Source organism: Gordonia pseudamarae, from assembly GCF_025273675.1.
GTDB classification, from domain to species: Bacteria; Actinomycetota; Actinomycetes; order Mycobacteriales; family Mycobacteriaceae; genus Gordonia; species Gordonia pseudamarae.
Genome location: NZ_CP045809.1, coordinates 2708580 through 2766250, shown reverse-complemented (window position 1 = coordinate 2766250; position 57671 = coordinate 2708580). Strand labels below are relative to the sequence as shown.

Annotated in this window: 47 protein-coding genes and 1 pseudogene (2 of these 48 cut by a window edge); 26 read left to right on the top strand and 22 right to left on the bottom strand. The window is 67.4% G+C overall.

Annotated features, from left to right (window positions below; translation table 11 throughout):
• Window positions 1-912, bottom strand: partial view of an ABC transporter permease gene (locus tag GII31_RS12205; protein WP_213243399.1) — the 5' portion only. The gene continues 66 nt to the left of window position 1, outside the view; only the first 912 of its 978 coding nucleotides appear in the window; it begins with the start codon at window positions 910-912; its stop codon lies beyond the left edge, outside the window.
• Between the two features lie 98 nt (window positions 913-1010).
• Here GII31_RS12205 and GII31_RS12200 point away from each other — a divergent pair, with 98 nt between their 5' ends.
• The 12 genes from GII31_RS12200 to GII31_RS12145 all read left to right on the top strand — a co-directional run bounded on the left by GII31_RS12200 (window position 1011) and on the right by GII31_RS12145 (window position 11679).
• On the top strand, window positions 1011-1601 hold the full coding sequence (locus GII31_RS12200) for a TetR/AcrR family transcriptional regulator (protein WP_213243397.1): 591 nt from the start codon (window positions 1011-1013) through the stop codon (window positions 1599-1601).
• Between the two features lie 94 nt (window positions 1602-1695).
• Window positions 1696-2136, top strand: a complete 441-nt coding sequence (locus tag GII31_RS12195; protein ID WP_213243395.1) for a PaaI family thioesterase — start codon at window positions 1696-1698, stop codon at window positions 2134-2136.
• Window positions 2133-3386, top strand: coding sequence for an HpcH/HpaI aldolase/citrate lyase family protein (locus GII31_RS12190; protein ID WP_260839956.1), 1254 nt, complete (start codon window positions 2133-2135; stop codon window positions 3384-3386). The genes GII31_RS12195 and GII31_RS12190 overlap by 4 nt, the downstream gene beginning before the upstream one ends.
• A 148-nt stretch (window positions 3387-3534) precedes the next feature.
• Window positions 3535-4194: an urease subunit gamma gene (locus tag GII31_RS12185; RefSeq protein ID WP_213243391.1), complete on the top strand. Its 660-nt coding sequence runs from the start codon at window positions 3535-3537 to the stop codon at window positions 4192-4194.
• A gap of 1 nt (window position 4195) precedes the next feature.
• On the top strand, window positions 4196-5914 hold the full coding sequence (locus GII31_RS12180; protein WP_213243389.1) for an urease subunit alpha: 1719 nt from the start codon (window positions 4196-4198) through the stop codon (window positions 5912-5914).
• Window positions 5914-6564 carry an urease accessory protein UreF gene (locus tag GII31_RS12175; protein WP_213243387.1) on the top strand — a complete coding sequence of 217 codons (651 nt, stop codon included), beginning with the start codon at window positions 5914-5916 and terminating at the stop codon, window positions 6562-6564. Before GII31_RS12180 ends, GII31_RS12175 begins: the two co-directional genes overlap by 1 nt.
• Before the next feature lie 37 nt (window positions 6565-6601).
• Window positions 6602-7327 (top strand): urease accessory protein UreG, encoded by a 726-nt coding sequence (ureG, locus tag GII31_RS12170; protein WP_213243385.1) that lies wholly within the window; start codon window positions 6602-6604, stop codon window positions 7325-7327.
• On the top strand, window positions 7317-8021 hold the full coding sequence (locus tag GII31_RS12165; protein ID WP_213243383.1) for an urease accessory protein UreD: 705 nt from the start codon (window positions 7317-7319) through the stop codon (window positions 8019-8021). The genes ureG and GII31_RS12165 overlap by 11 nt, the downstream gene beginning before the upstream one ends.
• 252 nt (window positions 8022-8273) lie before the next feature.
• Window positions 8274-9026 (top strand): GntR family transcriptional regulator, encoded by a 753-nt coding sequence (locus GII31_RS12160; RefSeq protein WP_246221842.1) that lies wholly within the window; start codon window positions 8274-8276, stop codon window positions 9024-9026.
• Window positions 9014-9241, top strand: coding sequence for a 4Fe-4S dicluster domain-containing protein (locus GII31_RS12155; RefSeq protein ID WP_213243381.1), 228 nt, complete (start codon window positions 9014-9016; stop codon window positions 9239-9241). The genes GII31_RS12160 and GII31_RS12155 overlap by 13 nt, the downstream gene beginning before the upstream one ends.
• A gap of 75 nt (window positions 9242-9316) precedes the next feature.
• Window positions 9317-10768 (top strand): ABC transporter substrate-binding protein, encoded by a 1452-nt coding sequence (locus tag GII31_RS12150; protein ID WP_213243379.1) that lies wholly within the window; start codon window positions 9317-9319, stop codon window positions 10766-10768.
• Window positions 10765-11679: an ABC transporter permease gene (locus tag GII31_RS12145; RefSeq protein ID WP_213243377.1), complete on the top strand. Its 915-nt coding sequence runs from the start codon at window positions 10765-10767 to the stop codon at window positions 11677-11679. Before GII31_RS12150 ends, GII31_RS12145 begins: the two co-directional genes overlap by 4 nt.
• Window positions 11680-11695: 16 nt before the next feature.
• Here the strand turns inward: GII31_RS12145 and GII31_RS12140 are convergent, their stop codons facing one another.
• Window positions 11696-12910, bottom strand: coding sequence for an IS110 family RNA-guided transposase (locus tag GII31_RS12140; RefSeq protein ID WP_213243249.1), 1215 nt, complete (start codon window positions 12908-12910; stop codon window positions 11696-11698).
• A gap of 251 nt (window positions 12911-13161) precedes the next feature.
• On the opposite strand from GII31_RS12140, the pseudogene GII31_RS12135 reads away from it, so the two are divergent.
• Both GII31_RS12135 and GII31_RS12130 read left to right on the top strand, forming a co-directional pair.
• A pseudogene (locus GII31_RS12135) lies at window positions 13162-13926 on the top strand (ABC transporter ATP-binding protein); the annotation flags it as partial.
• Window positions 13927-14051: 125 nt separating this feature from the next.
• Window positions 14052-16802, top strand: coding sequence for a fumarate reductase/succinate dehydrogenase flavoprotein subunit (locus tag GII31_RS12130; protein WP_246222304.1), 2751 nt, complete (start codon window positions 14052-14054; stop codon window positions 16800-16802).
• Here the strand turns inward: GII31_RS12130 and GII31_RS12125 are convergent.
• The 5 genes from GII31_RS12125 to GII31_RS12105 all read right to left on the bottom strand — a co-directional run bounded on the left by GII31_RS12125 (window position 16799) and on the right by GII31_RS12105 (window position 22383).
• Window positions 16799-17623 (bottom strand): SGNH/GDSL hydrolase family protein, encoded by an 825-nt coding sequence (locus GII31_RS12125; RefSeq protein ID WP_213243374.1) that lies wholly within the window; start codon window positions 17621-17623, stop codon window positions 16799-16801. The genes GII31_RS12130 and GII31_RS12125 overlap by 4 nt on opposite strands.
• Window positions 17620-19020 (bottom strand): UDP-glucose dehydrogenase family protein, encoded by a 1401-nt coding sequence (locus GII31_RS12120; RefSeq protein WP_260839955.1) that lies wholly within the window; start codon window positions 19018-19020, stop codon window positions 17620-17622. Before GII31_RS12120 ends, GII31_RS12125 begins: the two co-directional genes overlap by 4 nt.
• Before the next feature lie 14 nt (window positions 19021-19034).
• Window positions 19035-20153, bottom strand: a complete 1119-nt coding sequence (locus GII31_RS12115; RefSeq protein WP_213243370.1) for a glycosyltransferase family 4 protein — start codon at window positions 20151-20153, stop codon at window positions 19035-19037.
• A 95-nt stretch (window positions 20154-20248) separates the two neighbouring features.
• Complete coding sequence (locus GII31_RS12110; RefSeq protein WP_213243368.1) at window positions 20249-21637, bottom strand: NAD(P)/FAD-dependent oxidoreductase; 1389 nt, start codon at window positions 21635-21637, stop codon at window positions 20249-20251.
• A gap of 95 nt (window positions 21638-21732) precedes the next feature.
• Window positions 21733-22383 (bottom strand): GNAT family N-acetyltransferase, encoded by a 651-nt coding sequence (locus GII31_RS12105; protein ID WP_213250246.1) that lies wholly within the window; start codon window positions 22381-22383, stop codon window positions 21733-21735.
• Between the two features lie 144 nt (window positions 22384-22527).
• Between GII31_RS12105 and GII31_RS12100 the strand changes: the two genes are divergently transcribed.
• From GII31_RS12100 to recD, 4 genes are read left to right on the top strand one after another with little or no spacing between them, the layout of a single operon-like run.
• The gene (locus GII31_RS12100) at window positions 22528-23067 is read left to right on the top strand and encodes an acyl-CoA thioesterase (protein ID WP_246221840.1); all 540 of its coding nucleotides are present in this window, start codon (window positions 22528-22530) and stop codon (window positions 23065-23067) included.
• Entirely contained in the window at window positions 23067-26720 is a 3654-nt protein-coding gene (gene recC, locus GII31_RS12095) for an exodeoxyribonuclease V subunit gamma (protein WP_260840504.1), read from the top strand. Before GII31_RS12100 ends, recC begins: the two co-directional genes overlap by 1 nt.
• Complete coding sequence (locus GII31_RS12090) at window positions 26717-30121, top strand: UvrD-helicase domain-containing protein (RefSeq protein ID WP_213243366.1); 3405 nt, start codon at window positions 26717-26719, stop codon at window positions 30119-30121. Before recC ends, GII31_RS12090 begins: the two co-directional genes overlap by 4 nt.
• Window positions 30118-32151, top strand: coding sequence for an exodeoxyribonuclease V subunit alpha (gene recD / locus GII31_RS12085; RefSeq protein WP_213243364.1), 2034 nt, complete (start codon window positions 30118-30120; stop codon window positions 32149-32151). The genes GII31_RS12090 and recD overlap by 4 nt, the downstream gene beginning before the upstream one ends.
• Window positions 32152-32185: 34 nt before the next feature.
• Here recD and GII31_RS12080 read toward each other — a convergent pair whose 3' ends face one another.
• On the bottom strand, window positions 32186-33229 hold the full coding sequence (locus GII31_RS12080) for a tyrosine-type recombinase/integrase (protein ID WP_213243362.1): 1044 nt from the start codon (window positions 33227-33229) through the stop codon (window positions 32186-32188).
• A gap of 135 nt (window positions 33230-33364) precedes the next feature.
• Here GII31_RS12080 and GII31_RS12075 point away from each other — a divergent pair, with 135 nt between their 5' ends.
• Window positions 33365-34399: a coiled-coil domain-containing protein gene (locus tag GII31_RS12075; RefSeq protein ID WP_213243360.1), complete on the top strand. Its 1035-nt coding sequence runs from the start codon at window positions 33365-33367 to the stop codon at window positions 34397-34399.
• 27 nt (window positions 34400-34426) lie between these two features.
• Here the strand turns inward: GII31_RS12075 and GII31_RS12070 are convergent, their stop codons facing one another.
• The 3 genes from GII31_RS12070 to vapB are packed head-to-tail and all read right to left on the bottom strand — an operon-like array spanning window position 34427 to window position 38414.
• Window positions 34427-37762, bottom strand: a complete 3336-nt coding sequence (locus GII31_RS12070; RefSeq protein WP_213243358.1) for a DEAD/DEAH box helicase family protein — start codon at window positions 37760-37762, stop codon at window positions 34427-34429.
• Window positions 37763-37765: 3 nt separating this feature from the next.
• Complete coding sequence (locus GII31_RS12065; protein ID WP_213243356.1) at window positions 37766-38185, bottom strand: PIN domain nuclease; 420 nt, start codon at window positions 38183-38185, stop codon at window positions 37766-37768.
• A gap of 1 nt (window position 38186) precedes the next feature.
• The gene (gene vapB / locus GII31_RS12060) at window positions 38187-38414 is read right to left on the bottom strand and encodes a type II toxin-antitoxin system VapB family antitoxin (protein WP_213243354.1); all 228 of its coding nucleotides are present in this window, start codon (window positions 38412-38414) and stop codon (window positions 38187-38189) included.
• Between the two features lie 262 nt (window positions 38415-38676).
• Between vapB and GII31_RS12055 the strand changes: the two genes are divergently transcribed.
• Both GII31_RS12055 and GII31_RS12050 read left to right on the top strand, forming a co-directional pair.
• Window positions 38677-38982, top strand: a complete 306-nt coding sequence (locus tag GII31_RS12055) for a helix-turn-helix domain-containing protein (protein ID WP_246221839.1) — start codon at window positions 38677-38679, stop codon at window positions 38980-38982.
• Window positions 38979-40217, top strand: coding sequence for a type II toxin-antitoxin system HipA family toxin (locus tag GII31_RS12050; RefSeq protein WP_213243352.1), 1239 nt, complete (start codon window positions 38979-38981; stop codon window positions 40215-40217). The genes GII31_RS12055 and GII31_RS12050 overlap by 4 nt, the downstream gene beginning before the upstream one ends.
• Window positions 40218-40430: 213 nt before the next feature.
• On the opposite strand, the gene GII31_RS12045 is transcribed toward GII31_RS12050, so the two are convergent.
• The 4 genes from GII31_RS12045 to GII31_RS12030 all read right to left on the bottom strand — a co-directional run bounded on the left by GII31_RS12045 (window position 40431) and on the right by GII31_RS12030 (window position 44805).
• The gene (locus GII31_RS12045; RefSeq protein WP_213243350.1) at window positions 40431-41357 is read right to left on the bottom strand and encodes a restriction endonuclease; all 927 of its coding nucleotides are present in this window, start codon (window positions 41355-41357) and stop codon (window positions 40431-40433) included.
• Entirely contained in the window at window positions 41354-42505 is a 1152-nt protein-coding gene (locus GII31_RS12040) for a restriction endonuclease subunit S (RefSeq protein ID WP_213243348.1), read from the bottom strand. The genes GII31_RS12045 and GII31_RS12040 overlap by 4 nt, the downstream gene beginning before the upstream one ends.
• Window positions 42502-43956, bottom strand: coding sequence for a type I restriction-modification system subunit M (locus GII31_RS12035; RefSeq protein ID WP_213243346.1), 1455 nt, complete (start codon window positions 43954-43956; stop codon window positions 42502-42504). The genes GII31_RS12040 and GII31_RS12035 overlap by 4 nt, the downstream gene beginning before the upstream one ends.
• 90 nt (window positions 43957-44046) lie before the next feature.
• Window positions 44047-44805, bottom strand: coding sequence for a PIG-L family deacetylase (locus GII31_RS12030; RefSeq protein WP_407649810.1), 759 nt, complete (start codon window positions 44803-44805; stop codon window positions 44047-44049).
• 182 nt (window positions 44806-44987) lie between these two features.
• Here GII31_RS12030 and htpG point away from each other — a divergent pair, with 182 nt between their 5' ends.
• Window positions 44988-46943: a molecular chaperone HtpG gene (gene htpG, locus GII31_RS12025; protein WP_213243344.1), complete on the top strand. Its 1956-nt coding sequence runs from the start codon at window positions 44988-44990 to the stop codon at window positions 46941-46943.
• Window positions 46944-47075: 132 nt separating this feature from the next.
• Here the strand turns inward: htpG and GII31_RS12020 are convergent, their stop codons facing one another.
• Window positions 47076-47492 carry a hypothetical protein gene (locus tag GII31_RS12020; RefSeq protein WP_213243342.1) on the bottom strand — a complete coding sequence of 139 codons (417 nt, stop codon included), beginning with the start codon at window positions 47490-47492 and terminating at the stop codon, window positions 47076-47078.
• A gap of 105 nt (window positions 47493-47597) precedes the next feature.
• Here GII31_RS12020 and GII31_RS12015 point away from each other — a divergent pair, with 105 nt between their 5' ends.
• On the top strand, window positions 47598-48065 hold the full coding sequence (locus GII31_RS12015) for a nitroreductase family deazaflavin-dependent oxidoreductase (protein ID WP_213243340.1): 468 nt from the start codon (window positions 47598-47600) through the stop codon (window positions 48063-48065).
• A 4-nt stretch (window positions 48066-48069) separates the two neighbouring features.
• On the opposite strand, the gene GII31_RS12010 is transcribed toward GII31_RS12015, so the two are convergent.
• Window positions 48070-48897, bottom strand: coding sequence for a crotonase/enoyl-CoA hydratase family protein (locus GII31_RS12010; protein WP_213243338.1), 828 nt, complete (start codon window positions 48895-48897; stop codon window positions 48070-48072).
• Window positions 48898-48968: 71 nt separating this feature from the next.
• Between GII31_RS12010 and GII31_RS12005 the strand changes: the two genes are divergently transcribed.
• Entirely contained in the window at window positions 48969-49655 is a 687-nt protein-coding gene (locus tag GII31_RS12005; RefSeq protein ID WP_213243337.1) for a PaaI family thioesterase, read from the top strand.
• 30 nt (window positions 49656-49685) lie between these two features.
• Here the strand turns inward: GII31_RS12005 and GII31_RS12000 are convergent, their stop codons facing one another.
• Window positions 49686-50786: an NAD(P)H-dependent amine dehydrogenase family protein gene (locus GII31_RS12000; RefSeq protein WP_213243335.1), complete on the bottom strand. Its 1101-nt coding sequence runs from the start codon at window positions 50784-50786 to the stop codon at window positions 49686-49688.
• Between the two features lie 160 nt (window positions 50787-50946).
• On the opposite strand from GII31_RS12000, the gene GII31_RS11995 reads away from it, so the two are divergent.
• Entirely contained in the window at window positions 50947-51681 is a 735-nt protein-coding gene (locus tag GII31_RS11995) for a glucose 1-dehydrogenase (RefSeq protein ID WP_213243333.1), read from the top strand.
• 132 nt (window positions 51682-51813) lie between these two features.
• Window positions 51814-53442 carry an AMP-binding protein gene (locus GII31_RS11990; RefSeq protein WP_213243332.1) on the top strand — a complete coding sequence of 543 codons (1629 nt, stop codon included), beginning with the start codon at window positions 51814-51816 and terminating at the stop codon, window positions 53440-53442.
• Window positions 53443-53467: 25 nt separating this feature from the next.
• On the opposite strand, the gene GII31_RS11985 is transcribed toward GII31_RS11990, so the two are convergent.
• From GII31_RS11985 to GII31_RS11970, 4 genes are all read right to left on the bottom strand, one after another.
• Window positions 53468-54448, bottom strand: coding sequence for an arsenic resistance protein (locus GII31_RS11985; RefSeq protein WP_213243330.1), 981 nt, complete (start codon window positions 54446-54448; stop codon window positions 53468-53470).
• A gap of 87 nt (window positions 54449-54535) precedes the next feature.
• A complete protein-coding gene (gene upp, locus GII31_RS11980) occupies window positions 54536-55165 on the bottom strand; it encodes a uracil phosphoribosyltransferase (protein WP_213243328.1) in 630 nt (209 codons plus the stop codon).
• A 15-nt stretch (window positions 55166-55180) separates the two neighbouring features.
• On the bottom strand, window positions 55181-56437 hold the full coding sequence (locus GII31_RS11975; protein WP_213243326.1) for a URC4/urg3 family protein: 1257 nt from the start codon (window positions 56435-56437) through the stop codon (window positions 55181-55183).
• A protein-coding gene (locus GII31_RS11970; RefSeq protein WP_213243324.1) for a GTP cyclohydrolase II crosses the window boundary here: on the bottom strand, window positions 56437-57671 show its 3' portion. It continues 1 nt past the right edge of the window; the window shows 1235 of its 1236 coding nt (coding positions 2-1236); the start codon is cut by the window's right edge — 2 of its three bases fall inside, at window positions 57670-57671; its stop codon occupies window positions 56437-56439. The genes GII31_RS11975 and GII31_RS11970 overlap by 1 nt, the downstream gene beginning before the upstream one ends.

Below are 57671 nucleotides of genomic sequence, written 5' to 3'. Positions count from 1 at the left end.
TAGGAGGAGGGCGAAGCCGAGCACCGCCCACGCAACCAGCACGACGTATGCGGCCGTCGATCCCGCGCCGTCGAAGAACGCCGCGCTCCGGGATGCGGTGCCTGCCGCCCCGAGCGGCAGCAGCTGACCGAGATCGCCCCACAGCCACGGCAGGTACTCCTTGGGCGCGGACACTCCGGCGAGTGGCATTCCGACCAGCATGAACACGGGTGCGGCGATACCGATCCCGGGCGGGCCGAAGACCGAGACGAGTCCGGCGATCGGCGCGGCGATCGCGAGGATGCCGAGCGCCAGCGCGAGCCATTCGAGTACGAAATTGCCCGACAGCACACCGACCCAGGTCGCGACGCCGATTGTGCTCGCCGCCACCGCCGCCGCGCCGATGGGCAGCGCTGCCGCGATGATCCGCCGGCGACGCCCGACGAGGACGGAGACGGTACCGACCGCGACGCCCGCGAGGAACACCGGCATCAGCATCGATCCGAAACCCATACCGCGCGGGTCGCCGTCGGTCGCCGGCGCGATGTCGACGGTCGTCGGCGTGGTACCGCTGCTCGCGGCGACGCGTTCGCCGATCTGGGTGAGCATGGTCGCCACAACGGGGCTTCCGCCGGTCGCGATCAGAGTCTGAGGCTGGGGGCCGACGACGAATCCGCCGTAGACGTCGCGGTTCTCGATCGCGCGGCGCAGGTCGTCCGCGGTCGGGTATGCGGTGACGTCGAATCCGCCGGGCTGCTGCTCATCGAGCGCGGCAGCGACGCGTTCGACGACCTGCTGTGAGCCGACCACACCGACCGGCAGGTCGTGCGGACTTCCCTTCGCCGCGGGCGTGATGAACATCAGCACCACGAGCGGGATGGCGATCGTGAGGCCGATCCCGATTCCGACCAATTTGCGGACAGTCGATGACATGCCGATCCTCCTTACATTTCAACATTCGTTGAGTGCCAAGGGTACGAGGAGGACGAAAGGAAGTCAACATACGTTGAAATAGGAGTAGAATCGTCGGCATGAGTTCGACGAATCCCCGCCGTCCCGGTCGCCGCACCGGCGACTCGACGACCCGCGACGACATTCTCCGAGCCGCCCAGAGTCTGTTCGGCAGCAACGGATTCAAGAACACTTCGATGCGGGCCGTCGCCGCGGAGGCAGGCGTCGACGTCGCCCTGGTCCCGTACTACTTCGGGAGCAAGCGGGGCCTGTTCGTCGCTGCCCTCGAGGTGCCGGTCGACCCCGTCGCGCAGGTGGTCCGCGCCACCCAGGGACCACGCGAACGCCTCGGCGAGCGGATGGCCGCCGAGTTCACCGCCGTCTGGGAGCACCCCGACACCAGCAGCGCGATGCGTGGTCTGCTGCGTTCGGTGATCACCGACGAGAGCGAGTCGAGTGCATACGCCGAGTTCATGTCCACCGAGATGGTGCCGCTCGTCGCCGAGTTGACCGGGGTCTCTCTGGAGACCGCGCGCGTGGCCGTCAGCATGCTGTTCGGCATGGCGACGATGCGCTACCTCATCGGGGTCCCGCTGTTCGTCGAACTGAGCCGCGACGAGGTCATCGCACTGTGGGGGCCGCACCTGCAGCGCGTGATCGACGCCGACTGACGGGCAGCCTGCGAGTTCAGCCGCGTCCCGCGACGCGCGGCGAGCGCCGGGGCGCCGTGATGACACCTGCGGGGAGCCGTGACAACCTGGGGTCATGAGTGAACAAACTGTGGACGACTTCCTGAACAACCCCGCGGCGAGCGTCGGTTTCGACGCACAGATCGGTCAACAGATCACCTCGGTCGACGCCGACGGCCTGACCGCGACGCTGGAGTTGTCGGGCAGGCACCACCAGCCGTTCGGGATTGTCCATGGCGGTGTCTACTGCGCGGTCGCCGAGTCGGCGGCCAGTATGAGCGGCGCGGTCTGGCTGCACCACACCGGCATCGGCGGTACGGCCGTCGGGGTCAACAACAACACCGACTTCCTGCGGTCGGTGAGCGAGGGAACCATCACCGTCCGCACCAGCCCCATCCACCGCGGCCGGCGCCAGCAGCTGTGGGCCGTTGATTTCACCGACGCCGACGGCCGGCCCCTCGCACATTCGCAGGTGCGGCTGCAGAACATCGAGCTGCCCGCCGACGGTGGTGAATGAGCGCCGGCGACAGCCTGCGCATCCTCGCCCCGGCGGTGCGTGGGCGCATCGATGATCTGCTCGGCCCCGTCGATGCCGACCTGGCCGCGTGGTATCCGGGAGATGATCCGGTGGGTCAGCCCGCGCACACGGTCTACGTGAGCGCAGCCGACGCGGGTGCCGGCACCGCACGCGAGTGGGGGGAGCGGGCGCTCGTGCTCGCCGCCGACTCCGCGCACGTGCTGGCCGAGCTCGCCGGCGAACAGGCCGTCGACATCGCGCTGGCCAGATTGCGCACCAATCCCATCGAGGACCTGCGCATCGACCTCGAGGACGGCTACGGATGGCGGCCCGACGACGTCGAGGACGCCCATGCCCGTGCCGCGGGACACACCCTGCGCGCGTGGTCGGCGGACGATGCGCACGCCCCGCGCAGCTTCGGCGTACGTGCCAAGGGCCTGGGCGCCGCCGAACGCGACCGGGGGCTGCGGACCCTGGAACTGGTGCTCGACGCGGCCGGCGGTATCCCGGACGGCTTCGTGTTCACCGTGCCCAAGCTGCGCGACGTCCGGCAGGTCGACGCCGTCATCGTGCTGTGCGAGGAGTTCGAACGGGTCCACGGCGTTCCCGCGGGCACGCTTCGCTTCGAGCTGCAGATCGAGATCCCGCAGGCGGTACTCGGGCCCGACGGCACCGCGACGCTGGCCCGCGCGATACACCGCGGCCGGCCCCGATTGTCCGGGCTGCACTACGGCACCTACGACTACAGCGCGGCCTGCGGCATTGTCTCGGCCCACCAGTCGCCGGCCCACCCGGCCGCCGATCACGCCAAGGCGGTGATGCAGGCGGCGGCCGCGCAGACCGGGGTATGGCTCAGTGACGGCTCCACACAGGTGCTGCCCACCGGATCGCCGGACAATATCGCCGCCGCGCTGCGCCGCCACCACGGGCTGGTGGTTCGTTCCCTCGAACGCGGCATCTACCAGGGCTGGGACATGCACCCAGGGCACCTGGTGACCCGCTGGCTCGCGGTCGTCGGGTTCTTCCGCGACGCCATGCCGGGTGCGGCCACCCGGCTGCAGGCCTACTTCGAACGCTCCGGCGGTGATGTCGCCGACGAGCCGGCGACCGCGATGTCGTTGTCGCTGGTGATCGAACGCGGCATCGCCGCGGGCGCCTTCACCTTCGGCGAGGTCACCGCGATCGCACCGCTGGTCACCGCACCGGCGCTCGGATCGCTGCGCGCCGGCGGGGGGGCGCTCACCGGCTGACCGGCGCGGAGCGAGCCGGGGTCACCGGCTCGCCGCGCCGATACCGTCGACCCGTGGCAGGATGGCGGGACCGAAGACGGCCCCACACGCCGATCGCCCACGATGGCACACGTCCTGGGCCACACGATGATGTTGAGGAGATGGATCTGTGCGCCTGTCGCCACATGAGCAAGAGCGGCTGCTGGTTTCCTACGCCGCGGACGTGGCCCGGCGACGACGGGCCCGCGGGCTCGCACTCAACCATCCCGAGGCCGTCGCGCTGATCACCGAGCACGTCCTGGAAGGAGCCCGCGACGGACGTTCGGTGGCCGAACTGATGACCTCGGGCCGCGGCGTGCTGACCCGCGACGACGTCCTCGACGGGATCCCCGAGATGCTGCACGACGTGCAGGTGGAGGCGACATTCCCCGACGGCACCAAACTGGTCACCGTGCACCGTCCGATCGACCCCGGGCCGGGGTCGGCGGTGATTCCGGGTCAGGTGATCGCCGAGGACGGCGACATCGAGTTGAACGTCGGTGCCGAGCCGGTGCCGATCACCGTCACCAACACCGGTGATCGGCCGGTCCAGGTCGGCAGCCACGTGCATTTCCCGCAGGCCAACGGCGCACTCGACTTCGACCGGACCGCCGCATACGGCCGGCGCCTCGACATCCCCGCGGGCACCGCGGTGCGGTTCGAACCGGGCATCGAGATGACGGTGACGCTGGTCCCGCTCGGCGGTACCCGCGAGGTCTACGGCATCTCGCTCGACGCACCCGGACGGCTCGACGCACCCACCAGCTCCGGTATCAGCGAGGAGATCTGACATGGCACTTCTCGGACGCGACCGCTACGCGCAACTGTTCGGGCCGACCACCGGCGACCGGATCAGGCTCGCCGACACCGACCTGCTGATCGAGGTCACCGAGGACCGTTCCGGTGGCCCCGGGCTGGCCGGCGAGGAGGCGGTGTTCGGCGGCGGCAAGGTGATCCGCGAGTCGATGGGCCAGAGCCGGGCCACCCGGGCCGACGGTTCCCCCGACACCGTCATCACCGGTGTGGTGATCCTCGACCACTGGGGGATCATCAAGGCCGACCTGGGCATTCGGGACGGCCGGATCGTCGCGATGGGCAAAGCGGGTAATCCGGACACGATGACCGGGGTGCATCCGAAGCTGGTCATCGGCCCTTCGACCGAGGTGATCGCCGGCAACGGCAAGATCATCACCGCCGGTGCCATCGACTGCCACGTGCATTTCATCTGCCCGCAGATCATGGACGAGGCACTGGGTAACGGCATCACCACTCTCATCGGCGGCGGCACCGGCCCGGCCGAGGGTAGCAAGGCCACCACCGTCACCCCGGGCGCCTGGCACCTGGCGTCGATCCTCGCGGCCACCGATCACTGGCCGATGAACATCGCGCTGCTCGGCAAGGGCAACACCGTCAGCGCCGCGGCGATGCACGAGCAGATCCTGGCCGGCGCCTCCGGCTTCAAACTGCACGAGGACTGGGGGTCCACACCCGCCGCGATCGACGCCTGCCTGCGGGTGGCCGACGAGACGGGTGTGCAGGTGGCCCTGCATTCGGACACCCTCAACGAGGCCGGTTTCGTGGAGGCGACGCTCGGCGCCATCGCCGGGCGCGGCATCCACGCCTATCACACCGAGGGAGCCGGCGGCGGGCACGCGCCGGATATCATCACCGTCGCCGGCTACCCGAATGTGCTGCCCTCCTCGACCAATCCGACGCGTCCGCATACCGTCAACACCCTCGACGAACATCTCGACATGCTGATGGTGTGCCATCACCTCAATCCGACGGTGCCCGAGGATCTGGCGTTCGCCGAGAGCCGTATCCGGCCGTCGACGATCGCCGCGGAAGATCTGCTGCACGACCTGGGTGCGATCTCGATGATCGGCTCGGATTCGCAGGCGATGGGCCGTATCGGCGAGGTGGTGCTGCGCACCTGGCAGACCGCCCACGTGATGAAGGTCAAGCGTGGTTCGCTGCCCGGCGACGGCCGCGCCGACAATGTCCGCGCCCGGCGTTACGTCGCCAAGTACACGATCTGTCCGGCCGTCGCGCACGGCTTCGACGACGAGATCGGTTCGGTGGAGGAGGGCAAGCTGGCCGATCTGGTGTTGTGGGATCCGGCGTTCTTCGGGGTGCGTCCCGATCTGGTCATCAAGGGCGGCGCGATCGCGTGGGCGGCGATGGGCGACGCCAACGCCTCGATTCCCACCCCGCAACCGGTGCTGCCGCGGCCGATGTTCGGTGCGGCGCCCAACGCCGCGGCGGCCACCTCGATCAGTTTCGTCGCCCCCGGTGCGCCCGGCGACCTCGCGGGGCGGATCGGGGTGGACCGGAAGCTGGTGCCGGTCAAGAACACCCGGAGTGTCGGCAAGGCCGATATGCCCGGCAACGATGCCTGCCCGCGTATCGAGGTCGATCCGGACACCTTCACCGTCCGGGTGGACGGCCAGGTGTGGGAGTCCGAGCCCGTGGCCGAACTGCCCATGGCGCAACGGTACTTCTTGTTCTGATGGTCGATTCCGAGCAGGCGCCGCTGGCGATGATGCTGAGCCTGGCGGATTCGCGGCTGCCGGTGGGCGGACACGTGCATTCGGGCGGCGTGGAGCAGGCCGTCGCCGACGGCGATGTGCGTTCGGTGGCCACGCTCGCCGATTTTCTGCGCCGGCGGGTGGAGTCCACGGGCCTGGTGGCGGCATCGGTGGCCGCCCAGGTTGCCGGCGGTGACCTGGATGTGCCGGGCGCACAGCGCGAGATGGATGCGCGCACCCCGTCGGGTGCCGCCCGCGCGGCGTCCTATGCGCAGGGGAGGGGCATGGTGCGTCTGGCAAAAAGGCTTTATTCGCAGCATGATTGGTCACAGCACAGTCCGGCCAGTCACCTTCCGGTGATCAGTGGATCGGTGGGGGCGGTGGCCGGTCTGTCGCCGCTGCGGACGGCGCTGGTGTTGGTGTACACGACGATGAGCGGTTCGGCGACCGCCGGTCAGCGGCTGTTGGCGCTCGACCCCGCCGACGTCGCCATCACGATCGCCGAACTGTCGCCGTTGTGCGAGCGGGTCGCCCGCGAGGCATGCGCCGGTCTCGCCGACCTGTCCGACCCGGTGTTCGATATCTTCGCCGAACGGCACGCGCGCCGCGATATGCCGCTGTTCATGTCATGACCCGCATTCGTCAACATCCGAAGGAGTCCGAACGCCCATGCCACCCCATCTGATCGACGGTGAGCCACACAGCCACGACCATGACCGCCCCCGTCGTCGCCGCGAACCGGGGGAGGCGCTGCGAATCGGCGTGGGCGGACCGGTCGGTTCGGGAAAGACCGCGCTGGTGGCGGCGCTGTGCCGGGAACTTCGGGACGAGTTGTCGCTGGCGGTGGTGACCAACGACATCTACACCACCGAGGATGCCGACTTCCTGCGCCGGCACGCCGTGCTGCCCGACAATCGCATCACCGCGGTGCAGACCGGCGGCTGTCCGCACACCGCGATCCGTGACGACATCACCGCCAACCTCGACGCCATCGACGACCTGATCGCCGCGAATCCGCCGCTGGATCTGATCCTTGTGGAGTCCGGTGGCGACAACCTCACCGCGACCTTCTCGACCGGGCTGATCGACGTGCAGATCTTCGTGATCGACGTGGCCGGTGGTGACAAGGTGCCGCGCAAGGGCGGACCGGGCGTCACCTATTCGGACCTGCTGGTGGTCAACAAGACCGATCTGGCCGAGCGTGTCAACGCCGATCTCGATGTGATGCGCCGGGATTCGGCGAAGGTCCGGGACGGGCGTCCGACGGCACTGATCTCGCTGACCGACGATCCGTCGGCGGGCGAGGTGCTGGCGTGGGTGCGTACCCAGCTCGCCGAGTACGCCCCGACGGCAGACACCCGGCCGGTCGAGGCACGAACGGCCGATGCTCACTGACGTCACGATCGTCGCCCGTTCCGACGCCTCTATCTACACCGAGTCCGTCGGCGGGTTCGCGGTACGCCGCACCGGCCCGTCTCGGATACACCTGATCTCCACCGCGGCAACACCTCTGGGCGGCGATGAGATCCGGGTCCGGGTGGTGGTGGAGGCCGGAGCGGTTCTCCGTCTCCATTCGGTGGCCGCGACCATCGCGCTGCCCGCGGCACACCGGGCCGATTCCGTGGCGCGGTGGGTGATCGAGGTCGAGGAGGGTGGCGACCTCGTGTGCGCGCCGGAACCGACCATCGTCGCCGGTGGTGCCCACCACACCACCACGACCCGCGCGCACCTGCATCCCGACTCGCGGATCGTTGTCGCCGAGCACGTGCAGATCGGCCGGGGCACCCTCGACGCCGGGGCCGAGGGCAGGTGGTCGGGCTCGCTGCGGGTGGACGCCGGTGACCATCCGGTGCTCCGGCACAGGCTGGTGCTGGGGCCGGAGGAGACCGGCCGCGGACATCGTGGACTGACCTCGACGTTCACCTACCCCGACGACCGGCCCGACGTGGTCTCGGCCAAGGAGTATGCGGCCCGACTGTGCCTGGCCGAGGTCCCCGGGCCGTCGGAGCGGGTGCGGACACCGACACTGACCACAGTGCTGGCCGACGGTGTTTCGGCTGCCAGACAAGTCACCGCGGCCCTCGGCTGATTTCGGCGCGCGGTGTGCCGCTCGACCGGTGCGCAGACCCTGCATCGGTCAGGCCGTCCGCCGCGGACAATTTGCGCGCCGTGATTCTATTCGGGCACCGGGTCATTGCGGTGGCGCAATGGGATTGCCGACGGCTGAACGCACAGGTCAACATCATTCCCGGCGGTCTCGCGATGGCGCATTGCCGGGAGGTCCGGCCGCCGGTTTCCGCGGTCGGGCGGAGGATGTAAAACCCTCGCTAATGTCCCAGTCATGCAGATGAGAACAACGGGGACCGGCAGGCCGCGCGCGGCCAATGCGCGCATGGTGGCCGATGTTCTGCGTCGGGGAATCCACGACGGGGACATCGCCGGATCCCTCGACGAACGCGCACTCATCGTCGACTTCAACGTCTCCCGGAACACGATTCGGGAGGCGTTGGCGATCCTGAGCGGTGAAGGGCTCATAGATCGGGCACCGCGCGTCGGCACGCACGTCGTCGCCCGAAAACTCGATCATGGTCTCGACGCCCTGCAAGGGCTCCAGGAGACTTTCGTACACGTGGGGGAGGTCCACAACGTGGTCCGCGTGGCCACCTTGGTCGACCCGCCGCGGGCGGTGGCCGGCAAGCTCGGCCTCGGCACCACGCAGGCGGTGTACATCGAACGGATCCGCCATCTCGACGACGAACCGATCAGCCTCGATGTCACCTACCTCGTTCCGGATCTGGGGATCCCGCTTCTCGACCACGACCTGGAGGCCAACGACGTGTTCGTGCTCCTGGAAATGATCGCGGGCGAAACACTGCACCACGCCTCGATGACCGTGGAGGCCATCGCCGCCGATCCGCACACCGCCGCCCAGCTGGAGGTCGGTTCCGGATCGCCGCTGTTGCTCCTGGAACGCCTCACCCATCTCGGTGCCGCGCGGCGGCCCGTCGATCTCGAATATATCCGCATGCGCAGCGACCGGATCTGCCTGCGCAGCACAGCCCAACGACGTACGGAGAACCAATGGCCCAGGTGAATTCACGTGTCGACGTGCCTGTCACGATCGACGAGTCCCTCTGTATTACCGGGTGCACACTCTGCGTCGAAGTGTGTCCGCTCGATTCGCTGGCCATCAATCCCGACAATGGCAAGGCCTTCATGCACGTCGACGAATGCTGGTACTGCGGACCGTGCGCGCTGCGCTGCCCGACCGGCGCGGTGACGATCAACATGCCCTATCTGCTGCGCTGACAGTTCCCGCGACACAGCCCGTCGCCGGCTCGGCCGACAGCTCACCTGTTCTTTCGCCCTACTCAAGGAATCACGATGGCTCCTACGAAGTTTCGTCATGCCCGTTTCGCCGTGGTGGCCGCGGTGAGCGCTGTTCTGTCCGGCACCGTCGCCGGATGTTCACTCGAGAGCACCGGCGACGACGGCGGTGACGCGATCACCGTCGTCGTCGGCTATCAGTCGAAAACGATCAACACCGTGACAGCAGGAACACTGCTGCGGGCCGAAGGACATTTTGAGAAGCGGCTCGATGAACTGTCATCGAAAACGGGCAAGCGCTACACCGTGACCTGGCAGGATTACGACACCGGCGCGCCGATCACCACCGGAATGATCGCGGGGAAGATCGACATCGGTTCGATGGGTGACTATCCGCTGCTGATCAACGGTTCCCGGGCTTCGGCGAACGACAGCACCCGCACCGAGATGCTGTCCATCACCGGATCCAGTCCCCGGGGCGCGCTGAACATGGTTGTGGTGCCCAAGGATTCGTCCTTCACCACGCTGGCGGATCTGCGTGGGAAGCAGATCTCGGCGAGTGTCGGGTCGGCCGGCCACGGCACTTTGGTCCAGGCATTGGACCGCATCGGCATCGACCCGGTCGCCGGGGTGTCGGTGACCAATCAGCAGCCGCAGGTCGGCGCGTCCGCGCTGGAATCGGGCAAGGTCGACGCACTGGCCCAGTTTGTCGCGTGGCCCGGTCTGCTGGTCTTCCAGAACAAGGCGCGTCTGCTGTACGACGGTGCCGAACTGGGTGTGCCGACGCTGCACGGTGTTGTCGCCGGATCGCGATTCGCCGCCCGGCACCCCGACGTGGTCGAGTCATTTCTGCGCGCACAACTGGACGCCACACAGTCCTTGGTCGCCGATCCGCTGGGGGCGGCACAGAAGGTGGCCGACGGAAGTGGACTGCCCCCGGAGGTGGTGTACATGTACAACGGGCCGGCCGGGACCGACTTCAATCCCGCGCTCAAACCATCGCTCATCGCCGCGCTGAAAGGCGACAAGCCGTATCTGAAGTCGATCGGCAGCTTCGAACGCGACCTGGACATCGATGAGTTTGTCAACGACGAACCGCTGCGCAGGGCGGTCGCCGACTCGGGCCAGGACTACGAGGCGGCACTGGTCGCGAGAACGAACGAACTCACCATCAAGGGACGAGACTCGTTGTGCAACAGAGAAGTGAACTCTTCCTCGGCGGCCGAACTGTGGCTTGCCGGCGATGCGCGCACCCAACCCGCCGCCGACCCGACCTGCCTGCTGAAGGCGGTCAGAGCAGCCCGTGACAACGGGCATACGGTGCGCGCGGCATACATCGTCGACCCGCGCCTGGGCACCCGCTGGTTCGCCGACAAGGCGGTTTGGTTGCGCGAGGGCGACCGATTCTTCGCCTTCACCACCGCCGACAGCGCGGCCGCCTACGGCTCGGAACATCCCGGGGCGGTCCCGGTGACCTACGAGGCCGCAATCGGGCAGGTCGCCCGATGAGCGCCCCGACCGTACAGTCGCCCACCGTCGATGTCGTTGTCGCCGGCAGCTCCGATACACCAGGTACGCCCCCGACGGTCTATCGCGGCAACACCCGGCGCCGTCCGGGACGGCTGCGGGAATGGGGTATCCGGGTCGCTGTGCTCGCCGCGGCGGCCGGTGTCTGGCAGTTCCTCACCGCCAACGACGTGGAGCTGTGGGCCAAATTCAGCACAGTGCCCTCGGTGACCGAGATCGCCGACGCGTTCGGGGCGAGCCTGTCGTCGGCCACCTACTACAAAGACGTGGCGCAGTCGGTGATCCGGATTGCCTCGGGCTTCGTGCTGGCCGTGGCCGTCGGCGTGCCGCTGGGGATCGCGCTGGGGCGGTCCCAGGCGGCGTCGCTGTCGCTGGGGACGCTCACCGAAGTCGTCCGGCCGATTCCGGCGATCGCACTGGTACCCATCGCGATTCTGATTCTGCCGACCGACGAGGTGGGCATCGTGTTCATCACGTTCATCGCCGCCTTCTTCCCGATCCTGGTGGCAACCCGGCACGCGGTACGTGCCCTGCCCACGATCTGGGAGGACTCGGTACGCACCATGGGCGGAACACGATCGGACGTCATCACCCGGGTGGTGCTGCCGGGAATCGCGCCCGGGGTATTCAGCGGCGTATCCGTCGGTATCGGTGTGTCATGGATCTGCCTGATCTCGGCGGAAATGATCTCCGGCCAATTCGGAATCGGATACCGCACATGGCAGGCGTACACGGTCGTGGATTACCGGCAGGTGTTCGTCGGGATGATCACCATCGGCGTCCTCGGCGCCCTCACCTCCGGCGGCATCGAACTGCTCGGCCGCCGCATCACCCACTGGCTGCCGAGGGCGGAGGAGAATCTCAATGAAGTTGTCAAGCCCCAGAGGGGGTGAGAATCGGAGGGTGTTGTCAGGCGGCCGCGCCGTGGACGTGGGTTGCGGAATCGGTTGTGGTGTAGGGCTTCTGGTCGCGGAGCATGGCCCATTGAACGTTGAGACGACGGCGTGCGAGCGCGATGACTGCTTGCACGTGTGTCTTGCCCTCGCGGCGTTTGCGTTGGTAGTAGACCTGCGAGACGGGATCGCGGTGTACTGCAACCTGCGCGGAGAGATAACAGGAACGCAGCAGTCGGCGGCTGTAGTGCCGCGGCCGGTGCAGGTTGCCGCTGATCCGGCCGGAGTCGCGGGGAACTGGTGCCAGGCCCGCGACGCCAGCGAGGCGGTCGACGGTGCCGAAGACGGTCATGTCGCCGCCGGTGGCGGCGAGGAACTCTGCGGCCAGGATGGTCCCGAAGCCGGGCATGCTGGTCAGGATTTCGGCGTGCGGGTGGCGGCGAAATCGGTCCTCGATCAGCGCTTCGGTGTCGCTGATTTCGCTGTTGAGGGTCATCACCTCCTTGGCCAACCGAGCCACGATCTGCGCGGCGACCTGCTGACCGCGGACCGTGACGTGCTGCTGATGCGCCGCGTCCATGGCGGTCTGCGCGACCGCGGCTGCATTGCGCACCTTGCGGTTACGCAACCAGGCCTCCAGTCGTGCGTGGCCCATACGGCGAATCGAATCGGGGGTCTGGTAGCCGGTCAACAAGGTCAACCCGGCCTTGGAACTGCTGTAGTCGATGGCTCGCTCGAGCGCAGGGAAGAACTCCAGCAAGGTGGCGCGCATCCGGTTGATTGCACGGGTGCGGTCGGCGACCAGGTCTGCCCGGCGGGCGGTCAGGATCCTGAGGTCGACCGCGATGTCGTCACCCGGGCGCAGGGGTTGCAGGTCGCGGCGCATCCGCGCCTGATCGGCGATGACTGCCGCATCCTTAGCGTCGGACTTACCGTCACCTCGGTAGCCCTTCGATGCGTGGTGCACGGTCCTGCCGGGCAGATAAAGCAGCCTCTGTTGCGCGTCGATCAGCAAAGCGATCAGCAGTGCCCCGCCGCCGGCGTTGAGGTCCATCGCCCAGGTGACCTCGCCACCGGCGGCAATGTCGCCGACCGTGGCGATCAGGTCAGTCAAGGCGGGTTCGTCGTTGTCGATCCGCCGCGACAAAAGTTGCTCCCCATCGGTATCGATTACAACGCAGTGATGCGCGGTCTTACCGGCGTCGACACCGGCCCATACTTGTCTCGCCATTCGTGCCTACCTCCGGAGTCGTTGGTGAACAGTAGGAATCCCTGCAGACGACATCCCCGGCGTGTCCTTACACAGCGATCGCATCGCGTCTCTCAATCAGCGGTCGAGTCGTCGCAGGACACCGGGCGGCCATTCTCCTTCAGCTGTACCCACCAGCAACACGATGACAGCCATACCCGGAGCCCCAGGGCAACTCACAGCCTACGAAACCACAGGTCTCCGGTCACCCCATCTAGAAAGGTAAGGACACGATGACCACCGGTCCCGGCAGAGCTTCGGCATCGTCGACGGCGATGCGTATCGAACTGGACACCGTCAGCATCGGATACGGCGCGACGACCGTCATCGACAACATTGATGTGGTTGTCGAACCGGGCGAGATCGTGGTCCTGACCGGACCGTCGGGCTGTGGCAAGTCGACACTTCTGCGGGCGATCACAGGTCTGTCGCCGGTGTCCGGCGGCGACATCATCGCCGATGGCGAGGTGGTCACCGGCCCCTCCCGGGACCGGGCTATGGTGTTTCAGGATGATGCCCTGCATCCTTGGCGAACCGTCCGCAAGAACATTCTGCTGGCGCTGCGGCTGCGGGGTGTGCCGCGCGCCGAACGCCGTGCCGAGGCCGACCGCTGGATCGCCGAGATCGGTCTGACCGGATTTGCCGACTACCTGCCCAAGTCGCTGTCCGGGGGGATGCGCCAACGGGTGCAACTGGCCCGGGGACTGGCCGGCGCCCCGCGCGCGATCATGATGGACGAGCCGTTCGGCGCACTGGACGCGCAGACCCGGCACACCATGCAGACCTTGCTGATCGACACACTCGCCCGACATTCGGCGACCGTCGTGTTCGTCACCCACGATGTGGACGAGGCGCTGCTGCTGGGTGATCGGGTGATTGTTCTCGGTCGCGCCGGAGCGCCGGTGCAGGCGGTCATCGACATTCCGAATCCGCGCGCACCGCACAGCCGTTCGGTCGCGGTCACCGACGGGTTACGCCGACGGATCACCGACGCGCTCGGCCCGCCGCCGACAATCGCGGGCGGCACACGGCCACCGGGACCGACACCGGGTGCGCAGGCCACGTCTCCGGACGAGACGACACTTCACAGTCAGGGGACGAACGCATGACACAACCAGAAACCATGGCCATACCGGACATCGGAACACGCGAGCGCCGCGAATGCGACGTCCTGGTGATCGGCGGCGGTACCGCGGGCACGATGGCGGCGCTGACCGCCGCCGAGAACGGCGCGGACGTCCTGCTCCTGGAGAAAGCACATGTGCGGCATTCGGGCGCGCTCGCGATGGGGATGGACGGGGTCAACAACGCGGTGATACCGGGCAAGGCCACCCCCGAGGACTATGTCGCCGAGATCACCCGGGCCAACGACGGGATCGTCAACCAGAAGACCGTGTACCAGACGGCCACCCGCGGGTTCGCGATGATCGGACGGCTCGAGCGGTACGGGGTCAAATTCGAGAAGGACGAGTACGGCGAGTACGCGGTGCGGCGAGTCCATCGTTCCGGGTCCTATGTGCTGCCGATGCCCGAGGGCAAGGACATCAAGAAGGCTCTGTACCGAGTGCTGCGCAAACGTGATATGCGCGAAAAGATCACCATCGACAACCGCATCATGCCGGTACGGGTGCTCACCGAAGGGCGACGTGCGGTCGGCGCGGCCGCATTCAACACTCGGACCGGTGCGTTCATCGAGATCGCGGCCAAGACCGTCATCCTCGCGACCGGCCCCTGCGGACGTCTCGGTCTGCCGGCCTCGGGCTACCTGTACGGCACATACGAGAACCCGACCAACGCCGGCGACGGCTACTCCATGGCATATCACGCGGGCGCGGAGCTGAGCGGCATCGAATGCTTCCAGATCAACCCGCTCATCAAGGACTACAACGGGCCGGCGTGCGCCTATGTCGCCAATCCTTTCGGCGGCTACCAGGTCAACTCCCAAGGTGAGCGGTTCGTCGACTCGGACTACTGGTCCGGGGACATGATGTCGGAGGTGAAATCGGAGATCGAATCCGCGCGCGGCCCGATCTACCTGAAAGTCAGTCACCTGCCCGACGAAACCGTCGATGCGCTCGAATCGATTCTGCACACCACCGAACGCCCCACCCGGGGAACGTTTCACCAGAATCGCGGCCATGACTACCGAACGCATGACATAGAAATGCACATCTCCGAAATCGGTTTGTGCAGTGGACATTCAGCATCAGGGGTGTGGGTCGACGAACATGGCCGCACTACCGTGGACCGATTGTACGCGGCCGGTGACCTGGCATGTGTTCCCCACAACTACATGATCGGTGCGTTCGTCTACGGGGAGCTGACCGGTACCCACGCCAGCGGAGTGGCACGCGAGATTCCGATGCCGGACGAATTGCCGTTCGACCAGCTCGCCGAGGCACATGCGTTGATCTACCGTCCTCTGCGCAATCCCGACGGCCCGCCGCAACCCCAGGTCGAGTACAAACTGCGCCGCTTCGTCAACGACTATGTGGCACCGCCCAAGACATCGAGCAAATTGGCCATCGCCATCGAGACGTTCGAGCGGATGCGTGCGGAGATCGCCGAGATGGGCGCACGTACCCCGCACGAGCTGATGCGGTGCGCCGAGGTCACCTTCATCCGCGATTGCGCCGAGCTGGCCGCCCGCAGTTCGCTGGCCCGAACGGAGAGCCGGTGGGGCCTTTACCACGAACGCGCGGACATTCCCGAGCGCCGTGACGCGGAGTGGGGATACCACCTGAACGTCCACAAGGCCGCCGACGGTTCGATGCGGTTCCTGGGCAGGCCGGTCGAACCGTACCTGGTCGGTGTCGAAGGGCTTGACCATATTCCACCCGCGGATCGGCGTGTGATCGCCGTCGAACAACCACAGGTGGATGTGGGACCCGAACTCCGTGGGATGGACAGCCCGGTACGGCAGTCTCGGGCAGAGACCGCCGCGGCGTCGTCGGGCGCGCCGAAGGTTGTCGAGTTGCTGTCCCTACCGGAGGCCGGTTCGGTCGATGATCTGGCAACCTTCCTGCGCGATGACGATCCGACGGTGCGCCGGACGGCGGTGTCGGTGGTCACCGAGACAACCCCGGACGGGTGGGAGCGGGCACTCGTGCGGGCCTTGGGCGACGACGATTCGTCGGTGCGGCACGAGGCGATCAGAGGTCTGCGCGAGCTTGTCGAAATGGTGACATTGACGACCGGGTTCGTGGCAGAGCTGCATGCCTGCGAGGAGTCCGGTGACTCGACGGTCCGTGCGACGGCCCTCGATCTGGTGCGCGCTCTGAAGATCGGTTCGGTGAAGATGTTCGAGGCGGGACTGGGCGACGAGCATCACCGGGTGCGGATCGAGGCGACCCGTGGTCTGGTCTCGCTGGACTGCCCGCGGCCGATTGCCGCGCTCGCCGCCGACCCCAACCGTGAGGTGAGGGTGGCGGTAGCGACGGGACTGGCCACCGTCGGCACCTTCGGGATAGACGCGGTGCGCATCCTCGCGGCCGACCACGACCCGCTCGTGCGAGCCGCGGCATTCGAGGCGATGGCCGTCCTCGGCGACGGCGATACTGATGCCCCGCAGTTGCGGAAGGCGTTGGGAGACTTCGCATGGCAGGTGCGGGTGGGGGCGGCGCACGGTCTGGTGATCGGGCGTGGTGAGGCCACGGTGCGGGCGCTGGCGACGGCCCTGGATGATGTGCACGGCGACGTTCGCAAAGCGGCGGCGCTGACACTGGAGCAGTGGGCCGACGACGCCGATGTCCGGGACGTCCTCGCCTCGGCGGCCGACGACGCCGATGCCGATGTGCGTGCCGCGGTCCGGCGGTCGCTCGGCGGTCACAGTGGTCCGGTCCGGTCCGATGTTGTTGGTGCCCAACGGGTCTAGCCGCTCTGCTCGGCCATGGGCCCGATCCCGGCAGAGCTGTCCGAGCCCTCGGCCCCCAGTGCCGCCGCGATCGGCCCGACCAGCGCCTTGGCGGTACGTCGATAGCCCGCACCCGACGGATGGAACCGGTCCTCGGCGAACATCTTGTCGGGTTGGGCGGCGAAGAACGGGCCCACCACCCGGGCCAGTGGCACCGGGATCGCCCCCCGGCGTTCGGTTTCGGCGAACTGGGCGGCGGCCAATTGGCGCGATGCGATTGCCCCGAGTGTGCGCAACGGCCGGGGGACCGCGGTCAGCGCACTCAGGTCGGGACACGTTCCGACCACGACCACCGCGCCGAGTTCCTGCAGGGCCTCGATGGTCCGGCCCAGGTGCTCGATCGACGTCGACACCGGAACCCGGTGGATGACGTCGTTGCCGCCGACGACGATCACCGCGACGTCCGGACGGTATGCCGTTTCCAGGGTCGCCAACTGGCCTGCCAGCATGGTGGTCTCCGACCCCACGACCGCGACCGTGCGCAGTGCCACCGACCGACGGGTTCGTTGTGCGATCCGCCGGGCCAGATGGGCGCCGAGCGTCTCGTTCTTGTCCGTCGCGCCGAGTCCCGCGGCGATTGAGTCGCCGACCAGGAGCAGGTGCAGCCGATCGCCGTACTTCTTCTTGAAGACGCCGTCGGAGGCGTGCGGGTGCTCGCCGAACGGTTTCCCGATGGTGCGCCGGGCCGCGGCCGCCTGAGCCCTCAGCGATGCCCGTGCGGACAGCGCGGCCGCCGCGACCAGCCCGGCCGCGGCGGCGACACGCAGGTGTGTTCTGCTCACCGCCGGGCGAGGTCGTCGGACGATGTGGCGGGGACGGGGTCCTGCATCAGCCACCCGGCCACGGCGACACCCGCCGCGGGTGCGCATGCACCGCGCCCGACGCCCTGCACCGTCCAGCCGGCGGCCCGCCACCGGACCTGGTCGAGCGTGTTGCGCGCATCGACGAGGATCGGATGCCGCACCCGGCCCGCGGCCGCGGCAGGATCGATCTCACGGAACTGCGGCCACTCGGTGAGGTGGACGACGACATCGGCATCGGCCAGCGCGGCGTCGATGCTCGCCGCGAACGTGAGGTCGGGCCGCTGCGCGCGGGCATTGCGCGCACCCTCGGGGTCGAAGACCCGCAGATCGCAACCCCGGCCGAGCAACCGGCCGGCGACCGCCAGTGCGGGGGAGTCGCGGACGTCGTCGGACATGGGCTTGAAGGTGGCGCCCAGGACCGCGACGCGGTTGCCGTCCACGGCCCGCAGCCGGGCCAGGACGGCGTCGACGACCCGGGTGCGCGCCTGCTGGTTGATGTCGTCCACCTCGCCCAGCAGCCGCGCCGTGGCGGGGGCGCCCAGTTCGAGCGCCCGCGCACCGAGCGCTCGGATGTCCTTGGGTAGGCAGCCTCCGCCGAATCCGACACCCGCGTCGAGGAAGCGCCGGCCGATCCGCGTGTCGTCGCCCAGGACGTCGGCCAGCGCGACCACGTCGGCGCCCGCCAGGTCGCTCAGCTCCGCCATCGCGTTGATGAAGGAGATCTTGGTTGCCAGGAACGCGTTCGCGGCGGTCTTCGCGAGCTCCGCGGTGGGCAGGTCGGTGATGTGCAGCGGTACGCCGGAGGCCAGCGCCTCGGCGTACACCTGCCGCAACAGGGGTACGGCGGACCCGTCCCGGTGTTCGACGCCGAACACCAGGCGGTCCGGGCGCAGTGTGTCCGCGACGGCATGACCCTCGCGAAGGAATTCGGGGTTCCAGGCGACGGCCACCTCATGGCCCGCACACGTCGAACGCACCACGTCGGCGATGGCGGCGGCGGTACCGACCGGGACCGTCGATTTACCGACGATCAGGCAGTCCCGCTCGATGATGTCGCCGAGTCCGCGGGCTACGCCGAAGACCGCGGTGAGGTCGGCCGAAAGCCCGGTCCGGGACTGGGGCGTGCCCACACAGATGAAGTGGACATCACAGTCCGCGGCGGCCGACAGTCCGGTCGAGAACCGGAGGCGCCCGGAGGCCAGTCCGGCTGCGAGCATCGCCGGCAGTCCCGGTTCGCGGAAGGGGAGTTCGCCGCGTGAGAGTGCGGCGACCTTGTCGGCGCTCGTGTCGATGCCGACGACCTCGAAGCCGAGCGACGCCAGACAGGCGGCATGGGTGGCGCCGAGATAGCCGGTGCCGATAACGCTGATGCGCATGGGTAGTCCTTCTCTCAGGCGGCGGCCGCGGCCGGTCCACCGATGACAGCGGGGTAGTGCTCGTCGGTCAGCTCATCCACGACCCGCGCCCAGGAACGGCCGGCGACCGCGGCGCCGGCGGCCGACGAGAGTCGTCGCCGCCTGATCTGGTCGCGCGTCAGCGATGCGACGGCGTCCCGGAGAGCCTGGGGCGTGGTCGGGTCGAACAACAGACCGGTGTGGTCGTGGTCGACGAGGTCCAGCGGGCCGCCCGCCGCGGGTGCGACGACCGCCACGCCGCTGGCCTGCGCCTCCTGAACGGTTTGGCAGAAGGTCTCGGTGGTGCCGGTGTGGACGAAGACGTCCAGACTCGCGTACGCCGCCGCCAGTGGGGGGCCGTGCAGCATGCCGGTGAACCTCGCGCCGGGCAACACGCGTTCCAGGCTCGCCCGGGCCGGGCCGTCGCCCACGATCACCAGCGAGATGCCCGGCAGGTCGGCGATCTCCCGCAGCCGGTGAACCTCTTTCTCGTGGGCGAGCCGGCCGACGTACCCGACGATCGGGTGGGAGGGGTCGGGGCTCCAGGTGCGTCGAAGTCGATCCTCACGCCGCCCCGGCCGGAACAGTTCGCCGTCCACCCCGCGACGCCAGTAGTGCAGGTCGCCCACCCCGAGTGCGTCGAGGTGGGCGAACGACGCACCGGAGGGGACCAGGGTCCGGTCGCACCGGCGGTGCAGGCGGCCCACCCAGCGATCCACCACGGTGCCGGCGCCCACGCCGTACTGGCGTGCGAAGCCGGCGATGTCGGTCTGGAAGACGGCGACGACGGGGAGCCCCTGCCGCCGGGCGGCGGCCAGCCCGACGGCGCCGAGCGCGATGGGTGAGGCCAGATGGACGACGTCGGGACGGAACCGTGCAAGCGCACGCTCGACCTCCGGGTCGGGCAGTCCGACCCGGAAGGTTCGGTAGCGCGGCATCGCGACCGACCGCACCCGGACGACCGGGCAGCCCTCGTACGACGACGGTCCGGGCCCGGGAGCGATGACGAGCGGCTGATGCCCGGTCTCGATGAGCCGCCGGACGATCCGGGTGACTGTGTTGGTGACACCGTTCACCTGGGGCAGGAATGACTCGGTGATGATCGCGATCTTCACGCATCGAGCGTCGCGGTCATGTGTGAACGGGCGGTGTCCTCCCTCGCCGGGCGAGATGAATCCTCACCGACGGGGTGGGTGTTCGCGACCGGCGGTCAGCCTGCCTCGGACTCGGGCGTCACCTTGTCCGGTGCGGGGTCGACGGCCGCGTCGATCTCGCTGAGGTGGTCGAGCGCGGTGCGCGCGTACACCTGCTGCTCGGTGACCGCGAGCTGCGACCGGCCGCGGGTGGTGAAGGCGAAGAACCAGTTGATGAGGGTGTTGAGCCGGTTGCGGAAGCCCACCAGGTACACCAGGTGCAGCGCCAGCCAGCCGAGCCATGCGATGTAGCCTTCGGTCTCGAACTTCTTCTTGGTGCCGGGGATGGGCACCTGCATCACCGCGCTGAACCGCGAGATGGTGGCCATCGACCCCTTGTCGTAGTAGCTGAACGGCTTGCGTTGCTCGGGCGTCTGGCCGTCGGTCAGTTCGGCCTTGATGGCGTCGGCGGCGTACCGGCCCCCCTGGATCGCGCCCTGGGCGACGCCGGGAACCCCCTCGACGAACATCATGTCGCCGACGACGAATACGTCGGGGTGGCCGGGGATCGACAGGTCCGGCTGCACCTTGACGCGGCCCGCCCGGTCGAGTTCGACCCCGGACTGTTCGGACAGTTGCTTGCCCAGCGGGCTGGCCTGTACACCGGCCGACCACACCTTGCACTGCGATTCGATCCGCCGGGTCGAACCGTCCTTCTCCTTGACCACCAGACCGTCGTAGTCGAGGTCGACCACCATTGCGCCGAGCTGAATCTCCACACCCATCTTCTCCAGCCGTGCGGCGGCCTTCTTGCCCAGCTTTTCGCCGAACGGGGGGAGCACCGCCGGCGCGGCGTCGAGCAGGATCACCCGCGCCAGCGTCGGGTCGATGTTGCGGAAGGTGCCCTTGAGGGTCTTGTCGCTCATCTCGGCGATCTGCCCGGCCAGCTCCACACCGGTGGGACCAGCCCCGACGACCACGAAGGTGAGCAGACGTTCGCGTTCTTCGGGATCATCGGACAGTTCTGCCTGCTCGAACGCGCCGAGGATGCGCCCGCGTAGTTCGAGGGCGTGATCGATGGTCTTCATGCCGGGCGCGTACTTGGCGAAATAGTCGTTGCCGAAATAGGACTGGTCGGCGCCGGCGGCGATGATGAGCTTGTCGTACGGCGTCTCGGTGATGCGTTCGAGCAGCCGCGAGGTCACCGTGCGGGTGGTCAGGTCGATGGTGGTGACATCGCCCAGCACAACCCGGACGTTGCGTTGTTTGCGCAGGATGACCCTGGTGGCGGGGGCGATTTCGCCTTCGGAGACGATGCCCGTGGCCACCTGGTACAGCATCGGCTGGAACAGGTGGTGGGTGGTGCGGGCGATCAGCGTGATGTCGACGTCGGTCTTGCGCAGGCGCTGGGCAGCGAACAGTCCGCCGAATCCTGAACCGATGATGACGACGTGCGGGCGGCTCATGTGTGGACGTCTCCTGTCAGATGGTGCGTGGCGGTCGTGGTGTCACCGAGAACGGGCGCGAATGTACCAACCCGCATAATCGTCACGGTAGTCGCTCATCCGGCTCCGGTCGCGATGAAGGTGAACTCAGAGGTCGTCGCCAGGCGGTGCCGTCCACCCGGGGCACGCCGGTCGGTCACGATCCGGCGGATCGGAATGGTCGGGGCCTGCCCGAGTTCCCAGTGGACGCGGGCCAGTTCGTACTCCACCTCGGCCAGGTCGGGGTCGGCGTCGTCGGCGGGAACGGCCACCCAGGTCACGAACATCCCGAGTTTCTCCATCACCCGTCGCGATCCGATGTTGGCGGCCGTCGTGGTGGCGAAGATCCGTTCGGCCCCCATCGTGCCGAACGCCACCGCGATCAGCGCGTCGGCCGCCTCGGTGGCCAGTCCCCGGCCCCACCATCGCCGCGCCAGCCGATAGCTCAGTTCGAGTTCGGAGCGCGAACTGTGCCTGGGGTGGCGCAGCGACACCCAGCCCAGGAAACGGCCGCTCTGGCGGTGCCGGGCCACCCACAGCCCGCCGCGGGCCGAACGCAGATGCGATTGCGCACGCGGCAGCACCCAGTCGGTGATCTCGGCGCGTGCGGTGGGCAGCCCGCCGCTGACGTGGCGCATCACCTCGGGGTCGCTGTCGAGCAGCACCAGGTCGTCGATGTCCGAGGCCGAGACCGGGTGCAGGCGCATACGGGGAGTCTCGATGATCAGGGCGGTCCCTTCCGCTGATGGACTTCGAGTGATTCTACGACGTCGCGCCGCCCGTCGCGGGTGCGATCGCGTGCGGGGTGCGTCCGGCCCGATCGGGTGTACGTCGTCGCCGCCGCGTCGTACCGAGCGGTTAGGGTTTGCCGTGTGCGAGAAGACAGCCCCTCACAGGTGGACGGTACCGGTGATGCGACGGACAGCGGTGTGACAGCGGACGGCGTGCGGCCCGGTGAGGTTCTCAGCGAGCAGCTGGTGGTGATCCGGCGGGCCCCCGGTGGCGGTGTCGATGTCCCGGTGTGGCTGCGCTGGGGCGACATGGACCTGAACAACCATGTCAACAACGTGGTGATCGCGCAGATCTTCGAGGAGTCCCGGGTTCGTGCGCTGGCCACCTGGTTCGGCAGGGACGTCGGTTCCTCCCGGCCGACCACGGTGGTTGCCAGGCAGGACATCGAGTTCCGTGCACCGCTCATGTACAGCTTCGCGCCGGTCCGGGTGGTCGTCTCGGTCGGCCGGATCGGCGGCAAGTCGGTGACCCTGGGCTGCGAGCTGCGTTCGCCGCACGGCCAATTGTGTGCCGTGGCCACGACGGTGCTGGTCAGCGTCGACAGGGAGACCGGCCGGTCGTTGCCGCTGCCTGACCAGGTGCGGGCCGTCTTCGAGGCGTGGAGCGGGCCGACGACCTGATGCTGATCGTCCATCGCTCCGAACGTACCGATGTGTTGGCCGACGTTCTGGCCGAGGTCCTGTCGACGCCGCTGACGGTCGACGGCGGCGGGCGGGCCGACCCGTTCGCGCCGGAGATCGTGTGCGTACCCGCGCGCGGTGTGGAGCGCTGGCTGCAGCAGCACTTGGCGTGCCGGCTCGGAACGGGCACGCCCGGCGGCCGTGACGGGATCTCGGCGAACATCGACTTTCCGTCACCGGCCGAGCTCGCCGACCGGATTGTCGCGTCGGTGCATTCGGGTGCGCCGTTCGCCGGTGCCGGAGCGGGCCGCGCCGACAATCCCTGGCACGGCCCTCGGCTGGTGTGGCCGGTCCTGCGGGTGCTCGACGCCGGTGTCGAGCACGCCCTTTCCGAGTTCGAGGCGACGTCCCGGCACGTGGGTTCACTGCCGGCGCTGATCGCCGGCGGGATGACCGAACAGGATGCCAGGGACGAAGCCGACTACCGCAGGGGCCGCAGGTACGCCACCGCACGGCAGATCGCGGACCTGTTCGCGCAGTACGCGGCGGCCCGCCCGTCGATGCTCGCGGCGTGGGCCGCCGGCCCCGGACCCGACGGTCGCGATCTCGACGGGGCGTCGGCGCCGGTTGCCGACGGGCTCGGATGGCAGCCGGGGTTCTTCCGGGCGGTACGCGCCGAGGTCGGGGCGCCGCATCCGGCCGAGTACCTCGACGCGGTGTGCGCCCGGCTGCGCGAGGATCCGGCGGTCGGCGGTCTGCCCGACCGGCTGTCGGTGTTCGGTCCCACCCGGATCACCGAGTCGTTCCGGCTGCTGCTGGCCGCGGCCGCCGAACATCACGACGTCCACCTCTATCTGCCGCATCCGAGTCCGACGCTGTGGGCGGCCGGTCCGTCGCCGGTGCGCGCCGAGGGTGCCGCCCGCACACCCGCGCCGCCGGTGTCCCGGCAGCACTGGCGGCGTCGCATCCCGGCGCATCCGCTGTTGGCGAGCCTGGCACGCGATGCGGGGGAGTTGCAGGAACGGCTCACCGGGCTCGCCGACGAGGATCTGCACCATGACGCGTCGCCCGGAGTGCCGGGCACGGTGCTTGCCTCCTTGCAGGCGGGGCTGCGCGAGGATCGGCTGCGTCCGGGCGCGTTCGGGCACGATGTCCCAGACGGCAGTGTCCCGGACAGTAGTGTCCCGGACGGCAGTGTCCCAGACGGCAGCGTCGAGGTGCATGCCTGTCACGGGCCGCAGCGACAGGTGGAGGTGCTACGGGACCGGTTACTGCACCTGTTCTCGGCCGATCCCACCCTGCAACCGCGCGATGTGCTGATCATGTGCCCGGACGTGGAAACCTTCAGTCCGTTGATCCGCGGCGCGTTCGGCCAGACCGGACTCGACCACCCGGCCTTCTCGCTGCGCGTGCGGCTGGCTGATCGTGGTGTGCGTCAACTCAATCCGGTCCTTGAGGTGATCGCGCACGTGGTGGGGCTGGCCGCCGGGCGACTCACCGCCGGTGAGGTGCTCGACCTGGCGGCGGCCGAACCGGTACGCATCCGGTTCGGGTTCTCCGACTCGGACCTCGACTCGATCCGCGAATGGGTGGGTTGCAGCGGTGTTCGCTGGGGTCTGGGCGAGCGGGACCGGCGCCGATTCGGGATGGGCGCGTTCGGGCAGGGTACGTTCACCGCGGGCCTGGACCGGATCGCGCTCGGCGCGGTGGCCGACGAGGCCGACGGGCAGTGGTTGGGTGTGGCGTTGCCGCTCGACGCGGTCGAAAGCACGTCCATCGACCTGTTCGGCAGGTTCACCGAATTCGTCAATCGTCTGGAACATGTCTTGGTGCAGATGGATACGCCGGCCTCGCCGGCCCGCTGGGCGGCGATCCTGTCCGACGGTCTACGGTCGCTGACCGCCGCGGTTCCCGGCGAGGAATGGACCACGGCCGCGGCACTGCGCACGATCGGCCGGGTCCTGGACGATGACCGGCCCGAGCGCGTTGCGTCATCAGCGAGCGTGACCGGGACCGTCCTGCGTCTGGCCGACGTACGCGACCTGATGGCCGGCCTGCTGGTGAGCCGTGCGGGCCGCTCGAACTTCCGCACCGGTGAGCTCACCGTGTGCTCCATGGTGCCGATGCGTTCGGTGCCGCACCGGGTGATCATTCTGCTCGGCATCGACGCCGACACCTTTCCCCGCGTCACCCGGGTCGACGGTGACGATGTGTGTGGTGTGCGTCCGCTGGTCGGTGAACGCAATCCACGCGACGAGGACCGGCAGGCGTTCCTGGATGCGATCTGTGCGGCGACCGAAACACTGCACGTGTATTTCACCGGCGCCGACCCGATCACCGGCAGGCCCGTCCCGCCTGCGGTGGTGGTGACCGAACTCATCGATGCGGTCGACACCCTCACCGGAGCGACCCCGACCGGTTCCGCCACCCCGAGCGTGCTGCGTTCACACACCTTGCACGCCTTCGATGTCCGCAACTTCATCGACGGCGCGGTGGCCGGGGTCGGCGGCCCGTTCAGCCACGACACCGCACTGCTCGACGGTGCGCGGGCACTGTGGTCCGGCCCGCGGGAGCCGGCGGCACGGGTGCCCGCGCGGTGCGTGTTCCCGGTACCCGACGACGACACCGACGTGGGTGAGGGTCCTCGCGATATCGATCTGGCGGAGCTGATCGCCTTCCACACCTCACCGATCGAGGCGTTCTTCCGGCAGCGGTTGCAGATCTGGATTCCACAGGAGGAACAGGCGCACGCCGACGAGCTGGACATCGACCTGGGCGGGCTCGACGAGTGGGGCGTCGGTGACAGGCTCCTCGGCCGGATGCTCGCCGGAGTGTCGATGCTGGACTGTCAGGCTGCCGAGCTGCGACGAGGAACGCTGCCGCCCAGGATGTTCGGTTCGCGGCAGTTGCGCAGGATCGCGAATGCCGTGACGGAGGTGCACGCCGCGGTGACCCCGCTGCGCGGGCAGGCACTCGGTGCGGCGGCGGACCCCCGCACCGCCGATGTGTTGGTGCCGCTGGCCGACGGCCGCCGCATCCACGGCACCATCGCCGACGTGTACGGCGAAAGTGTGGTCTCGGCAACGTTTTCCAAACTTCGATCCAAGCAGCGGCTGGCCCTGTGGATCGGTCTGCTCGCGCTCGCCGCGACCATCCCGTCCGGCTCGGGTGCCGCGGTGCCGGTGACGTCGGCGGTGACCGTCGGCCGCAGCACACGACGCTCGGGCGGGGTCTCCCTGTGCCGGTTTCGCGTGCCGGAGAATCCGGTGGCGATTCTGGAAGAACTTGTCGCGGTGCGTGATCTGGGGATGCGCAAGATTCTTCCGGTGACCGCGGACCTGGCTGCCGAGTTCGTCGAATCCGAACATCGGTCGGGTGGCCGAGTGGCGTTGACGTCGGCCCGGCGGTCCTTCCACCACGCCTACGGTGAGGCCAACAACAGGTTTGTGCGGATGGCCTTCGGTGGTGATGTGTCGGCCGATGTCACCTTCGACGATCTGCTGGTGGATTCGATCGGCGCGAGCGGTCCGGTCGATTGGCGTGCGCTGGGCCTGGAACCGGACCTCGAACTCGGTGACTATGCCGAATCGGTGTTCTGTGCGCTGGCCCGCAGGCTCTGGAATCCGTTGCTGGCGCACGAGGTGACCGCATGAGCACCGCATCGGGAATCCGAAACCGCACCCCCGCAACAGAACCCGGTTCATTTGATATCACGGCGCCGTTGCCGGAGGGCACCACGGTGCTGGAGGCGAGTGCCGGCACGGGCAAGACGTACGCGATCGTCGGTCTCGCGGCCCGGCACGTGGCACAGGGGATGCCGATCGACCGGGTCCTGCTGGTCACGTTCAGCCGCGCGGCCAGCGCCGAGCTACGCGAACGGATGCGCGAACGCGTGCAGAGCCTGTGCGTGGCCCTGGCCGACCTGGATTCGGCGCTGCGGTCGACGGACCCGCTCGAGCGTTTCCTCGCGACCGGTGATCGGGCCGAGGTGGCGGTGCGCCGGGACAACCTGCAACGCGCCCTGTCCGATTTCGACGCGTCCACCATCGCCACCACCCACACCTTCTGCAACCGGATGCTGGAGGCACTGGGCTTTCTCGGTGAACGTGAACTGGTGTCGGCGATCGTCGAAAATGTGGACGAGATGGTCGCCGAGGCCGCCCGCGACCTGTACATGGACGGTTTCAAGGACGCGCAGGCGCCCGAATTCGAATTCGGCACGGCCGAGGCCATCGCCAGGGAAGCGCTGCGCAACCCGGCGGCGGTGCTGTCCCCGGCCGAGGACGAACTCGCCGATCCGTCGTCGCCGGAAGCCCATGCGGTGCTGCGCCGGGTCCGGTTCACCCGCAGGGTGCGGGCGATCGTCGAACGACGCAAACGTGAGGCCCGTATCCGCACCTACGACGATCTGCAGGCCATCCTGCACCGGATCGTGCGGGACAAGGAGATCGGCGAGAAGGCGCGCGCGCGGATCAGGGAGCAGTTCGGTGTGGTGCTCGTCGACGAGTTCCAGGACACCGACCCGCAACAGTGGGAGATCGTTCGGTGTTGCTTCCACGGTCATCTGCCGCTGGTCCTCGTCGGTGACCCGAAACAGTCGATCTACGGTTTCCGGGGCGCCGAGGTGCTGAGCTACCTGTCGGCGGTCGGGACGGCCGACCAGCGGTTGGCATTGGACACCAATCACCGCTCCGACGGCGATCTGGTGGCCGCGCTCGCCCGCATCTACGGCGGCGCGCAACTCGGCCACCCCGACATCGTCGCGCGGGCGGTGGCCGCCGCGCGTCCGGGCAGCCAGTTGTCGGGTGCTGTGCCGCTGCGGATCCGTGCGCTGGTCCGCCAAGACTTCACGGTGTTCGGTGCCAGCGGGTTCCCGTCGGTCGATCAGATCCGGCCGCGGGTCATCGAGGACGCCGCCGACGACATCGCCGCGCTGCTCGGTTCGCCCGTCACCGTGGGCGATGACGCCCGCCCGGTGCGGCCCGGCGACATCGCTGTGCTGGTGCGCGCCAACAAGACGGTCGAGCCACTGCGGCGGGCCCTGGCCGAGCGCGGCATCGCGGCCGTCGTCGGGTCCGGGACCAGCGTGTTCCGGACCGCGGCCGCCAGACACTGGCTGTGGGTGCTGACCGCGATCGAATCCCCGGCCCGCACCAACGCGGTGCGGCTGGCCGCGACCACCACCCTCGTCGGCTGGTCGGCCGGTGATCTCGCCGCCGCCGACGACGGGCAACTCTCCGCGCTCGCCGGGCATTGCGCCGAGTGGGGCCGGGTGTTCGCCGACGCCGGTTTCTCGGCGATGTCGGCGCGGATCGTCGAGCAGACGGGGGTGGCCGCCCGGGTGCTGGCGGGACCGTCCGGCGAACGCATCCTGACCGACCTGTTGCAGGTGGCGGCGATCTGCAACCGGCAGGTGATGGATCTGGGGTGGGGGATCAGTGAGCTCACCGAATGGCTGACCGACCGGGTCGCCGACCTCTCCTCCCACGCCCGCGGCGAGGATCAGACCCGACGTCTGGAATCGGATGCGCAGGCGGTGCAGATCATGACGGTGCATGCCAGCAAAGGCCTGCAGTTCCCGATTGTCTACCTGCCGTTCGCGTGGGACAGCCTGCACACGCCCGACGACGCGACCATCATGTACCACGACGCCGACGGCGGAAGACATCTCGATGTGGGCGGCAAGACCGCCCCGGGCCGGGCCGGGCGGTGGACACAGGCGCAGACCGAGACCGTCGCCGAGGAGTTGCGGTTGCTGTACGTGGCCGCGACACGGGCCCGTTCCCAGGTGGTGATGTGGTGGGCACCAGCGTTCGGGACACGGTCGAGTCCGTTGCACCGATTGATCTTCGGCCGCGAGGCGGCGGTCGGGGCGACCGGCGCGCGGGTGTGGTCGGTACCCGATTCGGTGGACGTCCGCGACGACAACTCGGTGGTGGCCGGGTTGCGGGCACTGGCCGACGGCTCCCTGATCTCGGTCGAACCGGCCCGCGCCGACCTCACCACCTGGACCGACCCGGCCCGCGACCAGCTCACGGGCACCCTGTCGGCGGCACGATTCACCCGTGAGATCGACCAGATCTGGCGCCGCACATCGTATTCGGCGATCACCGCCGGCGCCCATGGCGCGGCCGTCTCCCCGCTCACCGGCGGCAGCGAACCCGAGGACGACCAGATGCGCGTGCACATCGACGACGACACCGGCGAGACCGGCGATCCGGTGGCCGAACCGGCGGGGGTGGCCGGTTCGCCGACCGCGTCGCTGATGAACGGCCTGCCCTTCGGCGCGGCCTTCGGCACCGTGGTGCACGAGGCGCTCGAATACGTCGACACCTCCGCCCCCGACATGCCCGCGCATGTGCGGGAGTTGTGCGCAGAATCGGTGGGTGCGGCCGACATCGACGTCGATGTGCTCACCCGGGCCATCGTCGGTGTGCTGACCACGCCGCTCGGCTTCGGTGACCTGTGGTCGATTCCGCCGCGTGACAGGCTCTCCGAGCTCGACTTCGAGTTCCCGCTCGGCGGTGCGGACGATTCGGCCACCGGGTTCACCGTCGCCGCCGTCGCCGACCTGCTCGATGAGTACCTGCCCGCCGGCGACCTGCTGGCCGGGTACGCCGAACACCTGCGGGAACTGCCCGCCCATCGCTATCGCGGGTTCCTCACCGGCAGCATCGACTCGGTGCTGCGGCGCCCCGACGGCCGGTTCACCATCGTCGACTACAAGACCAACCGGCTGCGGCCCGGCGATCTGGTGGCCGAGGACTTCACCGCCGAGGCGATGGCCGCGGAAATGATCGCAAACCACTATCCGTTGCAGGCGCTCCTGTATTCGGTTGCACTACACAGGTTTTTGCGATGGCGGATCGCCGGGTACGATCCGCACGACTATCTGGCGCCCGCCCAATACCATTTCGTGCGCGCCATGATCGGTCCCGACACCCCGGCCGGATGCGGGGTGTTCGAGTGGGCGATACCGGTGGAACTCGTGGTGGCCCTGTCCGATCTGATCGCCGGGTCTGATTCTTACCACACCGGAAAGGTGGCGCGATGACCGTGGATATCGCCGGCCGGGACCGGTTCGCCGATGACCTGGTTCTGGGCGCGGACCCGGTTCTGGAACCGTGGAACCGGGCGGGTCTGCTGTCGGCGGCCGATCTGCACCTCGTCGACCGGCTGGGCCGGTTGTCGGGTGAGCGTCTGAGCGACACCGCCAAGGTGGGAGTGGCGCTGGCGATGCGTGCTGTCCGCCGCGGATCGACCTGCCTGGCCCTGGATCAGGTCACCGAACTGCTGGCGTCCACAGAATCGGTTGCCCAAGGATCGGTTGCCCAAGAATCGGTTGTCGACGTCCGGATTCCGTCGGGGCGTGAACTGTTCGAGGCGCTCGCGGTATGCCCACTGGTGACCGGCTCGCCGGCCGGACCGCTACGCCCCCTGGTGCTGGTCGACTCCGAGGACGGCCCACTGCTGTACCTGCACAAGTATTTTCGCCAGGAACACATCATCAGATCGGTGCTCGACGAGCGGGCCGCCCGGGTCCCCGACGTCGACCCCGACGCGGTGCGCGAGGCCGTATACGCGGCGTTCGGCAGCCCCGACGGGGACAGTCCGGACGGGGACAGTCCAGACAAGGATGCGGAGGCCGGTTCGCCGCGGGTCGACGCCCGCCAGCGACTGGCCGGGTTCGTGGCGGCGGGCCGCTGGATCACCGTCCTGGCCGGTGGTCCCGGAACCGGTAAAACCTTCACGGTCGCACGGATTCTCGCGACCCTGGAACATCTGTCGGAGCATCGGCTGCGGATCGGCTTGTGCGCCCCCACCGGGCGTGCCGCCGCACAACTCGAATCGTCCGTCGCCTCGTACCGGCGCGACACCACGCCGATCCGGGCGGTCACCGTGCACTCGCTGCTGGGGTGGCGGCCCGGCGCCAATCCCCGCTACAACCGCACCAATACGCTGCCCCACGACGTGGTGGTGGTGGACGAGACGTCGATGCTGTCGATGACGGCGATGAGTTACGTGCTCGACGCGATCCGGCCCGACGCGCGGATCATTTTCGTCGGAGACCCGCATCAGCTCGAATCCGTCGACGCCGGTGCCGTGCTCGCCGACCTCGTCGACCGGGTGGACGCGGGGGAGGCCACCACGACCGATGCCGGACGCGCACGGGTCCGCGATGCGATCGCGTCGGCCGGGATGACGATGGCCGACGATGTGGGCGATGAGCCCGACCCGGATGTCGACCCTGATTCGGTTGTCGATGATGCGGATCTGGCCAGGATCAGTGCTGGTGTCATCACGTTGCGCCGTGGGCACCGCAACAGTCCCGGCATCGCCACGCTGGCCGCCGCCATCAACGACGGCGACGCCGACCGGGTCGCCGAACTCGTCCGGTCGGGCCTGCCCGGCGTGGTGCTCATCGATCCGACCGGACTCGATCCGGTACAGACCGCCGTGACGAAGTGGGGCCTGGATCTGCAGGCCGCCGCCGAGGCCGGTGACGATGTGGCGGCGCTGGCCGCGCTCAACCGCCATCGTGTGCTGTGCGCGCACCGCGAGGGCCGCTGGGGAGTGCAGGGCTGGACCGACCAGATCACCGAGTGGACCGGTACGGCCTCGTACCTGCCGCTGACGGCGTCGACCGCCATGTCGCAGGCCGGGCGGCCGGTCCTGGTGACGGTCAACGACAAGGAAACCGACACCTCCAACGGCGACTGCGGTGTGGTGATCCGCGATGTCCGGGCAACCGTTGCGCCGGGTGATCCGGTTCCGCTCACCGTCGCTTTCGCTCGTGGCGAGTCGGGGGTGCACCGGGTGCATCCGGCGCGCCTGTCGGATGTGGTGCCCGCGTACGCGATGACCATCCACCGCAGTCAGGGCAGCCAGTACGGTGCGGTGACGGTGGTGCTGCCGCCGATCGGTTCCGAACTGCTCACCCGAGAGCTCTTGTACACGGCCATCACCCGCGCGCAGACCGAAGTCTGGATAGTGGGCACCCTCGACGTCCTCACAGCGGCAGTCGACAGGCGCGTGGCGCGCGCCAGCGGTCTGCGGTCCCGGATCCGCGCACTCGGAGACTGAGGCCGATTCCCAGGGTCTGTCGCTCCGCGACGGTTCACACGAACGGAACCGACAGGCGTTCGACCGCCGCTCGTCGTGTGGCGATCCCGCGCCGGTCGTAGCCCGCCGTCGTCGCCGGATTGCTGTGGCCGACGATTTTCGACACCGTCGACAGGTCGGCCCCGGAGTCCAGTAGATCGCCGACGAACGTGCGCCGCAGGTCATGGGGCCGCACCGCCTCCGACTCGCCGATGAACCGTCGGCGCACCGCGGCGGCCACCGCATCCACCGACAGTCGACGGCCGGTCTCGACGACCGCCACCCGGGGAACCGCCTTGCTCATCGGTGTCAGCAGGGGTCCGGCGTCGTCTCCGCGCACCGCCAGCCACGCGGTCAGCGCCCGCCGCACCCCTGGGGCCAGCGGCACCGAGCGGACCACGCCGCCCTTGCCGGTCACGACGAGCGTTTCCCGCGCCGCGTCCACGTCCGACAGATCCAGCATCACCGCCTCCCCGCGCCGCAGGCCCGCCCCGACCAGCAGTGCGATCAGCGCACTATCGCGCCTGGCCGTCGCCGACGAGTCCGCGGCCAGTGCCTCGAACGCGGCCTTGACCCGGGCCGCGTCCACATGTCCGCGTGCCTGCTTGTCCTCGTCGCGACCGATCTTCTCCGGCTGCAGTGCCGACAACGCCACCATTGCGGGACCGTGTTCCATCAACCCGGCGTCGCGGCAGCCCCGTACCACCGCACGTACCGAATCGCGCATGGCATTGCGTGTCGACGCGGAGCCCCACACCGCACCGATCGAGCGGTCCAGCGACTCGTAAACCTCCACGGGCAGCGTGGCCCAATCGGTCGACCAGACCGCGGCGGGCGAGTCCACCTGTCCTGTCGCCATCACCACGCGTGCCAACCTCTCCAGCCGCAGCCGTGCCGTCTTCTCGGACCCGCGTGCCACCGACAGCGCCACCGACCGATGCACCTCCACGGGGACCGGTGAGCGGGCGTCGTTCACCGCGGCGCGTACCAGTTCTGTCGGTACGTGTACCGGTGCGGTCGGATCGGCTTCCACGCGCCCGTTGTACGGCTCAATGTCCACGACGATAACGATACCGTGATAAGGATCATTATCGCGATACACTCCCATCCTGGCATGTGCTGGAACATATCAATATTAATACTGGTATTATTGCTCTGAACGCATGAATTCATGGCAGGTGAACGGAGAACGACGGTGGCGACCACGCTCACGCCGGATCAGGCGAACATCCTTGAGCAGACCTGGGCCGATACCATCGCGGCCGACGCGAAGGTCGTCAACAAGGCGTTCTATGACAAAGTCCGAGGTCACAGCGGTCTGGGGGACTACAATCTCGTCGCCTCGTGGCTGCGCGACAAGCGCCGGGCGGTGCAGCAGGCCGAACGCGGCGACATCGCGCTACCAGCCGACATCGTGGACGATCTGCAACCGGTATGGCAGAAGGCCGTGGTCACCGCGATGGCTGAGCTGGAGGTACGTCACGCCGCCGAACTGAACCGCCTCGCCACGGAGGCCGGCGACGCTGTCGCGGCCCAGACCAGGGCCGAGACCAGGCAAGCCGAGGCCGAAACATCGTTGGCGAAGGCCCAGGCGGAGTTGGCGGCGATAAAAGACACTGTGACGGATCTCCGCAATGCCGCACAGGGACATCAGGCGGCCATGGACGCCCAGCAGAAGGCGCAGGACACCGCTGCGCGGGTCGCGCAGGTAGCCACCGCCGACAGGGCCGAGGCTCTGGCCATGGCCGATGCCGCTCGCGCCGAGCTGGCCAAGGCAGAAAAGACGCTGGCCTCCGTCACGTTCGAGACCGAGGTGCTCCGCGAACAACTGGCAACGGCACGGGACGCCGTCGCGGACTCCGACAAGCGCACGGCACTGGCCGAGCAGCGGGCAGCGGCCATCGAGACCGACCTCACCGCGCGGGCCACCGAGCTACGCGATGAGATCGACAAGCTCACCGGTGCACTGGCATCCGCTCGCGACGCCGCCGTCCAGAGCGACAAGCGCGCAGCGCTCGCCGAGCAGCGGGCTGCCGCTGTCGAGGCCGACCTGACCGGCCAGGTTGCCACGCTGCGCGATGAGATCGAGAAACTCACGGCCGCCAGCCGCGACGCCCAGGGTCGGCTCACCGGTACGACACTGGAATTGGCCGCAGCACGAACTGAAGCCGCCACCTTGCGTCTGCTGCTGGATCGGATCGAGCCGGCGAACCCCACCGATCAGAAATAGGCCGCCGGCCGTGATCCGTGCGGCGCACTACGCCACGTGTTGGGGCATCGCCGAGGCGGTGATTCGGCGCAGGGTGTCAGCGATGGTGAACAGGTCGTCGTCGTCGAACGGCGTGCCGTGATCGGTGTACGGCGATTCGAACAGCCGGTCGGGTTCCATGACACCGTTGCGGGTCAGTTCGTCGACGATGTGGTTGACGAACCGCACCTGCTCGACGGTGAACGTGGTGCCGCCCAGATAATGCTGGAACGCTTCGGTGGCGGCGGCGCGGTCGAGTCCGACGAGGCCGCGCACGAACACTCCCAGCCCACCGGTCTGCTGCCCGGCAAACACGATGTCGCCTCGCTGCCCGCCGGCGGCGAGCAGCATCTGCTCGAGTTCGGTGATGTCGTCGGCGGTGAGCTGCCGGTTGCGGCGCAGCCGTTGCAGGGCAAGGTTGTCGAGGTGCTCACGCAGGTACGCTTCGGCTTTCGACCGGAACCGGTCGAAGTTGGTGCCGGGGGTGATACCGGGCAGATGTACCTCGACGCCGTCGCCGATGGTGTCCTCGAAGTCGGTATACACCGGGTTGCGGGAGGTCTTCTCGATGAACCGGACCAGTCCGCGGAGCTTTCTGCGGGCTTCTTCGAGCATCGGGAGGGTGACGTCGATCCACCATTCGTCACCGGCCACCGACTCCAGCAGCTCCGCCTGCGCGGCGACCGACGGTATCGCGGTCTTGCCGAGCAGGCTGGCCGCCACATCCTGGATGCGGACCCGAAGCTGTTCGGCGGCAAGCATATCGGCGTTGAGTTGGGCGAGTTGGCGGCGCAACACCACCAGGTCGAATCGTTTGGCGTCTTCGTCGTCGTCGCGCACCGACGACGGCAACCCCGCCAGGGGGAGCGCCGCGTCGGCGTCGTCGGGGGTGAGCGCGGCCCATGCGTCGGCCTGGGCGAACCGTTCGACGGTCTTGCGGTGTTTGCGCACCACGACATTGTCGAGGTTCATGCCGGCGACGATCTCGTGCAGCCCGTTGACGGTGGCCGCCCTGAGGTCGGGTTCGGCGTCGCCGAGCGCTGTCACCAGATTCAGTCGGGTCTCAAATAGTCTCTGTGCCAACGACTTCTGAATACTGCCTTCGGATCCGGGTAGGTCTTGGCCGAAGTACTCGAGGTTGCCGCAGAAGTCGAACACCACGAAGTCCTGCTTGTCCTCGCCCGGACCGAACACCTCGGGGCACAGCCGGGTACCGCGGCCGATCATCTGCCAGAACTTCGACTTGGATCGCACCTGCTTGAAGAACACCAGGTTGAGCACTTCGGGTACGTCGATGCCGGTGTCGAGCATGTCGACGCTGATCGCGATATGCGGTGCCTTGTCCTTGACGGAGAAGTCGTCGATGAGCGATTGCGCGTACGGGGTGCCGTGGGTGATGACGCGGGCGAACTGCCCGGCATACTCGGGATAGGCCAGATTGAAACGCTTTTCGATGAACTCGGCATGTTTCTGGCTTTTCGCGAAGATGATGGTTTTACCGAGTCGGTCCCCGCCGGCGACCTTGTAGCCCTGCGTCATCAGCGTCGACAGCACCTTGTCGACGGTGTCCTCGTTGAACAGGAACCGGTTGAGTTCTTCGGCGCCCACCTCGTCGGGTGGTCCGTCCTCGCCCCAGTCGAGCCCGTCCCATTGGTCTTTTTCCTCCTCGGACAGGTCGTCGTAGCGGATACCCGACCGCAAGAACTGGGTGCTCACGCTGATTCCTTTCGGCGGAACCAGGTATCCGGCGTCGACGGCCTCGTCGAGACTGTAAGCGTCGGTGGGCACACCGTCCTCGAGATGGAACAGCCGGTAGGTGTTGTGGTCCACCTCGTCCTTGGGGGTGGCGGTCAGCCCCACCAGCAATGAGTCGAAGTAGTCGAAGATCACGCCGTACTTGGCGTACACCGACCGGTGTGCCTCATCGATCACGATGAGATCGAAATAGCCGGGGCCGAAACGTCGTTGGCCGTTGACCGTGTCGTCGATGAGGTTCATCATCGTCGGATAGGTGGATACGAAGACGCGGCCGTCGGTGACCTTCTCGGTGACCAGGTTGACGGTGGTGGACCCGGGCAGATGCGCCGTGAAGGCGCTCGCGGCCTGGTTGACCAGTGCGGTGCGGTCGGCCAGGAACAGAACCCGCTTGACCCAGTTGGCCTTCTGCAACAGGTCGACGAGCGCGATGACGGTGCGGGTCTTACCCGCGCCGGTGGCCATCACCAGCAGGGCCTCACGCTGTTTGCGGTCGAACACATCACCGACCGCTTTGATGGCGCGCACCTGGTAGGGACGCCCGGCGATGTCGGTGTTGGCGGGGGCGGTAGTCAGCGGCAGCCGGGTGCGGCGGCGCTGGATGAGCAGTTCGAGTTCATCGGCGGTGTAGAAGCCGTCGATCTCGCGGGGCGGGTAGCCGCCCGCGTCGTCCCAGATGCGGTGTTCGTATCCGTTGGTGTAGAAGATCACCGGCCGCCGGCCGAACCGTTCTTCGAGGCAGTCGGCGTACAGCGCGGCTTGCTGCTGCCCGACCTCCGGGGATTTGGAGGTGCGCTTGGCTTCCACCACGGCCAGCGGGCGGCCGTCGGCACCCCACAGCACATAGTCGACGACGCCTTTCCCGGTGGCATTCGGCATGCCGGTGACCTCGTACTCGCGGTCCCGTTCCTGATCGAGTGGCCAGCCCGCCTCGTGCAGCAGCAGGTCGATGAACACATCGCGGGTATCGGATTCGGAGTAGTCGCGGTCATCGGGTGCGACGGTGGCCTGCGCGGCGGCGATCTGCGCTTGCAATGCCGCGATCTCGGCGTCACGCGCGGCGAGCAGTTCGGTCTTTTCGGCGAGCGCCTTGGCCCGCGCTTCGTCCTGCGACCTGAACCTGGCCGCGATCTGCGCGAACTGCTCCCGCGACAACGGTGCGGCCCGTGCGGCGAGTTTCGGGTCGAACTGTGCGTGCAGCGGCACCGCCGTCGGGTGCGGGGAGTGGTGGTAGGACGCCCACACCACGACGTTGAACATTTCTCGCAGCACGGCCAGCGACACATCGGGACGGATCTGCCGATTCTCGTGCACCGCGGTGTTCGCGATCTTGCGGATCCGCGTCATCTTGTCCGTAATACCGTGCGGTACCCGCGTTCTGAATGAGGCGTCGCCGATCTTTGCCGCGAGGTCGTCCCGGTACGGGATCCGCAGCGACAGCACATCGTAGAGATAGCCGACGACCTCCTCGACCACGCGTCGCGAGTAGAAGCAGGCCGACCGCGGATCGGAGTGCAGGTACGATTCGGCGCGCGCGCAATCCTCATGGACCGACGGCAATGTCTGGCGGACGAACGCGAAGTTGCTCACGGGTCAGAAATCCCCTGTCAGTCGTTCCATCGGTTGGCCGGTGATGTCGGCGATCAGCTCGAAATCCTTGTCGGCGTGCAGCACCGTCAGATCCGACAGCTCGGCAATCGCGGCGATGAGCAGGTCGGGCACTTTGGCCGCGCGGTGGTGTCCGCGCCGGGCAAGGAGCCCTTGCACTTCGAGTGCTCTGCTGTCCACGCGTTCGGAGAACAGTGCGGTAGGCATTTCGGAGACGGGCGGGTGCTTCTGGAAGCGCTCCCATTCATCACCGCTACGGACTGAGTACCCGATCTCCAGGAGTGTGGGTGTTGCGACATATACAAGCCCGCGCTGGATGCGGTCGACCCACGTCAGTTCATCGGGGGATAGTCGCAGTCGCGCGTAGGCCGATTTGTCGATCAGCCACCTCCCGGAGTCGCCCATGTCAGTGTCCCCACGCCTGCCGCATGAGATCCTCGTCCAGGGCTCCCCGCGCGAGATCGACGGATCGGCGAACATCGTCGACGGTCACCTGGCTCCGGGCATGACGTCTGGCCAGCTCTTTCGTTTCGCGTCGTAGCAGTTCGGTGCGCGAGAGTCCGAGCTCAGCGGCAAGTGCGTCGATATGTCGCAGATCATCGTCATCGACGTTCCGGATCAGAATGTCCGTCATGTGATATCACCTCCGAATGTAACGATATCAGCACGAGGTAGGATCGACCAGGTCTCGATTGATCAGTGCCCCGCGACTGGATTCGGTCTGTCAGGTGGTTCAGCGGGCCTTCGCGTTGATTCGCGCTGAGCGTGCGACTCGATGTCGAGGCCCGGTCGGGATCGGCTGCCAAGGTCGTCACCGTTTGAGATAATGACAGCTATACCAGTCATTATTGATCTGTATGATCGCTATAACGGTCATTATCTTGTAGGGAGGTTCGGTGGTGGTGGCCAAGAAGGTGCCCTTCCCGGTGCGACGGGCGTCGTCGGATATCGGAACCCAACTCGCGCTCTGGCGACGTATGCAGAACCTCACGGCGCAGCAGGTCGCCGAACGTGCTGACATTTCCCGTGACACCCTGCGCCGGCTGGAACGCGGCGACCCCGGCGTGACGATGGCCTCGTTCCTCGGTGTGCTTCGAGCGCTCGGCACGCTCGACCGCGCTGTCGATGCCCTCGACCCGATGCAGACCGACGTCGGCCGCGTCCGCGCCGCCGAGTCGATCCCGAAGCGGGTGAGGCATTGACCGACCTGGACGTCTTCGTCGACGTCGGTGGCGACCCGGTTCGCGCCGGCGTCGCGTACTTCACCCCACGCAGGAGCGGCGTCGCCACTACGTTCACCTACGACCCGACCTATTTAGCCGACGCCACTGCTGCGGACCTCGAACCGGGTTTGCCCAGGGTAGGTGGTCAGCAGTACGTCGACGGCCTACCTGGCGCATTTGCAGATTCGTCTCCAGACCGCTGGGGACGCAACCTGATCGACAAACGCCGTCGTGCGGCGCAGCGTGAAACACCGCAACGACTGCCCGCCGCGACGGCGATCGACTATCTGGTCGGTGTCAGCGACATCACCCGTCAGGGCGGCCTGCGTTTCACCGGGCGTGACGATCCGGACGGTTTCCTTGCACCCGGGCATGACGTGCCCAAACTCGTCTCCTTGCCTGCCCTGCTGGATGCCGCAGACCACGTCGTTCGGTCCGGCGCGCATACCGCAGGCGACCTCGACGCGGTAAAGAGCCTGCTCGATGCAGGGTCGGGGTCCCTCGGCGGTGCCCGGCCCAAAGCTTCGGTGCGCGCCGACGACGGCCGCCTGCTGATCGCCAAGTTCCCGCACCAAGGCGACGAATGGGACGTTATGGCATGGGAGAAGACCGCTCTCGATCTCGCCGAGGCCGCCGGGATCACCGTTCCTCCGCGGAGGCTGACCAAGGTCGGTCCACGCAGCGTGCTGCTTCTGGAACGGTTCGATCGGTCCGGATCGACGCGGATCGGCTATATCTCGGCGATGACTCTCCTCGGAGCCCGCGACGGCGACGAACGCGACTACGCCGACATTGCCGAGGCGCTGCCCGCCTACGGGGCGTCGGTGCGACGCGACCTCGCCGAACTGTTCCGGCGCGTCGTCTTCAATGTCGCGATCCACAACACTGACGACCACCTGCGCAATCACGGCTTCTTGCGCGCCAAGGGCGGGTGGTCGCTGAGTCCTGTGTTTGACGTCAACCCCGAACCGGACCTCGGAAAGCGCCGGGTGACCGGCATAGTCGGCAGCGTCGACGACGAGCCGGCGGCGCTTGCGGCGTTTGCCGACGAGTGCCGACTGACCCCGGAGCAGGCCCGGGCGCAGGTGCGGGAGGTTGTCGCCGCCGTGGCGGCGTGGCGAGAAGTGTCGGCGCGCAACGGGATCGGTCCGGGCGAGGCCGGCCTCTTCGCGGAAGTTGTCGATCACGGCCTCGCGCGTCTCGAAGGAGCATGACTGTCCTCGAGATCGACCCGCCCCGATGATGCTCGGTGCCGTATCACCACCTGCGCCGACATTGTTCACCTCAAACGCTGGTTCCATCGTGCTCTCACTGCGACCACTCTTGCCGAGGTCTTCGACCAGGGGAGTAGCGCGGTGTGATGTCAGATCTGCTTGGCGCGGGAACGGCTACGATTCGGCGAGGCGGAGGGGCCGGGGTGCGGGTGGCTATTCGAAGAAGTCTTCGTCGATCTCGATGATCTCCAGACGTTGCTTGACTTGAACACCGACGCCGTAGCGGATCATCAGCTTCGCGAGACGTTTTCCGTCGATCAGGATGACGCGGGTGCCGATCGAGTCGGCGTAGTCGACGGCCGATCGTGAGAACCGGCTGGTGGTGATGAAGACACCTTGGTTCGCCTGATTGCCGGCCAACGCACCCACGAACGCCTGAATGGCTTCACGGCCGACGGCGTTATCGGCGCTGTAGCGTTTGGCCTGCACATAGATCCGCGACAGGCCAAGGGCGTCCTGGTCGATGATTCCGTCGATACCACCGTCATTGGACAACGCGGTGCGGGTCGCAGTGCCTTCGGCGCCGCCATACCCCATCGCCATCAACAGATCGAGGACCGCCTGCTCGAAGAACACAGGTTCGTTGGCCAGAATCCGCTGCAGCAACTGATCGGAGACATCATCGACGATCTGAGCCATACCCTGGGCGATCATCTCCACCGGATCGAGATTCGGCGCGTCGTCGGGCGCTGTGTCGGAATCTACGGGTATCAGCGCCGGCGAATTCGTGGTGCGCCGCGGACGACCGAATCCGTCGTACTCGGATAGCGATCGCAGGTCCCTCTCGGTGATCTCTTGCGGGTGGCGGGACAGTAGCGCCCGACCGGCGTCGGTGATTCGGTACTGGCCACGCGAGGGTCGCTCGACAGCGTTCGCCCGCGCGAGATAGGACAATGCCCACAGACCACGATTGTGGAATTGCTGTTTCCCGGACGGGATCACAACCTCGCGCTGCTCAGGCGTCAGGCTGAGCTCGTCGGCAGCCTGCTCGACAATCTGCCGGGCACGGTGCACCTCGCCGTCCGACAGCACACGCAACGACGGAGCCATGTACTGATCCCAGGTGGGTGCTGTGGTCATAGTTCTCCTCGGAAAGCTCGGGATTGAAGGGACGCGAAGAGTTCGTCGTCGGCGGAGAGTAGGTGCTGTACCGCTAGCCGCTGAGACTCAATAGCAGCGCTCAGTGTCAGGAATTGGAGTTGCTGCGACATGGAGGGTATTGGAACTGGAGCCGCCCGGAGCTGAGTCATGTTGATGGAGGCGATCCCAGTGGTCTGTTTTGCGCTGCGCAGGAAATACGACTTCAATTCAGGGCTAGCGAGACTTGCGGCGAGGTAATCGGGGAGTACCAATCGCACGTCTGGTCGTACTCGAAATATATGGTTCTGATGTAGGCAGAGCGGTAGCTGACTTCGCCAGACTGTTCCTCGGCCAAGCTTATCCGGATCGCCGCCTTCCGTGAGCACAAGGTCACCGTCCTGTAAGGCGTAGCGCTGTATCTCCGCAACTGTCGCTGGAATCTCTTTTACAGCATCCATTTTCAGGTGACCTGCCTGGACGTTGGCCACTGCGAGATATGGAGTCAGATTGGTTGCCTCGCTCGTCTTACGTCCCTTCGTGATTCCCGATGAGACAATAGCGACATCCTCCAAACGGACGGTTTGGCGAGAACTCCCACCAAACATGTCGTGGAATATGGACTGGATGAGGGAGTCGAGGTGGGTGAGGACTTGGCGGCGTTTGGTGCGGAGGGAGTCGGCGTGGTCGAGGATTGCGGCGATGCGGCGTTGTTCGGGGAGGGGAGGGAGAGGGATGCGAATACTGGCGAGTGTTCGCTTGTTCAGCACGGCTCCCATTGCTGCGCGGTTGGATCCGTCGGCGAGATTCATTGCTTGTAGCGCACGCATTAGGTATCGCGAATCGAGCTTATTTGGATCTTTGATCGGTAGGGCGGCGATCGCCTCATTTGTATATAAGGGGATGCTGGCGATACCAACTTTGCCGATGCTGAGCTTGAAGGATAGGAGGACGGTGCCGGGGCGTACAATTTTCCCCGCTCTGGCACCCTCGGCTGTTATCTGTTCCTTTGTGTGAGTTATCGAGAGACCCTGGTTCATGTCAGCGATAGACAGCCAGTGGTGACCGGTGCCCCAAAAGGTGGGTTCGGCACGTGCAGGCGTACGGCCGATGTTTATCTCACAAACTTCCTCGAGTCGTATTGATTTCACGACAGCATCGCTTTCAAGTCGGCGATGCCCTGGGTGATTTCGGCGTCGAGTTTTTCGATGTCGGCGATGATATCGAGGGGTGGGCGGTGTTCGACTTCGTCGTATTCGATTTCTTTGTAGCGGTTCAACGACAAGTCGTAGCCTTGGGCGACGATGTCGGCTTTGGGTACCAGGAACGACTGGTCGGTGGGGGCCCGATCAACCTCGGCGGCCAGGTTCTGCCAGCGGGCGAGCACGTCGGGTAGGTCGTTGGCGTCGACGGGATTGCGTTTGTCGTCGAGGGAGAAGCCGTCGGCCCGGACGTCGTAGAACCAGACGTTGTCGGTGCCGCCGGAGTTGGTTTTGGTGAAGAACAGGATCGCCGTGGAGACACCCGCGTAGGGGCGGAAGACGCCGGAGGGGAGTTTGACGACGGCGTCGAGTTTCTGGTCGTCGACGATGATCTGGCGCAGGGTCTTGTGCGCCTTCGATGATCCGAACAGGACACCGTCGGGGACGATGACCGCCGCCCGGCCGCCCGGCTTGAGAAGCTTGAGGAACAGGGCGAGGAACAGTAGTTCGGTCTTCTTGGTTTTGACCACCCGTTGGAGGTCTTTGCTGGTGGCCTCGTAGTCGAGGGAGCCCGCGAACGGGGGATTGGCCAGGATCAGCGTGTACTTCTCGGCGTCCTCACTGGCGCCCTCGGAGAGGGAGTCGCGGTAGCGGATGTCGGGAGACTCGATGCCGTGCTGCAGCATGTTCATCGACCCGATCCGCAGCATGGTGGAGTCGAAGTCGTAGCCGTGGAACATCGACTTGTGGAAATGGTTGCGCTGCTTGGCATCCAGGAGAGCATCGGAGTGGGTGTCGCGGATGAACTCGCTGGCCGCCACCAGGAACCCGGCCGTGCCGCACGCCGGATCGCAGATCTCGTCCGCAGGGCCGGGGGCGGTCATCTTCACCATCAGGTCGATGATGTGGCGGGGCGTGCGGAACTGGCCGTTCACCCCGGCGGCGGCGATCTTCGACAGCAGGTACTCGTACAGGTCGCCGTTGGTGTCGCGGTCGGCCATCGGAATGTCGTCGAGCATGTCGACAACCTTGGACAGCAGTGCCGGGGTGGGGATGGTGAACCGGGCATCGCGCATGTGCTCGCTGTAGGTGGTGCCATCGCCCATCGACCGCAGCAGCGGGAACACGTGGTTGGCGACGGTGTGGTGCATCACCTCCGGGGAGGTGTTCTTGAACTCGCTCCACCGCAGATGAGCCTCATCCGGGGAGAACACGGGGTTGTCGAGAGGCTTGCCGGTGATCCGGGACTTCTGCTCGGCGAGGATCTGGACGTCGTCGAGGCGGCGGATGAACAGCAGGTAGGTGAGCTGTTCGATCACCTCCAGCGGGTTGGAGATGCCGCCGGACCAGAACGAGTCCCAGATGCGGTCGATCTTGCTTTTGAGCTCACCGGTGATCACAGGAGGTAACTCTAGTGAAGTGGTACGACAGCGCCGCGCCAGGATCGTGGCGCGGGACCCGGACCGATCACCGATCGCCGCGTCGTGCCGTCAGAGCAGGTCAACGCCGCCCGGGACGAGATCGCGGCGGCGATAACACTCGGTGGCCAGCAGCGTGCGGCGGATATCGGTGGGCAGACTCATCAGCGCCTTCATCGCCCGGCTGCGGTCCAGTTCGGTGTGGTGGGCCTGGATCGCGGCCTCCTTACGGTCGACGATCGCGGGCGACTCGATGTCGACGCGTACGTCGATGTCGAGGTCCGGGGTGGCCTGCAGGCGGTCCACCGCCATGTCGTCGAACACGTGCTCCCACAGGATGTCGACCATCCAGGCCGCCGTGGTGACCTCGTAGATCGACTTGATCTGCCACGGATCGCCCAGACGCCGATAGATGTTGGGGACGGCGGCGGCGCGTGCGGCGGCGTCGGCGAGGCGGTGCGCGTGGATGTGGTCCTGATGCCCGTACACGCCGATCGGGTCGTAGGTGACCAGCGCGTCCGGGCGCAGCCGGCGGATGATCTCCACCATCTCGCGGACCTGGGTATCGAGCCGCACGTCGCAGAATCGGGGTGCCCCGGGTGCCGACGCGGGGATCCGGTCGTCGGCGTAGCCGAGCGCGATCGGTGGCCGGGGCAGACCGAGAATCCGGGCGGCCGCCACCACCTCCGAATGACGGCTGGTACCGGGAGCCCACGTGCACACGATCAGATCGGCGTCGCCGCCGGCCGCCACATGCCTGGCGATGGTGCCGCCCGTCCACAGGGACTCGTCATCGGGATGCGCGTGTACGAACAGCAGTCGGTGGCCCACCAAGCCACCATAGAAGGACCGGACCGGGGCCGACAGGGCCTTGAGGATCGTGTCGGTGCGGCCGAGTAGAATTTCGGCGCGATCGCGCGAACGCGAACACGACAAGCAGAGCACCCGGGCCGACGCCCGACACGATGACGCACATCGGGGTGCCACACGATGAGAACAGCGGAGGTAAGTCGGTGAGTGCGCAACCAGAGGTCCATGAGTTCCAGGCGGAATCGCGCCAGTTGCTCGACCTGATGGTCCATTCGATCTACTCCAACAAAGACAGCTTTCTGCGGGAACTGATCTCGAACGCATCCGACGCGCTCGACAAGCTGCGTCTGGAATCGTTGCAGAACAAGGATCTCGACGTCGACGCGAGCGACTTGCACATCCAGCTCGTGCCCAACAGCGACGAGCGTGTCCTGTCGGTGATCGACAACGGTATCGGCATGAACCGCGACGAGGTGATCGGCCTTATCGGTACCCTCGCCCGCTCCGGTACCGCCGAACTGCGCCGCAAACTCGCCGAGGCGAAGGATTCGGCGGCATCCGAAGAGCTGATCGGCCAGTTCGGCATCGGTTTCTATTCCACGTTCATGGTCGCCGACAAGGTCACCCTCGTGACCCGGAAGGCGGGCGAATCGACCGGTACCCGGTGGGAGTCGACCGGCGACGGCACCTACACCATCGCCGACGTCGACGACGCCCCGCAGGGCACCTCGGTGATCTTGACACTCAAGCCCGTCGACACCGACGATCACCTGTACGACTACGCCGACCAGCACAAGCTGCGTGCGCTGGTGAAGAAGTACTCCGACTTCATCTCCTGGCCGATCAGGATGGACGTGGAGAAGACCACCACCGTGCCCGCCGAGGAGGAGGACACCGAACCGGTCACCACCACGACCGTCGAGACCGAAACCCTCAACTCGCGAAAAGCGCTGTGGGCCAAGTCGAAGGACGAGGTGACCGAGGACGAGTACAAGGAGTTCTACCGGCACGTCGCGCACGCCTGGGACGATCCGCTCGAGACCATCACGCTCAAAGCCGAGGGCACCTTCGAATATCAGGCGCTGCTGTTCATCCCGACGCAGGCGCCGTTCGACCTGTTCATGCGGGAACGTACCGCCGGGGTGTCGTTGTACGTCAAACGCGTCTTCATCATGGACGACTGCGACGAACTGATGCCCGAGTACCTGCGTTTCGTCAAGGGTGTGGTGGACGCGGCCGACCTGTCGCTCAACGTCTCCCGCGAGATCCTGCAGCAGGACAGGCAGATCCGGGCGATCCGCCGCCGCCTGACCAAGAAGGTCATCTCCACGGTCTCCGACATCGCGGCCGCCCGGCCCGACGACTACGCCACCTTCTGGCAGAACTTCGGCCGCGTCTTCAAGGAAGGCCTGGTCAACGACCTCGACAACCGCGATGCCATCCTGAAGGCGTCCTCCTTCGAGTCCACCAACTCGGCCGACGGGTACACCACCCTCGCCGACTATGTGGGCCGGATGGTGTCGGGGCAGACGTCGATCTACTACATGACCGGCGAATCGCGTAAGCAGATCGAGAACTCGCCGCATCTGGAGGCGTTCCGCGCCAAGGGTATCGAGGTGTTGCTGCTGAGCGATCCGGTCGACGAGATGTGGTCGTCCTCGGGTGTGGAGTTCGAGGGCAAGAGCTTCGTGTCGATCGCCAAGGGGGCTGTCGACCTCGACGAGCTCGATGACGCCGACACGTCCGAATCCGAGGAGGAGAAGGCCAAGGACGCCGCCGAGTACGGCGACCTGCTGACCTGGCTGGGGCAGTCGCTGAGCGAGGACATTACCGAGGCCCGCATCTCCCACCGGTTGACCGAATCGGCGGCCTGCCTCGTCGGCGACACCTTCTCTATGTCGCCGCAGCTGGAAAAGCTGTACCGCGCATCCGGCCAGGACGTGCCCCGGTCCAAGCGGGCACTGGAGATCAACCCGGACCATCCGCTGGTCAAGGGACTCAACGACGCTTTCGGCAAGTCTTCCGACAAGTCGGAGCTGGAGCCGACCGCCCAGTTGATCTACGGCATGGCGGTGCTCGCCGAGGGCGGCGACCTGGCCGATCCGGCCGGATTCGCCAAACTGCTGGCCGCGACCCTGACCGCCGCGATCACCACCTAGCGTCCGGTCCTCGCCGTCGGCGCGACACCGGCGCACGCGTGCCGGGTCCGTCGGCGGCGAGGGAGGCGGTCATCGAATCGTCGGTCGGCACGACCCCGGCCCCACCTCACCCGGCCGGGTGAGGAGTTCCGGTCACCAGCCGACGGCGACGACGCCGGCGTTGTTGGCGCGATGGGTGGGACGGATATGCACCCCGTGCCGACGCGCGGCCAGGCCCAGCAGGCGCGCCCACTCCCTGTCGGTGTCGGACACCTGGTCGTCGTCGCCGGCCCTGACCAGCAGGAAGGCCACCGAGGTGTCGTCCTCGCAGATCTCGGCGATGGTGCGCATCAGCAGATCGATCCCCGCCGGATCGGGCCTGATCGCGAGGTCGACGGTGTTGTGCGTCGGGATCGTGCGGTTGTCGGCGTCCAGGAAGGTGAACCACAGGGCGGTGCGGCCGACTGTCAGCTCACCCTTTCGGCGTGACCATTCGGCGCACAGGTCCGCGACGGTGGTCAGGGTTCGGGTCGGCGGCAGGGTCTGCGGCGATGCTGTTGGGGTGATCATGTGCCGAATAGTGCACGGTGCGGACGGGATTCGCGATTGTCGCATCCACAGCCCGCGTGGCTGTGGAGGGCGGCGTTGACCGCCGGTGCTGGCACACTGTCGGTCATGGGAGTGCGCAAACGCCTGGCCGTGGCGATCGGGTCGATCGAATGGATGCCCCGCTACCTGCCGCTGATTGTCAAGTGCGACAGCGGTATCCAGAAGGTGACCGGTGACCGGTACAGTCTGCTCGACATCGCCGACCTGCCCAACATCACCCTCGACGTACCCGGCCGCAAGTCCGGCATTGTGCGGCGCACGCGGCTGCTGTGCGCCCCCGACGGCGGCGATCGGTTGATCGCCGGCTCGTACTTCGGTGCCGATGCGATGCCGCAGTGGGTATGGAACGTGCGGGCCGCCGAGACCGTCCGCGTGTCCCACGGCGGCAGGCAATGGGAGTGCGTGCCCACCGAACTCGCGGGGCCGGAACGTGATGCCGCATGGCAGGTGCTCCGCTGCGTGTGGCCGAACTTCACCCTGTACGAGCAGCGCACCGACCGGCAGATCCCGGTGTTCCGGCTCCGCGAACGCTGAGCGGCTACTCGCCGGTGAAGTTCGGCTGACGCTTCTCGAACACGGCGGTGACCGCTTCGGAGAGGTCATTGGAGGGCAGGAACGCGGCGTTCCAGGCGGCCACGTACCGCAGGCTGTCGTCGACGGCGGCCCGACGCGACCGATCGAGGACCTGCTTGATGCCGTGCACCACCAGCGGTGGGTTGGCCGCGATCTCCGCGGCGGCGGCCCGTGCGGCGGCCAGGGTCGCGTCGGCGTCGTCGTACACGTCGTTGACCAGGCCGATACGTTCGGCTCGGGCGGCATCGATGTCGCGGCCGGTCAGGGCCAGTTCACGGAAATGGCCGTCGCCGATGATCGCGGGCAGCCGGGCGAGTGTGCCCATGTCGGCGACCATCGCCACCTTCACCTCGCGGACGCTGAACTTGGCGTCGGCGGCGGCGTAGCGGAAGTCGGCGGCGGTGATCAGATCGACGCCACCGCCGATGCACCAGCCCCAGACGGCGGCGACAACCGGTTTGCGGCAGTCGGCGACCGCGTTCACACCCGATTGCATGCGCAGGATCAGGTCGTGGAAGCGGGTGCGCACGGCGGCCTTGGCGTCGGGTGCCAGAACCGGGCCCAGATCACCGGCCATCCCGGGCAGGTCGAGACCGTAGGTGAAGTTCTTGCCCGCACCGGCGAGTACCACCGCGCGCACCGACTCGTCACGGTCGAGTTCGGCGAACACCAGAGGCAGTTCGTTCCAGAAGTCGGGGCCCATCACGTTGCCCTTACCCGGACCGATCAAGGTGACCTCGGCGACGCCATCGGCGATGGTGACGGTGAACGCGTTCCACTGATGTTCGCTCATGAATCCAGACATTACTCCCCGGTAGGAGACTGGGGCAGCGGGGTGCGCGGATTGGCTGATACAACGAGAAGATGAGCACCGAAGAGCGGGACAGGCAGCAGCGCGGCGTCTACGCCGAGGAGGACATCCCGGCCGGAGAACTCGCCCGGATGGCGGAGGTGGCCCGCGAACTGGCCGACGACGTGCGCGCACTCGTGCAGGCCACCGTGCTCACCGACGTCGCCGACGACCGCATCGCGCGCGCCCGCGAACTGATCGGCCAGGCCACCGAGATCCTCGGCGAGGAGCACCACGAACGGTCGTTCGGAACCCGATTCAACTCCGACGGCACCCATCGGTCCTGGGGGAACGCGCTCACGGGTATCCGCAACCCGATCGCACCGCCACTGCGGTTCGAGTGCTTCCCGGACAAGGTGACCGTCGACGTGGACCTCGGCGGCGCGTACGAGGGCCCGGCCGGTCTGGTGCACGGCGGCATCATCGCCGCCGTTTTCGACCAGGCACTCGGGCACGCCACCGAGAGCGCGAAGGTACCGGGAATGACCGGCACCCTGTCGATCCGCTACAGGCAGGGCACCAGGCTCGGCAAGATCCACGTGGAGGCCTGGGTGGACCGCGTCGAAGGCGTGAAGGCCTTCGCCAAAGGTGAACTGTCAACCGACGACGGGCTGTGCGCCGAGGCCGAGGGCGTGTTCATCATGCCGAAATGGGCGCGCGGAGAGATACAGGAGAAGGTCCTGGGCCGAGTCGGGGACTGATCGGCACCGGTCGCCAGGTGTACGAGCCGGCTAGATGGTGGCCGCCGCCCGTGGTGCGGGGTCCGCCACGGTCAGCCCGGGCCCGGTGATCAGTGGCAGGTCGAGCGTGGTGAGCAGGCCGGGTGCGGCGTCGACGACCGCGGGGATGGCGTTGACGACGCGGCCGACACCGGCGACGATCGCCGCGTGGTTGTGATCGCCCACGCTGCTGGTGGGGCAGATGTCGACCCGGTAGGACGGTTCGCCCACGATCTCGACCCGATACGATCCGCCGTCCTGCGCCGGCCGCGCCCAGTCCGGCCGCAGATCGTCGCGCAGGCGGGTGATGTGCTCGATCACGATCGCCGGCTGCCCGTCCACCAGGCCGATGATCTCGAACCGGACGGCGGCGCGGGTGCCCTTCTCGATGGTCCCCGCGGCGATATCGAAGGTCTCCGGGGCGGGCTCGCTCTCGTGATGCTCACGCACCTCGTCGATGGAGATGCCGAAACCGGCGGCCAGGATCGCCAGTGTGGTGCCCCAGGCCATGCCGAGGATGCCGGGCAGGAACAGCATCGGGGTCTGGTCCATCGGCGCGCCGAAGCCCATCACGTCGAACATCACGGTGGAGCCGTCGTAGGTGGCGTAGTCGGCGATCTCCATGCACCGCACCTGCCGCACGTTCTGGCAGGTGCCGGCGAACGCGAACGGGATCAGGTCGTTGGCGAAGCCCGGGTCGACGCCGGAGATGAAGATCGACGCCGCGCCCTCGCGCGCGGATCCCTCGATCTTGTCGATCGCCGTGGCCGGCATCACACCCCACGGGTACTGCAGGCCGCCCGGTGCGGTGCCGACGACGTTGATCCCGGCGTCGAGGAACAGGCGGCAGTCGTTGAATGCCTCGATGGGGCGGGTGTCGCCCATCGCGGTGTAGACGACGCAGTCGGGCCGGGCGGCGACGACGTGCTCGAGTCCGGTGGCGGCGGTGATGCCGGTGCCGTCGCGGCCGGCCAGCTCACCCGCGTCCTTGCCGACCTTCTCCGGGGTGGACACGCTCACCGCGACCAACTCGAATCTGGGGTCGTCGATGAGCTGACGCAGGGCGAGCGTGCCCGCGTTTCCGGTGCCGACGAGCGCGACGCGAATGGCCATGGTGTGTCTTGCCTCCTGTTGGTGTGTGTGCAGGTCCGGGGCATTCGCGCAGGTAAATGAACATATGTCCGGACTGGTGTCCATATCAGTACAGCACGCCGCCGTGAAGTTCGCTAGAACTTGTTCTAATTCTGGTGGTGAGGCGGTACTGTTGCTCGCCATGGGACGAGTAGACAACAAAGTTGCGATCATCACCGGCGGTGCGCGAGGGATGGGAGCGGCGCACGCACGCGCACTCGTCGCCGAAGGCGGCACAGTGGTGATCGGGGACATCCTCGACGATGAGGGCAAGGCGCTCGCCGACGAGATCGGCGCCTCGGCGAGGTATGTGCACCTCGACGTGACCTCGGTGGAGGACTGGGAAGCCGCCGTGGCCACCGCCATCGACGAGTTCGGCACCGTCAACGTGTTGGTGAACAACGCGGGCATCGTCAACGGCGCCGCCATTCAGAACTTCAAGGTGGAGAAATGGCGGCAGATCATCGACGTCAATCTCACCGGAACCTTTCTCGGCATCCGTAGCGTCGCGCAGCCGATGATCGACGCCGGTGGCGGCTCCATCATCAACGTCTCGTCGGTGGAGGGGCTGCGCGGCAGCCCGTGGGCGCACGGCTACGTGGCCTCCAAATGGGGTGTGCGCGGCCTGGCCAAGTCGGCGGCCCTCGAACTCGCGCCGCACAACGTGCGCGTCAACTCCATCCACCCCGGCCTGATCAAGACGCCGATGACCGAAGGGATTCCGGAGGGGATGGTCAAGGTGCCGATGGGGCGCTCGGCCGAAGCCGACGAGGTTTCCACGTTCGTGGTGTTCCTGGCCAGTGACGAGTCCTCGTACGCCACCGGCTCCGAGTTCGTGATGGACGGGGGGCTCTCGGCGGACGTGCCACACGCCTGACGTGAGCGCGGTCGCCGCCCCATTGGAACAAAATTCGAAAAATGTTCCCAACGCCCCGAATTGTCGCTAGGCTGTCTCCCGACAAGGTGCCTCGCGGTCACGGACCGGGCGGTCGAGAAATGGGGAGTGTGCATGGTTTCGTTGGGCGATCTTCGTGAATCGGTGAGCGATGTCGTCGGCCTGGTGCGGGTACTCCGCGACCACGGGCTCGTCGAACTGAGCAGGCCGCAGCACGTGGTGCTGGCGGCCAAACGCGGTGAGCGGCTCGGGCCGATCGCCGCGCTCACCGTCAACGGCGGCGAGAAGTTCGCCGACGACCCGTGCGTCACCGACGAACACGGCACCATCACCTACGGCGATCTCGACCGGCAATCGAATGCCCTGGCAAACACCTTGCTGGGCATGGGCCTCGCGCGTGGCTCGGTGATCGCGGTGATCGCCCGTGACCACCGTGGTCTGCTCATCACCATGGCGGCGGCCGGCAAGGCCGGGTTGCGGCTGGTGATGATGAACACCGGCTTCGGCATCACCCAGTTCGCCGAGGTCGCCGAGCGTGAAAAGGTCGGCGCCATCCTGTACGACGAGGAGTTCGGCGAACTGGCCGCCGCGCTGCCCACGCATCTGCCGCGCATCCTCACCTGGCTGGACGGTCAGGCGCCGCAGGGGATCCCCACCCTGGATGAGATCGCGGAGACCGGCGACCCCACCGCACCGGCCGAGCCGGATTCGGCGGCTGGGATGGTGATCCTCACCAGCGGCACCACCGGCCTGCCCAAAGGGGCCCGCCGCGGGGCGATGTCGCCGTTCGCCAGCGTGCTCCTGCTCGATCGGATCCCGTTCCCGCGCAAGGGAACCTCGATGATCGCCTCCCCGCTGTTCCACGCCACCGGATTTGCCACGTGCGGGGTCAACCTGGCACTCGGCAACCGGATCGTGCTGCGCCGCCGATTCGACGCCGAGCAGACTGTCGCCGCGCTGTCGGCGGAACGGGTCGAGATGCTGGTGGCGGTGCCGACGATGCTTCACCGCATGGTGGCGCTCGGTCCCGACGTGCTCGGAAAGTACGACCTGTCGGCACTCAAGGTGATCGTCATCGCCGGGTCCGCGCTGTCGCCCGCGCTGTCGGAGGCCATCCAGGACACCTTCGGGGACGTGCTGTACAACCTGTACGGCTCCACCGAGGTCGCGATCGCGTCCATCGCTCAGCCGGCAGAGTTGCGCGCGGCACCCGGAACCGTCGGCCGTGCACCGATCTCCAGTCGACTTCGGCTCTATGACGCCGACGACAAGCGGATCACGGCGACCAACGTGCGGGGACGGTTGTTCGTCAAGAACGGCGTTCCGTTCGAGGGCTACACCGACGGCCGTAACAAAGCGATCATCGACGGCTACATGTCGACCGGCGACATGGGGCGCTTCGACACCGACGGGCTGCTGTTCATCGAGGGCCGCGACGACGACATGATCGTCTCCGGCGGCGAGAACGTGTACCCACTCGAAGTGGAGAACCTGCTCGCCGAACACCCGGCGGTCGACGACGTCGCCGTCATCGGGGTACCCGACGACGAGTTCGGAACCCGACTACGCGCCTTCGTCGTTCGTGCCGATCACGCAGAACCCACCCCCGAGGACATCAAGGCGCACGTCAAGACGCACCTGGCCCGCTACAAGGTTCCCCGCGACGTGGTGTTCGTCGACGATCTGCCACGCAACCCCACGGGCAAACTGGTGCGCCGACAGCTGCCCACCGGGCCACTGTAGAACCGCCGCGGGGCCGGGTGAGTGGTCAATCCTTGACGAGTGCGGGCACCGCACGCACGCAGATCGCCATGCCGACCACCTCCACCAGAGTCTGGGCGACGATCACCGCCGCGGCGATCTCCATGCCGTCGGGCAGGGCCAGTGCCAGCGGCATCACCACCAGCGAGTTGCGGGTGGCGGCCGAGAAGGCGACCGCGCGGGCGCGCGGCGGCGGAAGGCGCCAGAGCCGTGCCAGCGCGGCGCCGAGCACGATCATGGCGGCCAGGAACGCGATGTACACCGGGACCACCCGCGCCACATCACCCGCCCGGCCGTCGATATGCGGCACCTGCGAGGCGGTCACCACCACCAGCACCAGCACCATCAACGGCACCATCGTCGCGGCGGCCGTATCCGGAAGCCGCCGCAGGCCACGTGGGGTGGGGCGGCGCAGGTCGGCTCGCACCAGCCACTGCGTCAGCCACGCGAGCAGCAACGGCACCACGATGATGACCACGAACGCCTCGACGAACGGGCGCACATCCAGGATGTCACCGATGGCGTCGTCCATGAACAGCCGCAGATACAACGGCAGCAGCGCCATCTGAGCCAGCAACAGCAGCGGGGTGGCGGCCACCAGCCTCGCCGCGTCACCACCGGCCAGGCCGGTGAACACGACCACATAGTCCACGCATGGGCACAGCAACACCAGCAGCACACCGATCCGCACCGCGTCGTCACCGGGCAGCAGGGGCAGCAGAGCCGCCACCAGCAGCGGCACCACCACGAAATTGACGACCAGCAAGGCCGAGAGAAATCGGGTGTCGCGGGCCGCCTCGGCCAGCGAGGCGATCGGCACCTGCAGGAACGTGACGAACAGGAGTGCGGCCAGCGCCGGGTTCATCACCGAGGAAAGCGACCCGGTGGTGTCCGGGACGGCCAGTCCGGCCAGCGCACCCACGATGATGGCGACGATGTAGATCGGTACCTGATGTCGGTCCATGGTGTCGACGATGCGGGCTGCCATAGGCGGCCATTGTTCCCTACGGCCGATGCGGCACCGGCCGGGAGGGGACCGTGGCGTTGCCGTGCGGCCCGGTCGCTGCCGTGCGGTTCAGTCGGTACCGAAGACCCGGTCGGCGGCATCCCCGATTCCGGGAAGGATGTAGCCGTCGGTGTTGAGTTCGCGGTCGACGGCGGCGGTGTAGATCGCCACATCCGGGTGCGCCTCGGTGAAGATCTTCAGGCCCTCCGGGCTGGCGACCAGACAGACGAACTTGATCGACCTGGGCGAGTACTCCTTGAGCCGGTCGACCGCCGCCACCGCAGAATGGCCGGTGGCCAGCAACGGATCGGTCACCACCACATCGCGTTCATCGAGGTCCCCGGGCATCTTGAAGTAGTACTCCACCACCACCTGCGTCTTCGGGTCGCGGTAGAGGCCGATGTGGCCGATGCGGGCGCCCGGCACCACGGTCAACATGCCGTCGGCGATCTGCGAACCGGCGCGCAACACCGCCGCGATCACCACCTTCTTGCCGTCGATCACCCGGCCGGTGGTCTTCTCCATCGGCGTCTCGATGCTGATCTCGTGCATCGGGATGTCGCGCAGCACCTCATACGCCATCAACGTGGAGATCTCGGTGAGCAGCCGCCGGAAATCGTTGGTCGAGGTCTGCTTCTGCCGCATCAGCGTCAGCTTGTGCTCGATCAGCGGATGATCGATGACGGTCAGTTGTTCCACGATGTGCTCCTGCCTCTAGAAGACGGTGCCGTTGCTGGCGATGGTGAGCGGCGGCAGACCGCCGCGCAGGCGCGCGGCGGTGACCCGGCCGGCGGCCCAGGTGCCGCCTTCGAGAACCCGCGCCAACGGCAGCACGTCGGCGTCCACCCCGAGCTCGGCGCGCACCGCCACGGCGATCTCGTCGAGCAGTGCGATGGTCAGCGCCCGCCACTCGACGACGAGTTCGTCGCCCACCTGCCACCGGCGTTCGGCGAACCCCGGATCGCGCAGCGTGAGCACACCGGTGTCCAGGAGAAGCCCGCCATTGCGGTACTCGGGCAGACCGGTGAGACCGTCGAGACCGGAGACCGGGAAACCGCTCAGCTCCAGCGGTTCGATCAGCGAATAGGTGAGCCACTGCGACAGTTTGTGGAACGGCATCCGGCCGGGTGCGGGCGAACAGTCGCCGAGGGCGGGGTGCGGCCAGCAGTCACCGAGCGCCACCACGTCGCCGGACTCGTCGACAAAGGTGTCGGCCGATGGCCAGATGGGGGTGAGGTGATCGAGGACCGCGCCGAGGATCGTCTCGGCGGCCACCGGGGCGGCGCCGGTGAAGACCTCGAGCAGACCGCCCGGACGCCCGTCGGCGGTGAACGTCACCGGATCGGCGGCCAGCACATCGCCCAGCCGGTGCAGGATGTCGAGCCTGCCGTCGAGGCCGACCAACCGGTTGCCGTCGGAGACCTGGAAGACCTCGGCCAGCCGCCGCGCGGTGAGCGCCCGCAGCCCGGCGGCGTCGACGCGCAACGGGATATCAGGATCACCGGAGAACGTCCCGGCGACAAAGGCGTGCCAGCTGGCCACCCCCAGACCTTCCGAGCGGGTATACACGCGGTCACCATCGGGCGACGATTCCCGATACGACCAGTCCGGACCCGCACCGGCGTCGAGCAACACGCTGACCACCGTCAGATCGATGAATGTGCGGGCCCGCTCGCGCGCGTCGACACCCGACAGACGCGCCGTCAGTGCGGCGGCCCGATCGAGCCCGCCGGCCTCGAAGTGCCGCCACCTACTGTGATAGGGGATACGCAGATCCGGGAACCTCGAACGGGTCAACTCGGCCACCTCGTGGGCGGCGACGGCGATCGCCGCGTCGTCGACGAGGAACCACCGCGAGCGGCCCGCCCGCGCACGCTCGAGCAGCAGACCGGCGCGTTCGCGGATCGTGGCGGTGCTGCGCAGTGCGGCCGCGACACCGGCGGCATCGACCGCACCCGCGGCCCGTGTCATCAGCCCAGCCCCCGGCCGCGGACCTGCTTGAGCGCCGCCGCATCGGGCACCGGGCCCGGCGTGAAGTAGCCGGCCGCCATCTTGGCGTCGATCTCCACCCGGGCATCGGCCGGCACCAGCTCGTCGGGAATGTTCACCCGCTCACCCACCTCGATACCCGAACCGGTGATGGCGTCGTACTTCATGTTGCTCATCGACACCAGCCGGTGGATCTTGCGGATACCGAGCCAATGAAGTACGTCGGGCATCAGTTCCTGGAACCGCATATCCTGCACTCCGGCAACACATTCGGTGCGAGCGAAATATTGGTCGGCGGTGTCGCCGCCCTCCTGGCGCTTGCGGGCGTTGTACACCAGGAACTTGGTCACCTCGCCGAGCGCCCGGCCCTCCTTGCGCGAGTAGGCCACCAGGCCGACGCCGCCGCGCTGCGCGCCCAGAATGCACTCCTCGATCGCGTGCGTCAGATACGGCCGGCACGTACAGATATCGGATCCGAACACATCCGAACCATTGCATTCGTCGTGCACGCGGGCGGTCAGCTCGACCTCCGGGTCGGCCAGATCGCGTGCATCGCCGAAGATATAGACGGTCTGTCCGCCGATCGGCGGCAGAAACACCTCCACATCCGACCGGGTGACCAACTCCGGATACATGCCGCCGGTCTCCTCGAACAACACCCGGCGCAATTCCCCTTCACCGCACCCGAATCGGGCGGCCACACCGGGCAGCCACCACACCGGTTCCACCGCCACCTTGGTGACCACGGCCGCGCCGCCGTCGAACAGCGTCACACCGTCCGGGGTCAGCCTGCCACGGGCGATGGCCTCGGTGATCTCGGGCAGGATCACGTGTGCTTTGGTGACCGCGATCGTCGGACGGATGTCGAAGCCCCGCTCCAGGTATCCCGAGAACACCTCGGCGATCGTGGCACCCCACGGATCGATGCTCACTATCGCGTTCGGATCGGCCCACTGCGGGTACGGTCCGATGTGGTCGGTGGGGGAGGTGTTGGTCAGATCGGCGCGGTGATCGCGCGAGAGCGCCCCGGCCGCCACCGCCAGCGCCCGATACACACTGTAGGAGCCGCTGTGGGTGCCGATCACGTTACGGTGCCCGCGCGTGACGGTAGTTCCGACGACCGGCCCGCGTTCGGCGGCTGTTGTTGCGCCCCAATGAATCCGGGGGGCGTCGGCGCCTCCGCTGTGCGAAGTGAGCCGGATGTGGCCGGTGGTCA

Bases quoted from the DNA above. Each gene is read 5' to 3' on its own strand.
- GII31_RS12045 (WP_213243350.1), bottom strand. From the start codon at position 41,357: ATGACCACAGCACCCACCTGGGATCAGTACATGGCTCCGTCGTTGCGT.
- ureG (WP_213243385.1), top strand. From the start codon at position 6,602: ATGCCACCCCATCTGATCGACGGTGAGCCACACAGCCACGACCATGAC.
- GII31_RS12155 (WP_213243381.1), top strand. From the start codon at position 9,014: ATGGCCCAGGTGAATTCACGTGTCGACGTGCCTGTCACGATCGACGAG.
- GII31_RS11995 (WP_213243333.1), top strand. From the start codon at position 50,947: ATGGGACGAGTAGACAACAAAGTTGCGATCATCACCGGCGGTGCGCGA.
- GII31_RS12165 (WP_213243383.1), top strand. From the start codon at position 7,317: ATGCTCACTGACGTCACGATCGTCGCCCGTTCCGACGCCTCTATCTAC.
- GII31_RS12195 (WP_213243395.1), top strand. From the start codon at position 1,696: ATGAGTGAACAAACTGTGGACGACTTCCTGAACAACCCCGCGGCGAGC.
- GII31_RS12145 (WP_213243377.1), top strand. From the start codon at position 10,765: ATGAGCGCCCCGACCGTACAGTCGCCCACCGTCGATGTCGTTGTCGCC.
- GII31_RS12090 (WP_213243366.1), top strand. From the start codon at position 26,717: ATGAGCACCGCATCGGGAATCCGAAACCGCACCCCCGCAACAGAACCC.
- recC (WP_260840504.1), top strand. From the start codon at position 23,067: ATGCTGATCGTCCATCGCTCCGAACGTACCGATGTGTTGGCCGACGTT.
- GII31_RS12160 (WP_246221842.1), top strand. From the start codon at position 8,274: ATGCAGATGAGAACAACGGGGACCGGCAGGCCGCGCGCGGCCAATGCG.
- GII31_RS12005 (WP_213243337.1), top strand. From the start codon at position 48,969: ATGAGCACCGAAGAGCGGGACAGGCAGCAGCGCGGCGTCTACGCCGAG.
- vapB (WP_213243354.1), bottom strand. From the start codon at position 38,414: ATGACGGACATTCTGATCCGGAACGTCGATGACGATGATCTGCGACAT.
- GII31_RS12190 (WP_260839956.1), top strand. From the start codon at position 2,133: ATGAGCGCCGGCGACAGCCTGCGCATCCTCGCCCCGGCGGTGCGTGGG.
- GII31_RS12150 (WP_213243379.1), top strand. From the start codon at position 9,317: ATGGCTCCTACGAAGTTTCGTCATGCCCGTTTCGCCGTGGTGGCCGCG.
- recD (WP_213243364.1), top strand. From the start codon at position 30,118: ATGACCGTGGATATCGCCGGCCGGGACCGGTTCGCCGATGACCTGGTT.
- GII31_RS12010 (WP_213243338.1), bottom strand. From the start codon at position 48,897: ATGAGCGAACATCAGTGGAACGCGTTCACCGTCACCATCGCCGATGGC.
- GII31_RS12120 (WP_260839955.1), bottom strand. From the start codon at position 19,020: ATGCGCATCAGCGTTATCGGCACCGGCTATCTCGGCGCCACCCATGCC.
- GII31_RS12130 (WP_246222304.1), top strand. From the start codon at position 14,052: ATGGCCATACCGGACATCGGAACACGCGAGCGCCGCGAATGCGACGTC.
- GII31_RS12000 (WP_213243335.1), bottom strand. From the start codon at position 50,786: ATGGCCATTCGCGTCGCGCTCGTCGGCACCGGAAACGCGGGCACGCTC.
- GII31_RS12110 (WP_213243368.1), bottom strand. From the start codon at position 21,637: ATGAGCCGCCCGCACGTCGTCATCATCGGTTCAGGATTCGGCGGACTG.
- GII31_RS12180 (WP_213243389.1), top strand. From the start codon at position 4,196: ATGGCACTTCTCGGACGCGACCGCTACGCGCAACTGTTCGGGCCGACC.
- GII31_RS11990 (WP_213243332.1), top strand. From the start codon at position 51,814: ATGGTTTCGTTGGGCGATCTTCGTGAATCGGTGAGCGATGTCGTCGGC.
- GII31_RS11985 (WP_213243330.1), bottom strand. From the start codon at position 54,448: ATGGCAGCCCGCATCGTCGACACCATGGACCGACATCAGGTACCGATC.
- GII31_RS12200 (WP_213243397.1), top strand. From the start codon at position 1,011: ATGAGTTCGACGAATCCCCGCCGTCCCGGTCGCCGCACCGGCGACTCG.
- GII31_RS11975 (WP_213243326.1), bottom strand. From the start codon at position 56,437: ATGACACGGGCCGCGGGTGCGGTCGATGCCGCCGGTGTCGCGGCCGCA.
- GII31_RS12065 (WP_213243356.1), bottom strand. From the start codon at position 38,185: ATGGGCGACTCCGGGAGGTGGCTGATCGACAAATCGGCCTACGCGCGA.
- GII31_RS12020 (WP_213243342.1), bottom strand. From the start codon at position 47,492: ATGATCACCCCAACAGCATCGCCGCAGACCCTGCCGCCGACCCGAACC.
- GII31_RS12140 (WP_213243249.1), bottom strand. From the start codon at position 12,910: ATGGCGAGACAAGTATGGGCCGGTGTCGACGCCGGTAAGACCGCGCAT.
- GII31_RS12015 (WP_213243340.1), top strand. From the start codon at position 47,598: ATGGGAGTGCGCAAACGCCTGGCCGTGGCGATCGGGTCGATCGAATGG.
- GII31_RS12175 (WP_213243387.1), top strand. From the start codon at position 5,914: ATGGTCGATTCCGAGCAGGCGCCGCTGGCGATGATGCTGAGCCTGGCG.